Origin of the sequence: Streptomyces sp. NBC_00353, from assembly GCF_036108815.1 — a bacterium.
Classification (GTDB): Bacteria; Actinomycetota; Actinomycetes; order Streptomycetales; family Streptomycetaceae; genus Streptomyces.
Genome location: NZ_CP107985.1, coordinates 3,667,704 through 3,725,374 on the forward strand (window position 1 = coordinate 3,667,704; position 57,671 = coordinate 3,725,374).

Annotated in this window: 46 protein-coding genes and 1 pseudogene (2 of these 47 cut by a window edge); 18 read left to right on the forward strand and 29 right to left on the reverse strand. The window is 69.4% G+C overall.

Annotated features, from left to right (window positions below; genetic code table 11):
* The 4 genes from OHA88_RS16650 to OHA88_RS16665 form a co-directional block, all read left to right on the forward strand.
* On the forward strand, positions 1 to 2,219 hold the 3' portion of the coding sequence (locus OHA88_RS16650; protein ID WP_328626113.1) for a sensor histidine kinase. It extends 964 nt beyond the left edge of the window; the window shows 2,219 of its 3,183 coding nt (coding positions 965-3,183); its start codon lies beyond the left edge, outside the window; the stop codon is at positions 2,217 to 2,219.
* A 10-nt stretch (positions 2,220 to 2,229) separates the two neighbouring features.
* Positions 2,230 to 2,643, forward strand: coding sequence for a roadblock/LC7 domain-containing protein (locus tag OHA88_RS16655; RefSeq protein WP_030980891.1), 414 nt, complete (start codon positions 2,230 to 2,232; stop codon positions 2,641 to 2,643).
* Between the two features lie 89 nt (positions 2,644 to 2,732).
* Complete coding sequence (locus OHA88_RS16660) at positions 2,733 to 3,377, forward strand: DUF742 domain-containing protein (RefSeq protein ID WP_328626114.1); 645 nt, start codon at positions 2,733 to 2,735, stop codon at positions 3,375 to 3,377.
* The gene (locus tag OHA88_RS16665; protein WP_014048542.1) at positions 3,358 to 3,939 is read left to right on the forward strand and encodes a GTP-binding protein; all 582 of its coding nucleotides are present in this window, start codon (positions 3,358 to 3,360) and stop codon (positions 3,937 to 3,939) included. The genes OHA88_RS16660 and OHA88_RS16665 overlap by 20 nt, the downstream gene beginning before the upstream one ends.
* 87 nt (positions 3,940 to 4,026) lie before the next feature.
* On the opposite strand, the gene OHA88_RS16670 is transcribed toward OHA88_RS16665, so the two are convergent.
* From OHA88_RS16670 to OHA88_RS16680, 3 genes are all read right to left on the reverse strand, one after another.
* Positions 4,027 to 4,233 (reverse strand): acyl-CoA carboxylase subunit epsilon, encoded by a 207-nt coding sequence (locus tag OHA88_RS16670; RefSeq protein ID WP_093772301.1) that lies wholly within the window; start codon positions 4,231 to 4,233, stop codon positions 4,027 to 4,029.
* A gap of 63 nt (positions 4,234 to 4,296) precedes the next feature.
* Entirely contained in the window at positions 4,297 to 5,880 is a 1,584-nt protein-coding gene (locus tag OHA88_RS16675; RefSeq protein WP_030928728.1) for an acyl-CoA carboxylase subunit beta, read from the reverse strand.
* Positions 5,881 to 6,414: 534 nt separating this feature from the next.
* Positions 6,415 to 10,287 (reverse strand): endo-alpha-N-acetylgalactosaminidase family protein, encoded by a 3,873-nt coding sequence (locus OHA88_RS16680; RefSeq protein WP_328626115.1) that lies wholly within the window; start codon positions 10,285 to 10,287, stop codon positions 6,415 to 6,417.
* Positions 10,288 to 10,636: 349 nt separating this feature from the next.
* Between OHA88_RS16680 and OHA88_RS16685 the strand changes: the two genes are divergently transcribed.
* Positions 10,637 to 11,863: a glycoside hydrolase family 64 protein gene (locus OHA88_RS16685; RefSeq protein ID WP_328626116.1), complete on the forward strand. Its 1,227-nt coding sequence runs from the start codon at positions 10,637 to 10,639 to the stop codon at positions 11,861 to 11,863.
* 69 nt (positions 11,864 to 11,932) lie between these two features.
* Here the strand turns inward: OHA88_RS16685 and OHA88_RS16690 are convergent, their stop codons facing one another.
* Positions 11,933 to 12,457 carry a hypothetical protein gene (locus OHA88_RS16690; protein ID WP_328626117.1) on the reverse strand — a complete coding sequence of 175 codons (525 nt, stop codon included), beginning with the start codon at positions 12,455 to 12,457 and terminating at the stop codon, positions 11,933 to 11,935.
* A gap of 236 nt (positions 12,458 to 12,693) precedes the next feature.
* On the opposite strand from OHA88_RS16690, the gene OHA88_RS16695 reads away from it, so the two are divergent.
* The 5 genes from OHA88_RS16695 to OHA88_RS16715 all read left to right on the forward strand — a co-directional run bounded on the left by OHA88_RS16695 (position 12,694) and on the right by OHA88_RS16715 (position 17,398).
* Positions 12,694 to 13,305, forward strand: a complete 612-nt coding sequence (locus OHA88_RS16695) for a YceI family protein (protein ID WP_267001472.1) — start codon at positions 12,694 to 12,696, stop codon at positions 13,303 to 13,305.
* Between the two features lie 159 nt (positions 13,306 to 13,464).
* On the forward strand, positions 13,465 to 14,118 hold the full coding sequence (locus OHA88_RS16700) for a class I SAM-dependent methyltransferase (protein ID WP_328626118.1): 654 nt from the start codon (positions 13,465 to 13,467) through the stop codon (positions 14,116 to 14,118).
* Positions 14,119 to 14,492: 374 nt separating this feature from the next.
* Positions 14,493 to 15,854, forward strand: coding sequence for an SGNH/GDSL hydrolase family protein (locus OHA88_RS16705; RefSeq protein ID WP_328626119.1), 1,362 nt, complete (start codon positions 14,493 to 14,495; stop codon positions 15,852 to 15,854).
* A gap of 320 nt (positions 15,855 to 16,174) precedes the next feature.
* Positions 16,175 to 17,074, forward strand: coding sequence for an aldo/keto reductase (locus tag OHA88_RS16710; RefSeq protein ID WP_328626120.1), 900 nt, complete (start codon positions 16,175 to 16,177; stop codon positions 17,072 to 17,074).
* A 150-nt stretch (positions 17,075 to 17,224) separates the two neighbouring features.
* Complete coding sequence (locus OHA88_RS16715) at positions 17,225 to 17,398, forward strand: hypothetical protein (RefSeq protein WP_328626121.1); 174 nt, start codon at positions 17,225 to 17,227, stop codon at positions 17,396 to 17,398.
* Positions 17,399 to 17,574: 176 nt separating this feature from the next.
* Here the strand turns inward: OHA88_RS16715 and OHA88_RS16720 are convergent, their stop codons facing one another.
* The 9 genes from OHA88_RS16720 to OHA88_RS16760 all read right to left on the reverse strand — a co-directional run bounded on the left by OHA88_RS16720 (position 17,575) and on the right by OHA88_RS16760 (position 30,604).
* A complete protein-coding gene (locus tag OHA88_RS16720; protein ID WP_328626122.1) occupies positions 17,575 to 18,945 on the reverse strand; it encodes a hypothetical protein in 1,371 nt (456 codons plus the stop codon).
* 62 nt (positions 18,946 to 19,007) lie between these two features.
* On the reverse strand, positions 19,008 to 22,118 hold the full coding sequence (locus OHA88_RS16725; protein WP_328626123.1) for a glycoside hydrolase family 3 protein: 3,111 nt from the start codon (positions 22,116 to 22,118) through the stop codon (positions 19,008 to 19,010).
* 154 nt (positions 22,119 to 22,272) lie between these two features.
* Complete coding sequence (locus tag OHA88_RS16730; RefSeq protein ID WP_328626124.1) at positions 22,273 to 23,691, reverse strand: GH1 family beta-glucosidase; 1,419 nt, start codon at positions 23,689 to 23,691, stop codon at positions 22,273 to 22,275.
* 28 nt (positions 23,692 to 23,719) lie between these two features.
* On the reverse strand, positions 23,720 to 24,730 hold the full coding sequence (locus OHA88_RS16735; RefSeq protein WP_328626125.1) for an ABC transporter ATP-binding protein: 1,011 nt from the start codon (positions 24,728 to 24,730) through the stop codon (positions 23,720 to 23,722).
* Positions 24,727 to 25,725: an ABC transporter permease gene (locus OHA88_RS16740; RefSeq protein ID WP_267001492.1), complete on the reverse strand. Its 999-nt coding sequence runs from the start codon at positions 25,723 to 25,725 to the stop codon at positions 24,727 to 24,729. Before OHA88_RS16740 ends, OHA88_RS16735 begins: the two co-directional genes overlap by 4 nt.
* 4 nt (positions 25,726 to 25,729) lie before the next feature.
* Positions 25,730 to 26,710 carry an ABC transporter permease gene (locus OHA88_RS16745; RefSeq protein WP_267001494.1) on the reverse strand — a complete coding sequence of 327 codons (981 nt, stop codon included), beginning with the start codon at positions 26,708 to 26,710 and terminating at the stop codon, positions 25,730 to 25,732.
* Positions 26,707 to 27,753 carry an ABC transporter ATP-binding protein gene (locus OHA88_RS16750; RefSeq protein ID WP_328626126.1) on the reverse strand — a complete coding sequence of 349 codons (1,047 nt, stop codon included), beginning with the start codon at positions 27,751 to 27,753 and terminating at the stop codon, positions 26,707 to 26,709. The genes OHA88_RS16745 and OHA88_RS16750 overlap by 4 nt, the downstream gene beginning before the upstream one ends.
* A 21-nt stretch (positions 27,754 to 27,774) precedes the next feature.
* Entirely contained in the window at positions 27,775 to 29,451 is a 1,677-nt protein-coding gene (locus OHA88_RS16755; RefSeq protein WP_328626127.1) for an ABC transporter substrate-binding protein, read from the reverse strand.
* 178 nt (positions 29,452 to 29,629) lie between these two features.
* Positions 29,630 to 30,604, reverse strand: coding sequence for a LacI family DNA-binding transcriptional regulator (locus OHA88_RS16760; RefSeq protein ID WP_328626128.1), 975 nt, complete (start codon positions 30,602 to 30,604; stop codon positions 29,630 to 29,632).
* Positions 30,605 to 30,883: 279 nt separating this feature from the next.
* Here OHA88_RS16760 and OHA88_RS16765 point away from each other — a divergent pair, with 279 nt between their 5' ends.
* A complete protein-coding gene (locus OHA88_RS16765; protein ID WP_328626129.1) occupies positions 30,884 to 32,752 on the forward strand; it encodes a lectin in 1,869 nt (622 codons plus the stop codon).
* A gap of 73 nt (positions 32,753 to 32,825) precedes the next feature.
* Here the strand turns inward: OHA88_RS16765 and cimA are convergent, their stop codons facing one another.
* From cimA to OHA88_RS16805, 8 genes are all read right to left on the reverse strand, one after another.
* Positions 32,826 to 34,433 (reverse strand): citramalate synthase, encoded by a 1,608-nt coding sequence (gene cimA, locus OHA88_RS16770; RefSeq protein WP_328626130.1) that lies wholly within the window; start codon positions 34,431 to 34,433, stop codon positions 32,826 to 32,828.
* A 278-nt stretch (positions 34,434 to 34,711) separates the two neighbouring features.
* On the reverse strand, positions 34,712 to 36,049 hold the full coding sequence (locus tag OHA88_RS16775; protein ID WP_328626131.1) for an MFS transporter: 1,338 nt from the start codon (positions 36,047 to 36,049) through the stop codon (positions 34,712 to 34,714).
* A gap of 237 nt (positions 36,050 to 36,286) precedes the next feature.
* The gene (locus OHA88_RS16780) at positions 36,287 to 36,886 is read right to left on the reverse strand and encodes a TetR/AcrR family transcriptional regulator (RefSeq protein ID WP_328626132.1); all 600 of its coding nucleotides are present in this window, start codon (positions 36,884 to 36,886) and stop codon (positions 36,287 to 36,289) included.
* Positions 36,887 to 36,983: 97 nt separating this feature from the next.
* Positions 36,984 to 38,003 (reverse strand): agmatine deiminase family protein, encoded by a 1,020-nt coding sequence (locus OHA88_RS16785; RefSeq protein ID WP_328626133.1) that lies wholly within the window; start codon positions 38,001 to 38,003, stop codon positions 36,984 to 36,986.
* A 19-nt stretch (positions 38,004 to 38,022) separates the two neighbouring features.
* Complete coding sequence (locus tag OHA88_RS16790; RefSeq protein WP_328626134.1) at positions 38,023 to 39,705, reverse strand: urease subunit alpha; 1,683 nt, start codon at positions 39,703 to 39,705, stop codon at positions 38,023 to 38,025.
* Positions 39,705 to 40,400, reverse strand: coding sequence for an urease subunit gamma (gene ureA / locus OHA88_RS16795; protein ID WP_328626135.1), 696 nt, complete (start codon positions 40,398 to 40,400; stop codon positions 39,705 to 39,707). The genes OHA88_RS16790 and ureA overlap by 1 nt, the downstream gene beginning before the upstream one ends.
* 260 nt (positions 40,401 to 40,660) lie before the next feature.
* On the reverse strand, positions 40,661 to 41,749 hold the full coding sequence (locus OHA88_RS16800) for a branched-chain amino acid aminotransferase (RefSeq protein WP_328626136.1): 1,089 nt from the start codon (positions 41,747 to 41,749) through the stop codon (positions 40,661 to 40,663).
* Between the two features lie 241 nt (positions 41,750 to 41,990).
* Positions 41,991 to 43,031, reverse strand: coding sequence for a 3-isopropylmalate dehydrogenase (locus OHA88_RS16805; protein WP_326605914.1), 1,041 nt, complete (start codon positions 43,029 to 43,031; stop codon positions 41,991 to 41,993).
* A gap of 128 nt (positions 43,032 to 43,159) precedes the next feature.
* Between OHA88_RS16805 and OHA88_RS16810 the strand changes: the two genes are divergently transcribed.
* Positions 43,160 to 44,734 (forward strand): purple acid phosphatase family protein, encoded by a 1,575-nt coding sequence (locus OHA88_RS16810; RefSeq protein ID WP_328626137.1) that lies wholly within the window; start codon positions 43,160 to 43,162, stop codon positions 44,732 to 44,734.
* 17 nt (positions 44,735 to 44,751) lie between these two features.
* Here the strand turns inward: OHA88_RS16810 and OHA88_RS16815 are convergent, their stop codons facing one another.
* Both OHA88_RS16815 and OHA88_RS16820 read right to left on the reverse strand, forming a co-directional pair.
* Positions 44,752 to 44,880: a hypothetical protein gene (locus tag OHA88_RS16815; RefSeq protein WP_093772350.1), complete on the reverse strand. Its 129-nt coding sequence runs from the start codon at positions 44,878 to 44,880 to the stop codon at positions 44,752 to 44,754.
* A 184-nt stretch (positions 44,881 to 45,064) separates the two neighbouring features.
* A complete protein-coding gene (locus OHA88_RS16820) occupies positions 45,065 to 45,547 on the reverse strand; it encodes a LysR family transcriptional regulator substrate-binding protein (RefSeq protein ID WP_443044237.1) in 483 nt (160 codons plus the stop codon).
* A gap of 119 nt (positions 45,548 to 45,666) precedes the next feature.
* On the opposite strand from OHA88_RS16820, the pseudogene OHA88_RS16825 reads away from it, so the two are divergent.
* Positions 45,667 to 45,855, forward strand: a pseudogene (locus OHA88_RS16825) (phospholipase domain-containing protein); the annotation flags it as partial.
* Between the two features lie 299 nt (positions 45,856 to 46,154).
* Here OHA88_RS16825 and OHA88_RS16830 read toward each other — a convergent pair.
* A complete protein-coding gene (locus OHA88_RS16830; protein WP_328626138.1) occupies positions 46,155 to 46,700 on the reverse strand; it encodes a GNAT family N-acetyltransferase in 546 nt (181 codons plus the stop codon).
* Positions 46,701 to 46,800: 100 nt separating this feature from the next.
* On the opposite strand from OHA88_RS16830, the gene OHA88_RS16835 reads away from it, so the two are divergent.
* Entirely contained in the window at positions 46,801 to 47,082 is a 282-nt protein-coding gene (locus OHA88_RS16835; RefSeq protein ID WP_328626139.1) for a hypothetical protein, read from the forward strand.
* A 160-nt stretch (positions 47,083 to 47,242) separates the two neighbouring features.
* Positions 47,243 to 49,135 (forward strand): glycoside hydrolase family 97 protein, encoded by a 1,893-nt coding sequence (locus OHA88_RS16840; RefSeq protein WP_328626140.1) that lies wholly within the window; start codon positions 47,243 to 47,245, stop codon positions 49,133 to 49,135.
* A gap of 8 nt (positions 49,136 to 49,143) precedes the next feature.
* Here OHA88_RS16840 and OHA88_RS16845 read toward each other — a convergent pair whose 3' ends face one another.
* Entirely contained in the window at positions 49,144 to 50,334 is a 1,191-nt protein-coding gene (locus tag OHA88_RS16845) for an IS110 family transposase (protein WP_328623815.1), read from the reverse strand.
* A gap of 355 nt (positions 50,335 to 50,689) precedes the next feature.
* On the opposite strand from OHA88_RS16845, the gene OHA88_RS16850 reads away from it, so the two are divergent.
* Positions 50,690 to 51,160 carry a DUF1877 family protein gene (locus tag OHA88_RS16850; protein WP_328626141.1) on the forward strand — a complete coding sequence of 157 codons (471 nt, stop codon included), beginning with the start codon at positions 50,690 to 50,692 and terminating at the stop codon, positions 51,158 to 51,160.
* Between the two features lie 109 nt (positions 51,161 to 51,269).
* Here the strand turns inward: OHA88_RS16850 and pruA are convergent, their stop codons facing one another.
* Both pruA and OHA88_RS16860 read right to left on the reverse strand, forming a co-directional pair.
* Positions 51,270 to 52,901, reverse strand: a complete 1,632-nt coding sequence (pruA, locus tag OHA88_RS16855) for an L-glutamate gamma-semialdehyde dehydrogenase (RefSeq protein ID WP_267001526.1) — start codon at positions 52,899 to 52,901, stop codon at positions 51,270 to 51,272.
* Positions 52,902 to 52,953: 52 nt separating this feature from the next.
* A complete protein-coding gene (locus OHA88_RS16860) occupies positions 52,954 to 53,880 on the reverse strand; it encodes a proline dehydrogenase family protein (RefSeq protein ID WP_093772361.1) in 927 nt (308 codons plus the stop codon).
* 182 nt (positions 53,881 to 54,062) lie between these two features.
* Here OHA88_RS16860 and OHA88_RS16865 point away from each other — a divergent pair, with 182 nt between their 5' ends.
* Positions 54,063 to 55,211, forward strand: a complete 1,149-nt coding sequence (locus tag OHA88_RS16865) for a PucR family transcriptional regulator (protein WP_328626142.1) — start codon at positions 54,063 to 54,065, stop codon at positions 55,209 to 55,211.
* A gap of 57 nt (positions 55,212 to 55,268) precedes the next feature.
* Here OHA88_RS16865 and OHA88_RS16870 read toward each other — a convergent pair whose 3' ends face one another.
* The gene (locus tag OHA88_RS16870; protein WP_267001532.1) at positions 55,269 to 55,751 is read right to left on the reverse strand and encodes a carboxymuconolactone decarboxylase family protein; all 483 of its coding nucleotides are present in this window, start codon (positions 55,749 to 55,751) and stop codon (positions 55,269 to 55,271) included.
* 47 nt (positions 55,752 to 55,798) lie between these two features.
* Here OHA88_RS16870 and pdxR point away from each other — a divergent pair, with 47 nt between their 5' ends.
* On the forward strand, positions 55,799 to 57,223 hold the full coding sequence (pdxR, locus tag OHA88_RS16875; RefSeq protein ID WP_328626143.1) for a MocR-like pyridoxine biosynthesis transcription factor PdxR: 1,425 nt from the start codon (positions 55,799 to 55,801) through the stop codon (positions 57,221 to 57,223).
* A gap of 75 nt (positions 57,224 to 57,298) precedes the next feature.
* Here pdxR and OHA88_RS16880 read toward each other — a convergent pair whose 3' ends face one another.
* A protein-coding gene (locus OHA88_RS16880) for a TetR/AcrR family transcriptional regulator (RefSeq protein WP_328626144.1) crosses the window boundary here: on the reverse strand, positions 57,299 to 57,671 show its 3' portion. It continues 215 nt past the right edge of the window; the window shows 373 of its 588 coding nt (coding positions 216-588); the start codon falls outside the window, past its right edge — the gene reads right to left on this strand; its stop codon occupies positions 57,299 to 57,301.

A 57,671-nucleotide genomic window follows, 5' to 3' on the forward strand; every position in this document is an offset into this window, starting at 1 on the left:
CCCAGCAGATCGGTCTCGGCAAGTCGCCCGAGGAACTGGCGGCGAAGGGCATCACGCCCGCGACCTGGCTGGCCGCCTCCACCGCCAAGTTCGACGGCTACACCACGGTCGAGGAAGAGCTCGTCGACAAGGCGGTGACCGAGGCTGCGAACATCTCGTCCAGCGCCAAGACCGACGCCATCGTCAACGCCGCCATCGTGCTGGTCGCGCTGCTGGCCGCCTTCGTCCTGGCCGGCCTCGTGGCCCGCCAGATGAGCCGCTCGATGCGTCAGCTGCGTACCGCCGCCTTCTCGATCGCCGAGCAGCGGCTGCCGATGCTCGTCGACCAGCTGTCGCGGACCGAGCCGGGCCGGGTCGACACTCGCGTCCAGCCGATCCCGATCACCACCCGGGACGAGATCGGCGAGGTCGCCCGCGCCTTCGACCAGGTGCACCGCGAGGCGGTTCGGCTCGCTGCCGAGCAGGCCATGCTGCGAGGCAACGTCAACGCGATCTTCACAAACCTGTCGCGCCGCAACCAGTCGCTGATCGAGGGCCAGCTGACCCTCATCACCGACCTGGAGAACAACGAGGCCGACCCGGACCAGCTGGAGAGCCTCTTCCGGCTGGACCACCTGGCCACCCGTATGCGCCGCAACGGCGAGAACCTCCTCGTCCTCGCCGGCGAGGAGCCGGGCCGCCGCTGGAACCAGCCGGTTCCGCTGGTCGACGTCCTGCGGGCCGCCTCCTCCGAGGTGGAGTCGTACGAGCGCATCGAGCTCTCCGGCGTTCCGGAGACCGAGATCCACGGCCAGGCCGTCACCGACCTCGTGCATCTGCTGGCCGAGCTGCTGGAGAACGCCACCACGTTCTCCTCGCCGCAGACCAAGGTCCGCGTCACGGCGACCCGGCTGCCGGACAGCCGCGTGATGGTCGAGATCCACGACAAGGGCATCGGCCTCACGGCCGAGGACTTCGCGGACATCAACCACAAGCTGGCCAACCCGCCGACGGTGGACGCCGCGGTGTCCCAGCGGATGGGTCTCTTCGTGGTCGGCCGGCTCGCCGACCGGCACGGCATCCGGGTCCAGCTGCGCCCCTCGGGCGAGCAGGCAGGAACCACCTCGCTGGTCATGCTGCCGGACGCGATCACGCACGGCGGCGGCGGCGAGCTCGAACCGATCGCCGCCCAGGACGACTTCACGGTCTCCTCGATCATCCCGCGGCAGCAGGCCTTCGAACCGCTTCCGCACCAGCCCCAGATGCGTACGGCGGCGGAGCTCGGCTTCGACGACTCGCGTTACGAGGACCCGGCGGTCGACCCCGCACAGCTGGACCCGGTGGGCCGCTCGCTGATGCGTGAGGAGCGCCGCGCCGCGCTGGAGGCCCAGACGGGCGGCGAACGCCCGCAGTTCCAGGAGGACGCGTTCCAGGGCAATGCGTACCAGGACGCCTCCTACGCCGAGGACACGTACGCACAGGACCCGCAGCAGGAGCAGTACCCGCAGGCGGCGTACGACAGTTCCTACGACACGTACAACGGCGACAGCGGCTACGCCGAGCAGTCCGACTACCCGTCGCAGGGCGGCTATACGGAAGCGGCATATGCCGCTGCCGAGAGCCCTCAGCGGGGCTACGAGGACCAGTTCGCCGCCCAGCCCCACCAGGAAGAGTGGGCAGATCAGGGCGCGTACCAGGGTGCGTACGAGCCCATATCGCAGGCCGAACCGGAATCTGTCCCGAGCGCTCCCGCCGAGCCGCAGGAGCGCGTAGGCTTCGACCGTTCGGGTCCCACCCCGAACGTCGGCCGCGAGATGACCGATGCCGGTCTGCCGCGCCGGGGCGGTCAGCAGCACTGGCAGCCCACGGGCCGCGGAAACGACCAGTCCGTCGCAGCACAGCAGCAGCCGCAGCAGCAGGAATTGCCGCAGCGGCCGTCGCCCGCGCCGCAGGACGGGAACGGCTCCGACGACTGGCGCTCGACGAACGACGAGCGCTGGGAGCGGGCCGAGAAGCTCCGGGAGCCGAAGGCGGGTGGGGTCACCCCGTCCGGACTTCCCCGGCGAGTGCCCAAGGCCAATCTGGTCGAGGGCACGGCGGAGCAGACCCAGCAGGGCGGCCCTCAGGTCTCCCGCGCCCCTGAGGACGTCCGGGGCAGGTTGAGCAACCTGCGACGGGGCATTCAGCGGGGACGTAACGCTGGTTCGGACACAAGTAATACCTACAACCAGGAGCGTTAGTGTGAGCCCGATGAGCCAGGCGGCGCAGAATCTCAACTGGTTGATCACCAACTTCGTGGACAACACCCCCGGGGTGTCGCACACGGTGGTGGTCTCCGCCGACGGACTCCTGCTGGCCATGTCCGAAGGATTCCCCCGGGACCGTGCCGATCAGCTGGCGGCCGTCGCTTCCGGCCTGACCTCGCTGACCGCGGGCGCCTCGCGGATCTTCGAGGGCGGCGCGGTGAATCAGACAGTTGTGGAGATGGAGCGCGGATTCCTCTTCATCATGTCCATCTCCGACGGATCTTCACTGGCCGTTCTCGCCCACCCGGACGCCGATATCGGTCTGGTTGGGTACGAAATGGCCCTTCTGGTCGACCGTGCAGGCACGGTCCTCACCCCGGACCTCCGTGCCGAACTGCAGGGAAGTCTTCTTAACTAGTAGACAGACGGTGCGTCATGCGCCACCGCACCATAAGGTGCGGTGGCGCGGCCCCACTGGGATCGGGACCGGCAGTCGGAGGAGGAATTGTGGCAACACCCCCAGGCGGACACCAGTACGACGGTGGTCAGCAAGTACCGGGCGAGCACGGGGACAACCGTTACAACTTCCCCTCCACCCCCAGCAGACAGGGCTCGCAGCAGCCTTATGAGCCGCAGCAGCCGTACCCGCGTCGGCAGGCGCAGGACGGTGGGTGGCAGCAGGCGCAGGACGGTGGGTGGCAACAGCAGCCGCAGCACCCTCAGCGCCCGCATCGGATCGAATCGGCCCAGCAGCCCCGCATTCAGACGGTGCAGCCACGGCGGCCCTCCGAGCCCGCCGCTCCCGCGGCCCACAACCCGCTGGTCCGTCCGTACGCCATGACCGGCGGCCGGACCCGACCGCGATACCAGCTCGCCATTGAGGCGTTGGTCAGTACCACGGCCGATCCGTCGCGGCTGCAAGGGCAATTGCCCGAGCACCAGCGGATCTGCCGGCTGTGCTTCGAGATCAAGTCGGTTGCCGAGATCTCGGCGCTTCTCACGATCCCCCTCGGCGTTGCCCGGATCCTCGTAGCCGACCTGGCCGAGGCCGGACTCGTCGCTATCCATCAGCCCGGCGGCGACGAGTCCGCCGGAGGCCAGCCAGATGTGACACTGCTCGAAAGGGTGCTCAGTGGACTTCGCAAGCTCTAGCGGCGGAGCAGCCCGCTCCACTACCTCCGCGAAGATCGTGGTGGCAGGGGGCTTCGGCGTGGGTAAGACCACGTTCGTCGGTGCCGTTTCGGAGATCAACCCGCTGCGCACCGAAGCCGTGATGACGTCCGCGTCGGCGGGCATCGACGATCTGACGCACACCGGGGACAAGACCACCACGACGGTGGCCATGGACTTCGGCCGTATCACCCTGGACCAGGACCTGATCCTGTACCTCTTCGGTACGCCCGGTCAGGACCGTTTCTGGTTCATGTGGGACGACCTGGTCCGCGGCGCGATCGGCGCCGTCGTCCTCGTCGACACCCGGCGTCTCGCCGACTGCTTCCCGGCCGTCGACTACTTCGAGAACAGCGGACTGCCGTTCGTCATCGCCCTCAACGGCTTCGACGGACACCAGCCGTACACCCCCGACGAGGTGCGCGAGGCCCTGCAGATCGGCCCCGACACCCCGATCCTGACCACGGACGCCCGCCACCGCGCGGACGCCAAGAGCGCGCTCATCACGCTCGTGGAGCACGCGCTGATGGCGCGTCTTCGGTAGGCTCCGGCAGCCGTACGCGAGAGGCCCCGCACTCCCTCGGGAGTTGCGGGGCCTCTCGCGTGCTGCGGGCCGTCTGCTGGGCCGTTGTCAGCCCTGCCAGGAGTGCGGGGCGCGGAAGCCCGGGGTGCGCTCGAGGCGGCGCCAGCCGGCGTGGGTGCGGCCGCGGTGGGCCGGGGCGGCGGCGGGGGTGGCGGCTGCGCGGGCGAGCAGGACCGCGGTTATCGCGGCCAGCTCCTCGGGGTCGGCAAGACCCTTCTCGACGCGCAGCACGGACTCGGCAGGAGTAGTGCTCATGGATGTCTCTCCGTCTTCTCGGCAGTACGTGGCGGGCTGTGCGGGGTGGTGCACCGGCCGCGGCTACTGCGGGGGGTTGCCGTGCTTGCGGGACGGCAGATCGGCGTGCTTGGACCGGAGCATCGCGAGCGAGGCGATCAGCACCTCGCGCGTCTCGGCAGGGTCGATGACGTCGTCGACCAGTCCGCGCTCTGCGGCGTAGTACGGATGCATCAGTTCGGCCTTGTACTCCTTGACCATGCGGATCCGCATGGCCTCCGGGTCCTCGGCGTCGGCGATCTGCCGACGGAAGATGACGTTGGCGGCACCTTCGGCGCCCATGACGGCGATCTCGTTGGTGGGCCAGGCGTAGGTCAGGTCGGCACCGATGGACTGGCTGTCCATCACGATGTACGCACCGCCGTACGCCTTGCGCAGGATCAGCGAGATCCTCGGCACCGTGGCGTTGCAGTACGCGTAGAGCAGCTTCGCCCCGTGCCGGATGATTCCACCGTGCTCCTGATCGACGCCGGGCAGGAAGCCGGGTACGTCCAATAGAGTGATGATGGGAATGTTGAATGCATCACACATCTGGACGAAGCGGGCCGCCTTCTCGGACGCCTCGATGTCCAGGACCCCCGCCAGGGACTGCGGCTGGTTGGCGACGATGCCGACGACCTGACCGTCGAGCCGGGCCAGGGCGCAGATGATGTTGCGGGCCCAGCGCTCGTGGATCTCCAGGTAGTCGCCGTCGTCGACGAGCTCCTCGATGACCTTGTGCATGTCGTACGGACGGTTGCCGTCGGCGGGCACCAGGTCGAGCAGGACGTCGCCGCGCCGGTCGGCCGGGTCGTCGCTCGCCACGGTGGGCGGGTTCTCCCGGTTGTTCGACGGGAGCATCCCGATCAGGTAGCGGACCTCGGCGATGCAGGTCTCCTCGTCGTCGTACGCGAAGTGCGCGACGCCCGAGGTCTCGGCGTGCACATCGGCGCCGCCGAGGCCGTTCTGCGAGATCTCCTCGCCGGTGACCGCCTTCACGACGTCCGGTCCGGTGATGAACATCTGGGAGGTCTCGCGGACCATGAACACGAAGTCGGTGAGGGCGGGGCTGTAGGCCGCGCCGCCCGCGCACGGGCCGAGCATCACACTGATCTGCGGGATGACGCCGGAGGCTCGGGTGTTGCGCTGGAAGATGCCGCCGTATCCGGCGAGCGCGCTGACACCCTCCTGGATCCGGGCCCCTGCGCCGTCGTTCAGCGAGACCAGCGGGGCACCCGCCGAGATCGCCATGTCCATGATCTTGTGGATCTTTGTGGCGTGGGCCTCACCCAGGGCGCCGCCGAAGATCCGGAAGTCGTGCGCGTAGACGAAGACCGTACGGCCTTCGACCGTGCCCCAGCCGGTGATGACACCGTCGGTGTACGGCTTCTTCTCCTCCAGGCCGAATCCGGTCGCCCGGTGCCGGCGCAGCTGCTCGACCTCCTTGAACGAATCCGGGTCCAGCAGCAGCTCGATGCGCTCACGGGCCGTCAGCTTGCCCTTGGCGTGCTGCGCCTCGGTCGCCCGGTCACTCGGTCCGCGCCGCGCCTGCTCACGCAGTGCCAGCAGTTCGGCCACCCGGCCACGGGTGTCTGTCGGCTCGCCCGGGGTTTCGTCCACAACGGTCATGTATCGACCCTACGAAGCCGACCAAGAGAAACCTGCCGTCGACTCTGCACAGTCTCCCGACCGGTTTCCTGGTGGAGCCGGACAGAACCCTTGCGCCATGCAGGCGAACCACCAGCCCAGGACGGTCCCCGTTTGTACAGGCTCCACAAAGTGTCACTGTGGCGTACTGCACACACCGGTGAGTCCCGGGCATCCCTCGCCTGTGCGTCCTGCGCCTTCCGGGAGTCCTCCGGACGGTCCACGACCGGTTCGCCCGAGTGGGTGACGGTCAGCCGCACGGCCTCGCGAAAGGCGTCCCGCACGGCTGCGGGCACGACGTCCGCGGCGTCCGGACGGAACGGGAACCGACGGAGGTGGAACGAGCCGCTGATCCGCTTCTCCCACCGCACCGCCCTTGGCGGGCACGGCGGAGTCCGGTGAGAATACCCCGGCCTTGCGGCCCCACCCCCTCCGCACGTCCTCGCGGACGCGCTCCTGGGAAGGGGTGGGACCGGGATCGGCCCCACCCCCTCTCACTGCTCACTGTCGGCTCATTCAGCTTCCGCAGTGGAACCGTGCGTTGCCCCAGTCCGCGTGGTCGTTGCCGTTGCCGTCGCCGCCGTCCGCGACGACCAGCTCGACGTACTTCGCGCCGGTGACGTCCGCCGTGAGCGACCAGGCCGTGTCGGCCGCCTTGAGGACCGGCGACTTCACCTTCTCCGTACCGTCGGCCCTGACGCCGAACTGCACGCTGCCCGCGGTCTTCTGCACATCGTCGACGCCCACCTCGGCGGTGAACGACGTGCACCTGCCGCCCAGGTAGTAGCGGATGTTCGCCGGGGCGTGGCTGCCGAGGCCCTTGGCGTATACGGTGCCACCGATCGTCAGCGGAGTGCCGTCGCCGGCGCCCGTCTCACCGTTGGAGAGATCGCGCTCGACCGGTCCCCAGCCGTTGCTCGACGCCGTCCAGTCCAGGTCGCTGGCCCAGCTGTCCGTGGTGGGCGGCGGCGGCAGGGTCCGTACGGACGTCTGCGCACCGAGGGTCCGCTCCGCCCCGCCGACCGTGTACGACGCCTCGGCGCTCAGGCTGTACGTCCGGTACTCGGCGTCCACCGGCGGGGTGACCTGCCAGCTGCCGGTGACCTTGGCGCCCGCCGCCACGGAGTCGAAGGTGACGGCACCCACGGGCTCCGCCTTCCAGCCGTCGGGGACGGTGAGGCCGACCGACACGTCGGTCGCAGCCGTCGCCTCGTAGTTGGTGAAGCTCGCCTTGACGACGTTGGCCGTGCCCGGCTCCAGGGTCTCGGCGGCCGGGTCGACGCTGAGCGTGCCGCAGGCGGCCGGCTCACCGGCGGGGGCCCGACCGAGGTCGGTCACGGTGAACGCGTCGAGGACGAAGTCGGCGCCCTCGGGTGCGTCGTCGCGCTTGCGGAGCCCGGTCCAGGTGTCGCCGCAGCCCGCCGTGACGGTCTCGGAGAAGTGCCCGGTGGTGCGCTGCTGCCCGATCGCGGTGGTGCGGGTCTCGACCGAGTCGGGGTTGCCGTCGGCCGTGATCCGGTCGTAGCCGTCGACCCACTCATAGGCGCCGGCGTGGCTCGACTGGTAGTCGTACTCGATCTTGTACCGGTGGCCGTCGGCCATCGGTACCGTCCAGGGCGCCGTCCGGTAGACGAGTCCGCTGTTCTCCTCGTGGGCCTTGAGGGACTCCTTGCCGCCGATCACGTCGTCGACGAGCTTCCCGTTCCAGCCGGCCTGGGTGTAAGGGGCGTGCAGCTGGGAGACGACGGTCCGGGGGTCGGTGGAGCCGCCCGCATCGCCCTTGAGGAAGGGGCCCCAGCCCTGGTCGACGTCCTCGAAGTCCTCGTACACGACGGTGTTCTTCTCGGTCGCCGGGGCGTTGGCGACGATCCGGACGTCATCGGCCCGCACCGTCGCGGCGCTGCCCCTGGCCGCTTCGATACGGAACGTGGTGCGGCCGTCCGCGGGGGCGGTGAAGTTCACCTTGGCCCGCTGGAAGTACGTGCCGTGCCAGTCCGAAGCGGCGACGTAGTCCTCGGCCGTGGAGCGGTCCACGGCGACGGACCTGCCGCCGATCGAGAGCGTCGTGTGCCGGGTCTTTCCGGGCTGGACCTCGATCAGCGCGGAGGCGGTGTAACGCGCGCCGGGCTTGAGGCCGGAGATGCGCTGTGCGACGGCGGCCGTGCCGTCGCCGGAGAGCTTCGCGCTGTTGCGGCCCTGGTCGTCGGTGTCACGGGCGACGGTGCCGGTCTTCGACCAGTCGTCGAGCCCGTTGTCGTTGAAGCCCGGGTCGTCGACCGCACTGCCCTCGCCCCACTCCGGGTCGGCGGCGGCGGGTGCGTGGTCCGGGTAGAGGACGTACGGCTGTCCGGCGGTGGCCGTCAGCGTGATCTTCCCGTCGACGGGCCGGACCGTACCGGTCTTGACCCGGCCGTTGTCGGTGAGCTTGTAGACGGTGTACGCGCCCTTGGAGGGCACCGACCAGCTGCTCGTACCACCGGACTTGCTGTAGTGGTACAGCTTCTTGCCGCCGTCCCACGGCAGCAGGTAGTCGGTGCCGCTGAGCACCTTGCGGCCGTGGTCGTAGAAGGTCCGCCTGCCGTCCTCGACCGTGCCCCGGACACCGCCGGTGAAGGTGATGTCGTTGCCGTCCCAGCGGGTGATCTTCTGCTGCTGGAGGTACTTGGCGGGCAGGTTGCGCTGCCAGATGTTGTCGTAGAAGGCGTTCCAGTCGGTCTCGCCGGTCCAGCCCTCGAACTCGTCGATGGCGGTCTGGCCGAGGACCGGGTCGTTGTTCCAGACGTCCTTCTCGCTGTTGCGGATGAACCGGATGATCTGCGAGTTGAGGCCCTTGTTGGTGGCGCCGCCGTAGTCGAGGTCATTGGCCCAGTGCGACCAGAGCGAGCCGCGCTCGAACTTGTCGGCCCACTCGGTGGCGACGTTCCAGCCCTGCTTCTGCACGGACTGCAGGGTCTTGTCGGCGATCCAGCCGTGCGTGTAGTAGACGTCGATGTAGAGCAGGCTGAGGTTGAGGTCGGTCTCGTCGCGCAACTGCTGGAAGCGGCGGGCCAGGTTGCCGCTGTTGATGTCGTTCCGCTGGTCGATGTAGTAGCTCTGGCCGAGCCAGTTCCAGCCGGGCTTCGTCTTGTCGACGAGCTTCTCGTCGAAGGCGTGGGCGTCCGCGTACGCCTCGGTGGCGTTGACGTGGACGCCGAAGGTGGCGCCCCACTTCTTGCCTTCCCTCAGCAGTGCGTTGAGGTCCTTCAGCCCGCCGGCGCGCTCGTTGTAGTTGCCGCCGTAGTCGGGGTGGGCGGAGTCGTGGCCCTCGGAGGCGTACCCCTTGAGCAGCGCCAGCTGACCGAGTCCGTCGGTGGCGAGCGAGACCCGCTTGACGTCGTCGAGGGTGCGCAGGAACGGGTGGGTGGCCTGGCTGGCGAAGTTGAACGGGATGTGGGTGATCACCCGGTTCGCGGTGTCGTCGCTGCCGGGCGCGGTGACGCCGATGGTGCGGAACGCGACGGCGCCGTCCTGCCAGTCGACGGCCTTGTCCCCGTTGGCGTCGGGGGTGACGACGACCTTGGCCCAGGGCAGGTTCGCGCCGCTCTCCGGCTTCGGTGCGCCGGCGCCGCGGTAGGTCCACTGCCCGGACCAGACGCCGACCCGGACGGTGCCGTCGTCGGCCTTGCGCGCCTGGTGCCAGAACCGGGCGTCATCGCCCCCGGTGGCGCCGGACGGCTTGTCGTACGAGGAATTGGACTCGACGGCCGCAGCGAGCGAGCCGGTGTTGACGATCGCGTACGAGGCGCCGACCGGCGCCTTGTCGGCGGCGGTGTCCGCGGTGACCCGGGCGAAGACGTCGGCGGTCTTCGTCGAGTCCGGGTCGAGGCGGGTGAACGCGGTGGCGGCGCCGGTGTCCGTGGAGCCGACGGAGACCAGGTCGTGGCCGGGGATGTCGATGGTGCCGACCCGGAACGCCTCGGTGTCGCGGACGGCCGTCACCCTGAAGGTGGTGGTGCGTCCGGAGACCGAGAGCGAGGCGTCGATCTCCACACCGGGCAGGTCGGGGAAGGTGAGCGTGTACCGCGCGGTCGTGGCGGTGACCTCGGGCGCGCCCTTCGGCTGCACCGGGTGCGCGGCACCGTTGAGGGTCACGGCGGTCACCGGCTGTGTACTGCCGAGCAGTTGGTTGCCGCTGTCCCGATCGGTGTACGACAGGACACGCGGGAAGTCGTCGGCGACAGCGACCGAGAGCTGCGGGGATCCGATGACGGCGGCATCCGCGGGGACGGCCGTGCCGGCTGCGGCGGGGGGCGGAGTGGCGGCTGCGGCGGGGAGTGCGGTCCCCACGAGCGCCAGGACGGCGGCTGAGGCGGCGGCGACAGCGCCCGCCGAAGTGAATCTTCGCGACATGTGCCCTGAGTAGTCCCCATGTCGGGACACCGTCAACGACGTGGGACCTCGATGTGCGTGCCAGTCCAACAACCGCGTTGCGTAAGTCCAAGTGGCCGGTGGGCGGGCCGAGGCGGGTGCGGTGTTCACTTCCTGACCGCACAGTCAGGACCCGCCCCGCAGTCGCCCGCCAATTACCGTTCCCACTCGACGAGTTGTGAAGAATTCTCTTTCTTGAGAGCGCTCTCAGTCACAACCCTTGACGGTCATGGCGGCCGTCGCAAGAGTGGTGCGCACCGCGGACGCCCCTTGTTCCGAATCCCCGCACGATCGTTCCCGTCCGCGGCCCCCACACCTCAGGAGTCCCCCCGTGATCTCGCGCAGACTGTTCCTGACGGGCGCCGCCGCCACCGCGACCGCGCTCACCTACCCCGCCTGGGGAAGTGCCCTCAGCCCGCACGCGTCGGCGGCCGCCGCCACCTGTGAACTGGCCCTGGAGAACCGCTCGCTGCCCGGCACGGTCCACGCCTATGTCACCGGCCATGAGCAGGGCACCGACCGCTGGATGCTGCTGCGGGCCGACGGCAGCGTCTACCGCCCCGACTCCCCCGCCGCACCGCAGACCCCGCTGCCGGTCGACTGCGCCATCCCGCTGAAGTCGGCCGGCGCCGGTCCCGTGATCCTGACCCTTCCTCAGATGTACGGGGCCCGCGTCTACTTCGTACGCGACGGCAAGCTGGACTTCTTCCTGAACCCCGGCCCCGCGCTGGTCGAGCCGGCGTTCGCGACGTCCGCCGACCCGAACTACGGGCGGACCTGGTCGTTCTGCGAGTTCACTTTCAACCCGCAGCAGCTGTACGCGAACATCAGCTACGTCGATCTGGTCACCGCGCTGCCGATCGGTCTGACGCTGGAGGGCGACACGACGCACACGGTCGCGCCGCTTCCGAACGGTGCCGTGCAGCGGATCGCCGACGCCCTGACCGCCCAGGCGGCGGCCGACGGACAACCGTGGGACAAGCTGGTGACCCGTGGCACGGACGGCAACGTACTGCGGGTGATCTCGCCGCAGAACCTGATGGCACCGTATTTCGACCGGCCGGACCAGATGCCGTTCCGGGACCTGTTCACCGCACAGATCGACCAGGCCTGGGACAAGTACCGGGGTACGGATCTGCGGATCGATCTCCAGGGCGGCCGGGGCGTACGGACCGGCCGGGTCGTCGGCGACATCCTGACCTTCGACGGCGGCCACACCTTCACCAAGCCGGTGTCGAAGGACATCTTCACCTGCAACCACGGGCCGTTCACCAACAACCCGGGCGACTCCGACGACAAGAAGGCCCTGCTGGCGCGGCTGGCAGCGGGCTTCAACCGGTCCCTCATGCTCTCGCACCCCGACCAGCCGAACGGCACGACGGTGGCGGACTACTACCGGGGCGCGGTGACGAACCACTGGTCGCGCGTGGTGCACGCGAACACCCCGATCGGGTACGCGTTCCCGTACGACGACGTGCGTCCCGACGGTGAGCCGGACGTCTCCGGGGCGGCGAACGACGGCAACCCGCGGCGGTTCACGGTGAGCGTGGGCTCCTGAGCCAGGGAGAAGTACAGCCAGGTGCCCCCGCCCGGGACCTTCCGGACGGGGGCACCTGCGCGTGCGGGCTCAGCAGCCGCCGCAGTTGTAGTAGAGGACGTCCCAGTGGTTTCCCTCGTCCGCGTAGATGTTCCCGGAGCCGGACTGGTACTGGGGAGCGCCGTCACCACGGAGCCCTATGTAGCTGAAGGCGCTGTGGATGTAGTTGGTGAGACAGGTGGACTTGCCGTAGTCGAGCTTGTAGCCGTTCCAGTGCGAGTACGTACCGCTGGCGTGCCCGGTCTCGGTGCCGCCGGTGATGTTGAGCGCGCAGCCGGTGGCGCTCTTCAGGGTCTGGGCCCCCTGGGCGGTGGCGAGGTTGAGCTGATCGAAGGACGTGCAGGTGGCGACGTTCCGGTTCGAGCAGCCGCCGGAGGACGACCAGGTGATACCGGACGAGCTGAACCGGGCCGTCGCCTGTGCGTGCGTGAGCTTGGTGACGGCGTGGGCCTCGGTGGCGCCGCTGCCGAGAACGCCGATACCGGGGGCGAACACGGCGCCGAGGACGAGGGCGAGGGCGGTCAGGACGGGGCGCAGTGTCATACGGGACACCATGGGGGACTCCTCCTGCTCATGACAACAAGGGCAGGGAGATAGTGCCCGAGTTCTACGCGCGTCCGCCAGAGGGCATCGGGCGCCGCCGCGGCGAGCGCCGTCACCCCTGTGGACCCATCACAGAAATCAGTCGGCGCCAGATGTTGAACTTTGAACAAGACGTAGCTACAGTCGATGTCGTTGAAGGTTAAACAATGACCTCGACCCCCGCTCGACCAAGTCCCCGAGGAGGAGCCATGGCTCTGTTCAACCGCAAGTCCGCCGCCGCCCCGTCCACCACCGCCGTGGACCCGGCCCTGACCGCGCTGACCGGCACGTACACGATCGACCCGTCGCACAGCAGCATCGGCTTCACCGTGCGTCACGCCATGGTCACCAACGTCCGCGGCTCCTTCGGCGACCACGAGGGCACGCTGACGCTGAACGGCACCGACCCGCACCACTCCACCGCCTCCATCGACGTCAAGATCGCCAGCGTCGACACCGGCATCGCCGACCGCGACGGCCACCTGGTCAGCGGCGACTTCTTCGACGCCGAGAAGTTCCCGCTCATGACGTTCCGCTCCACCCACGCCGAGCAGCTCGGCGGCGACAAGTACCGCATCACCGGTGACCTCACCATCAAGGACGTCACCCGTCCGCTCGCCATCGACCTGGAGTTCAACGGCTCCGCCACCGACCCCTACGGCAACGAGCGCGTCGGCTTCGAGGGCGGCGCGGAAATCCTCCGCTCCGACTGGGGCCTGACCTGGAACGCGGCGCTGGAGACCGGCGGCGTGATGGTCAGCGACAAGGTCAAGCTGAACTTCGACATCTCCGCGATCAAGGCCGCCGCCGCGCAGGCCTGATCCTCGGAAGCACCCCGCCCCGAGCGCGCCCGCCTTCCACTCCCCCGCCGGGGAGGAAGGCGGGCGCTCGGCGTTTCCCTCCGCCGCGGTTCCAGCGCGTTCCCGCGCGGGGAGGCGGTTCCAGCGCCTTCCCGCGCGGGGAGCAATAGGGTCTGCGGCGTGACCGAGCCGTCCTACCTACGCGAAACCCGGGTGTCGTACGACACAGTCGCCGTCGACTATGCCGAGCTCGTGCGCCCCGCATTCGAGGCCGACCTGTTGGGGCGCTCGATGCTGGGCACATTCGCCGAACTGGTGCGAGGAGCCGGCAACGGCCCGGTCGCCGATGTGGGTTGCGGACCCGGCCATGTGACGGCACATCTCCGCTCCCTCGGCCTGGCGGCATTCGGTGTGGATCTGTCACCGGGGATGGTCGAAGTGGCCCGGCGGGACCACCCGGGTCTGCGGTTCGACGTCGGGACGATGACAGCTCTGGAGTCGGCGGACGGCGAACTCGGCGGCATCGTCGCCTGGTACTCCATCATCCACACACCACCGGAAGTGCTGCCGACGGTGTTCGCGGAGTTCCACCGGGTGCTGGCCCCTGGAGGCCACCTGCTGCTCGGCTTCCACGTCGGCGACGAACGACGGCGCAAGGAGACGGGGTACGGCGGCCACGCGATGACCCTCGACGTCCACCTGTTGCCACCCGACCGCATTGCCGAGTCGGCGACCCGCGCCGGGCTCGTGGTGCACGCCACGCTGATCCGCGAGCCGGAAGGTGCGCGAATTCCGCAAGCCTGCCTTCTGGTGCGCAAACCGGGGAATTCATAACCGCCGAACGGCAGCGGAACAAGGCGGGCAGGTCATGCGCCACGGCGTCAATTCCTCGGTGTTCCAGCACTTTCCGAGACGCCCCGGAGATCCGGTGGGAAATGCGCGGAGCCGTCGCGCCGCTCGACGTTCGGACGACCCCGGTTCTGCGCACTCCGCGGTCCGGACGCGCACACGTCGCAGACATTTGACGAGCAGTCAGTTCACGGTGCGGGCATCTTGCGTCACATCGCACCCTTTCCCACTCTCCGAAAGTTTCGGTATTCCACCGACTCAAGTCGGATCATGAAAGGTTTCTTGACACCCAGTAACCAGCCCGTTTACCGTCACCGCCACAGCGTGCGTGGATCATTGTGATGAAGGGGACGCAGTCCATGGCCCGAAAGTTTTCGATCGTCGGCCTGACCGTAACAGTGGCTCTTGCGGCCACAGTGGCGACGGCCTCCGCTGTGGGAGCCGTGGGCACGGAGGGCGCCCACAAGGCACCGGGTCTGTCCGTTGACGCAAAACCGCAGCAATTGAACAACCACTGGGTGAATACCTGGACGTCGATGCCGCAGTTGACCGAGCCCTCCAATATGCCGCCTGCGCCGTTCACGCAGGACAATCTGGTCTTCGCCGACAGCACCCTGCGACAGACCGTCCACATGGCGGTCGGCGGACAGCAGATGCGACTGCGCTTCTCCAACGCGTTCGGTGGTACGGCACTGCCCATCACCGCGGTCTCGGTCGCACTTCCGGCCGGCGGGCGGGCCGGCGACAGTGCGATCCAGCCGGGGACCTCCCGGAAGGTGACCTTCCACGGCCGGTCGTCGGCGGTCGTTCCGGTCGGGTCGGAGATCGTCTCCGACCCGCTGGACTTCGATCTGGAGCCCGGATCCAACCTTTCCGTGACCATCTACCTGGCCGAGGGCCAGGCGTCCAACTCCATCACCTCGCACCCCGGTTCCCGGACCACGTCATTCATGCAGGCCGGCAACCATGTCGAGGACACGGACCTGGCGGGGGCGGCATCGACCGCACACTGGTACTTCCTCAGCGGAGTCGAGGTGTGGTCCGGAGGCACCACTGCGGCGGCTGTCATGCTGGGCGACTCGCTGACCGACGGCCGGGGCTCCACCACCAATATGAACAACCGCTGGCCGGACCAGCTGCAGGACAGGCTGCGGTCGCGCCGGGACACCGCCGGCACCGCGATCCTCAATCAGGCGGCGGGCGGCAACCGGGTACTGAACGACGGCCTGGGCCCCAACGCCCTGTCACGGGTGGACCGTGACGTACTGGCACAGAGCGGAGTCGAGTGGCTGCTCGTCTTCGAAGGCGTCAATGACATCGGCACGGCCGATGCCTCGGAAGCCGCCCAGAAGCAGGTGGCGGACGATCTGATCGCGGCCTACGACCAGATCATCGTCCGGGCGCACACGCACGGGATCCGGGTGTACGGGGCGACGCTGACGCCCTTCGGCGGCAACACCGCGTACGACGACCCGGACGGATACCGGGAGCAGGCCCGGCAGACGGTCAACAAGTGGATTCGCACCAGCGGCCGGTTCGACAGCGTGATCGACTTCGATCGCGTGGCGCGTGACCCGCAGAAGCCGGGACAACTCCTGCCGACGTACGACGACGGCGACCATCTGCACCTGAACCCGACCGGTTACCAGGCCCTGGCCGACGCCGTTCCGTCCCGGCTGTTCCGGCAGGAGCCGCTTCCGCGGGGTTTCGGCTTCAACTAGCCCCGGCCCGGGCCGGTTTCGGCCACGCCGACAGCCGCATCACACGTCTGTGATGCGGCTGTCGGCGTTGGGTATTCCGGACGGCGAAAAGCCGGAAGCACGGGCGACCACTGGACGGACCGTCAGCCCGAGCGATACCCTGCACACATGAAGATCAGATAGAAAGACACACCTTCTGCGGCGAATTTATCAGTTACCAAGCAGGAGCGCAAGCCATCGTGGCCCGCGGTGCACAGCCCGCGTACACCACCTGCCAACTCCACCGCCACGTCACGAAGTTGCCCTTCGTACGTTCCGAACACCACCTGAAGGGTCACCTCATGACCTCGGAGACGATCACCGCGACAGCCTCGGGCAGCTGGAAGCTCGGTGACCTGACCGTCAACCGGCTCGGATTCGGCGCGATGCGCCTGACGCAGAACGGCAAGGCCTTCAGCGCCGACAGTCCGTCCAGCGATCGCAGCCGGTCGACAGCCGTGCTGCGCCGCGCGATCGATCTCGGTGTGAACCACATCGACACCGCCGCGTTCTACTTCTCGCCGCTGCGCTCCGCCAACGAGCTGATCAACCGGGCGCTGGCGCCGTATCCCGAAGATCTCGTCATCACCACCAAGGTCGGTCCGGTGCGGGACGCCTCAGGCGCGTGGCGGACTCCGGCGAGGCCCGACGAACTGCGCGGCCAGGTCGAGGAGAACCTGCGCCAGCTGGGCCGCGACCACCTCGACGTCGTCAACCTTCGCGTCATGGGCCAGGAGTCCGTCTCCGAGCACTTCGGCGCGCTGGCCGAGCTGCGCGATGCGGGGCTGGTCCGCCACCTCGGAGTCTCCGGCGTCACACCGGAACACCTGGCCGAGGCACAGGCCATCGCCCCGGTGGTCTGCGTGCAGAACCGGTACGGCATCGACGCGCACAGCGCGGACGACGACGATCTCCTGCGGGCCTGCGGCGAGATGGGCGTCGCTTTCGTGCCGTTCTTCGCGATCGCCGGCGCGGGGCGCGAGCAGGGCGCGAGCGCCGGTGACGACGACGAGCTGCTCGCCGTAGCCCGCGCACACGGAGCCACCGTCGCGCAGGTCCGGCTGGCCTGGACGCTGCACCAGGGCCCGCACGTCCTGGCCATACCGGGCACCGGCGATCCCGACCACCTGACCGCCAACGTGGCAGCCGGAGCGCTGCGGCTCTCGCGCGACGAACTGGCAGTGCTCACCAGGAACAGTTGACTCCATTGGGCTCTCTGGAGTCGCTGGTTGTACGAACACGGTGTGGTCTGGCATTGCGCACCGCAATGGGAAGCGGGCGCCGGCAGGGGCAGCCCGTGCTGGAACGCCGGGACGGCTCCTGCCCGTGTACACCGAGAAACGGAGAAGTCAATGCCGCACAACGAGGGTCAGCGCGTGGAGTACCTGGACCAGCAGAACAAGCGGTGTCAGGGCGAGATCACCAAGGTCAGCGGCAGCGGACCGGCGACCACCTACACCATCAAGAACGACAAGACGCACCGTGACGACAAGGTCCGGGAAATGCAGATCGAGCAGGATCTGTAACAACCGTTCCCCCGCTGATGCGCTGCCCCGACCCGGCTACGCCGGGTGACGGGCAGGCCGCTGATCCTGGGAAAGTACGAGGGCGTCCGCACCCGCGGTGAAGCGGCTGTGCGGGCGCCCTCATCGCTGGGCCCGGGGACTTGCCGACGGAGTCTGCCGGTGCGCAGTTTCGGCTCTCAGAAGCCGCCGCCACCGAAATCGCCGCCCCCGCCGAAATCGCCACCGCCGCCGAATCCTCCGCCGTCGCCTCCGCCCCCGAAGTCGGACGCGTCGAAGTCGGAGCCGGAGTAGTCACCGCCCGAGTAGTCGCCGCTGCCGAAGTCGCCGCCGCCGTAGTCCGCCGCGTAGGCCGGGGACGAGAGCATCGAGCCGAGCAGGGTGCCCACCAGCAGGCCGGGGAGCAGGCCGCCGCCGAAGTAGCCGCCCGCCCAGGGGCCGTACGCCGGGCCCGCCTCCCAGTACGGGCGGCGACGGCCGTCGCCCGTGTCGACCGTGCGGCTCAGTGGGTCCTCGCCGTCGCGCAGCCGGATCTCGTCCACGCCGCAGACCGGGACCTCGCGCGGTGCGCCGCCGGACGGCGTCCACACGGCATCGGCCACCGAAGGACCGTGGCGCGGGTCGAAGAAGCACGGTGGGCGGCGGTCGGGCAGGCGGCTGCCTGAGCGGCGGGCTTCCAGGACGGCCAGGGAGAAGCGGCCGTCCTCCAGGGCCTGGGTGACCCCGCGCACGTCGGACGGGTGCTGGGCCTTGTCCATGCGGGACTTCGCGCTCTCGTACGAGTCGAGTGCCCGCTCGTAGTCGGCGCGCATCGCGTCGTCGGCGCCGGCCTCCGCCGGGTGGAAGTCGAGGCGGTCGAGGGTCTCGCCGTATGCGGTGATGTCCTCGTCCACGACGACCCGCAGCTTGTCGAGCGCCGCCCGTTCCTCATCCGCCTTGCGGCGGCGGTTGCGGCGGACGATCGCGTACGCGGTCCCACCGCCGATCACAGCGAGCGCGCCGACCGTGATCAGTGCGGTCACGCCGGATCCCGTGTCGTTCGAGCCGCCGCTCCAGGAGGCGGGTGCGTGACCGCGCGCCTGGGCGACGGCCTGGTCGACGAAGGTGGTGAGCTGGGTGGTGGCGTCCGTAGCGGTGCCGGGGGCCTGCAGGGCCGCGGAGAGGTTCTGGCGGGCCGTGACGGACATGACCGATCGGTCCGCACCCAGCTTGAACGTGTCGCCGAGGCGGATTCCGTACACGCCGGTGATCCCGGTGTCGTTGCGCAGCGTCCGCAACACCGTGGCCTCGGGGAACGCGGAAGTCCGCGGCAGCACAGCCACGAAGACCGGCTTGTCCGCGTCCTTGATCTTCTTGGTCAGGGCGTCGGCCTGACTCGCGGACAGCTGGTCCGCCGCTGCCGGATCGACGTACACCGGGCCCTGGCGCAGGGCCCGGGCCACATCGTTGATCGTCGTGGCGCTCGGCGCAGCCGGGGCCATGGCCAGCATGGCTGCCGAGAGCATCAGCAGCAGGCCGGCCAGCAGGGTCGGAAACAGCCTGTTCCGCATATATCGACGCTAACCCAGGTGGGCGACAAATGCTCCGCCCACCTGGGTCAGCCCCCCTTCTGTTACCGCTGTGCGGCCCGGTACGCCGTCCTCAGCTTGGCCACCGCCCCGGTCAGATCACCGGTGAGCAGCAGATGGTCGGCGTCGGCGAACGGCTTGGACACCGCCGCGGTCGGCTTCCCGCCCGCCTTCTGCTGCACCAGCAGGCGGGCCTGGTCGACGATCGCCCTGCCTGCCTCGGACTTCCCCAGTCCGGCCTTCTCCGCGAGCTGCGCGGCGACGGCTAGCGCGCCCAGGGTCAGTTCGCCGCCCGTCGGGGCCTTCTTCAGCGTGGTCAGGCCCCAGCCGTACGGGAACTGCGGGTCGTACGTCGCGTCGCCGACGTTGATCGGCAGCTGCGACTCGGACTTCGGCCAGGTGACCGGCAGCTGTCCGGTGAAGGCACGCTTCCCGTACAGCACGTCGGCCACTCCGTCGCCCTCGGTGCCCGGCAGCCAGGACGCGACAAGTGCGTCGATGTCACCGAGCCTGTCGCCGATGAGCTGCGGGCGGCCGGAGACCACCAGGACCGCGCACTTCATCGCGGCGCAGACCTTGTCGATCGCGGCCTTGTCGGCAGCGGTCAGCTCCAGGTCGTTGCCGTTGCCGACGTCACCGATGCCTTCGGCGTACGGGGTCTCGCCGACCACGACCACACCCACGTCGTAGCCGTCCGTGGATGCCGAAGCGTCCTTGGAGTAGGTGACCGAGGCGGCGTCCGTTGCGTCCTTCTTCATGGCCTCCAGGATCGTCGTACCCGTGGTGATCCTGCCCGACGAGCCCTGCCAGCTGACGGTCCAGCCGCCGGCCTGGTTGCCGATGTTGTCGGCGTTGGACCCGGCGACGTACACCTTCTGCGATGCCTTGAGCGGCAGCACTCCGCCGTCGTTCTTCAGCAGGACCTGCGACTTTGCCGCCGCCTCGCGGGCCACCGCACGGTGTCCGGCCGAGCCGACCTGGTCGATGTCGGTCGTGTCGGCGTACGGCTTCTCGAAGAGACCGAGCCGGAACTTCTGGGTCAGGATCCGGGTGACCGCGTCGTCGATCCGGGCCTGGCTGATCCGGCCCGCGGTGACCTCGTCCTGGAGCGTCTTCGTGAAGTCCTGGTAGGCCGTCGGGACCATGATCATGTCGAGTCCGGCGTTGATGGACGTACGGACGTCGCTGGCGTAGTCGCCGGGGATCTGGTCGATGGCCTGCCAGTCACTGATGACGAAGCCCTCGAAGCCCATCCGGTCCTTGAGCACGCCGTTGATCATCTCGGCGTCGGCGTGCATCTTCACCGGGCCCTGGTCGTCACCGAGGATGTCGAGCGAGGAGTACGACGGCATGACCGTGCCGACACCGCGCTTGACGGCCTCCTCGAACGGGGCGAGGTGCACGGCTTCGAGCTCCTGCCGGGTGACCTTCGTGACGCCCTGGTCGATGGTGTACGAACCGGTGGTGGACGAGCCGAACTCCGTACCGCCGTCGCCGACGTAGTGCTTGGCGGTGGCCAGGACCTTGTCGTTGCGGTGCAGGTCCTTGCCGGACGCGCTGCCCTGCATGCCCTGGATGACCGTCTCCATGGACTCGACGAGTGCCGGGTCCTCACCGTACGACTCGTAGGAGCGGCCCCAGCGCTCGTCGCGGGTGACGCAGAGGCAGGGTGCGAAGTCCCACGGAATGCCCGTCGCGCGGACCTCGTCGGCGGTGACCGCGCCGGTCCGCTCGGCGAGCTTCGGGTCGCGGCCGGCACCGATGCCGATGTTGTGCGGCATGATCGTCGAGCCGATGACGTTGTTGTGCCCGTGCACCGCGTCCACGCCGTAGATCAGCGGGATCTGGAAGCGGGTCGCCTGCGCCCGGAGTTGGTAGGCGTCGACCATCTTCGCCCACGCCTCCGGTGTGTTCGGCGTAGGAACCGAGCCGCCGCCGGAGAGCAGCGAGCCGAGGTCGTACGTGGCGATGTCCCCCTGCGACTTCAGTGCATTGCGCTCGGCCTGCGTCATCTGGCCGGCCTTCTCGGCCGGCGACATCCGGGAGAGGAGGTCGGCGACGCGCTTCTTCACCGGGAGCTTCGGGTCGAGGTACGGCAGCCCATGGGCGTCGATGACGACCTGCGGGTTCTCCTTGGGCGGCTTGGCGCCGGTGACGGTGAGTTCGAGCGGGATCGTCTCGGCGGACTCGGCTGCCCCGTCCTTCCTGGTGGCCACCGAGATCCGGTGCGAGGTCCCGGACGCGGTGCCTGCCGGGAAGGTGTACGTGCCGGTGACCGGCGTGTAGTCCTTGCCGGGCTCGGCGCTGCCGCCCTTGGTCGCGTACGCGACGGTGACGGGTTCCTCGATCGGTACGGAGCCGGTGGTGGCGACGGAGACATCGATGTCCGCCGTGCCGCCCTCCTTCACCGTATGGACCGCCGCGTCCGTGACGACGCTCGCCTTCAGGGCCGCGTCGGCCTTCCCGTACAGCTCCACACCGTCCATGGCGAACGAGCCGGGGGCCCCGGTCGGCAGCGTGACGGCGTAGCCCCACATCTCGTCGAGGCCGAGGACCTGGTCGATGCCGCCGACGGGCTGGTAGTCGGTGCGGTACGTGAAGTCGGTGAACGGTATCTCGACCTGGTGCCAGCCCTCCCAGTCGTCGGTGAACGACGTGGTCCACAGCTCGGACGCCTCGCCGTTGGCGCCGCCGTCCTTGATCTCGAAGTTGATCCTCCTGCCCGAACCGGGCGGCAGCGGGGCGGTGTTCTGGCCGTACCACCAGAAACGGATGCCCTTGTGGGCCGACCAGTCGTGGGCGGGCTGGTCGGCGGCGAAGTCGTGGCTGAGGCCGCCGTAACCGCTGATGTTGTACGTGCCTTCGAGGACCTTGGCACCCTCGGGGGCGTCGGCGCGGTCCTTCAGGGCCAGGGTCGGCGGGTCGTCGGAGTCGCCGCCCCAGGTGAAGATGCCGTCGGCGGGCTGGTTGGCGAACGGGACCTCGCCCTCGAAGCGGTCGACGAGGACGGGCGCCGGGTCGTCCGCCGCCGCTGCGGTGGCGGCACTGGCGCTCGGGACGGCTCCGGCGAGCAGACCGGCGAGGACGGTGACGGCAGCCAGTGCGGCCGTCGCCGGTCTGGCCCGGTGGCGGGCGAGGCGGGTGCGTGGTGGCATTGCGGCTCCTTCGGACACTGAAAAGTGCTTCTGCTGGTTCTTCTGCTCGACCCGCCCCCAGTCGGTCCCCGTCTGTACGCCGCCCTGCGCGATGCGGTCGACGCTGGACTGCGGGAGACCCCAGTAGGGCTGGGAGACCTGGTTGTTGCCGCAGTTACGCGCCGCGGGTGAGGCGGATCGTGTCGCGGTACCACTTGGCGCTGTCCTTGAGCGTCCGCTCCTGGGTGTCGTAGTCGACGCGGACGATGCCGAACCGCTTGTCGTAGCCGTAGGACCACTCGAAGTTGTCCATCAGCGACCAGGCGAAGTAGCCCCGGACATCGGCGCCTTCGGCGCGGGCCGCAGCGACGGCGGCGATGTGGTCGGCGAGGTAGGTGGTGCGGTCGGCGTCGTGGATCTCGCCGTCCGCGGAGACGGTGTCGTCGAACGCGGCGCCGTTCTCGGTGATGACGGTCGGGATGCCGTAGTCCTCCTGCAGCCGCACCAGCAGATCGGTGAGGGCGGTGGGGGTGATCTCCCAGTCCATGGCGGTACGCGGCAGGTCGCGCTCGACGCCGCGGGTGACCTGCAGCCCGTCGGCGTCCACCGGGGACCCCTCCTCCGTGACGCCGGAGAAGAGCGTGCCGCGGTAGAAGTTGACGCCGAGGACGTCGAGCGGGGTGGAGATGATCTCCAGGTCGCCGTCCTGGACCGGGAGTTCGACGTTCCGCAGGGCGAGGTCGGCGATGACGTCCTCGGGGTAGGCGCCCTTGACCACCGGGTCCAGATAGAGGCGGCGGCCGAGCCCGTCGGCGCGCCGGCAGGCCTCGGCGTCCTCGTGGCTGTCGGTCTCGGGGGTGGCGGTGCCGAGGTTGAGCGTGATGCCCAGTTCCAGGTCGTTGCCGCGGGCGGCGGCGGTCTCGCGGATGTACCGGGAGGCGAGCCCGTGGCCGAGCAGCAGATGGTGGACCGCGTGGATCGCCTCGCCGAAGTTCGTACGGCCGGGGGCCTGGTTGCCGTACGCGTACCCGAGCATGGCCGAGCACCAGGGCTCGTTGAGCGTGGTCCAGTGCTTGACCCGGTCACCGAGCGCGTCGTAGGCGAGGGCGGCGTACTCGGCGAAGCGGTAGGCGGTGTCCCGGGCCGGCCAGCCGCCCGCGTCCTCCAGCTCCTGCGGCAGGTCCCAGTGGTAAAGGGTGATCCAGGGGGTGATGCCCTTGGACTCGAGCTCGTCGATCAGCCGCTTGTAGAAGTCGAGGCCCTTGGCGTTGGCCGGGCCGCGGCCACCGGGCTGGATGCGCGGCCAGGCGAGCGAGAAGCGGTACGTGTCGACGCCCAGGTCCGCGATCAGCTGCACGTCCTCGGGCATCCGGTGGTAGTGGTCACAGGCCACATCGCCGTTCTCGCCGCGGACGACCATGCCCGGCACCCTGCAGTACGTGTCCCAGATGGACGGGGTTCTGCCGTCCTCGGCGGCCGCTCCCTCGATCTGGTAGGCGGCGGTGGCGACGCCCCAGCGGAAGTCGGCGGGCAGACCGGTAACGGGCTCGGCGGCGATCTCGCGAGCGTATCCCTGGGGGATGACGAGGTTCATGGTTCTCCTGTGGTGTGCTGTGGGGTCGCTACGAGCGGGGGGCGGCGGCCGGGGCCGGCTGATGCAGCCAGCAGGCCACGGTGCGGGAGCCGTCCCCTTCCGGCCGGTCGAGCACCGGCACCTTGGTGGCGCACGGTTCGAGTGCCTTGCCGCAGCGGGGGTGGAAGGCGCAGCCGGCCGGCATCGCGGACAGATGCGGAGGCGAGCCGGGAATGCCGGTGAGTTCGCGGCGGGGACCGTGCAGAGCCGGGAAGGAGTGCAGCAGGCCGTCGCTGTAGGGGTGGCGGGGGTCCTGGTAGATGTCGGAGGCACCGGCCTCCTCGACGATCCGGCCGCCGTACATGATCGCGATCCGGTCCGAGAACTCGATCAGCAGCGAGATGTCGTGCGTGATGAAGACGACCGAGAACCCCAGCTCCTCGCGGAGCCTGACCAGCTGGCGCAGGATCTGGCGCTGCATGACGACGTCCAGGGCCGTCGTGGGCTCGTCCATGATGACGATCTCGGGCTCCAGCGCAAGTGCCATCGCGATCATCACGCGCTGGCGCATGCCGCCGGAGAGCTGGTGCGGGTAGGCGGAGAGCCGGTCCGCGGAGATGCCGACCAGCGCCAGCAGCTCCTTCGCGCGTGCGGTGCGCTCGGCCCGGTTCATCTCGGGGCGGTGCGCCTTGAGTACGTCGGTGAGCTGGCTGTGGACCGTGTGCACCGGGTTGAGCGAGTTCATCGCTCCCTGGAAGACGATCGACAACTCCTGCCAGCGGAAGGCGCGGAGCTCGGGGGCGGTCAGCGTCAGCAGGTCGAGCCTTTCCCCGTCGCGCTGGTGGTAGTGGACCTCGCCACCGGTGATCACTCCGGGCGGGGAGAGGAGGCGGGTGACGGCGTACGCCAGGGTGGACTTGCCGGAGCCCGACTCGCCTGCCAGGCCGAGGACTTCGCCTCGGTGCAGGGTGAGGTCGATGTCGCGCAGCGCGTGCACGGCGGCGTCCCCGGTGCCGTAGTCCACGTTCAGGCCACTGATGGTGAGGACGGGCTCGCTCATGAGCGGGTCTCCTTGTCGTGCGTGCCGTGCGCCGCGGCATCGTGCGTACCGCGCGCCACGGGGGTGAAGCCGACCCGCATCCGGACCTTCCGGGACGCGCCCGTCTCCGTACGCAGCCGCGGGTTGACGAACTCGTCGATGCCGAAGTTGATCAGGGCGAGCGACATGCCGAGCAGGGCGATGCAGAGTCCGGCCGGGACGAACCACCACCACGCGCCCTGGGCCAGTGCCTGGTTGGACTGCGCCCAGAACAGGACGGTCCCCCAGTTCCAGTTGGAGATGTCGGCGACGCCGATGAAGGCGAGGGTGATCTCGGACAGGATCGCGAAGATCACCGTGCCGACGAAGCCGGACGCGATGACGGCCGTCAGGTTCGGCAGGACCTCGAAGAGGATGATCCGCCAGGTGGACTCACCGGTGGCGCGGGCCGCTTCGACGTAGTCCCTGCGGCGCAGCGACAGCGTCTGGGCGCGCAGGACGCGCGCGCCCCAGGCCCAGGAGGTGAAGGCGATCACGGTGGCGATCAGCAGGTCACCGGCGTCGGAGACGAAGCTCGCGATGATGATGATCAGTGGCAGTCCCGGGATGACCAGGAAGACATTGGAGAGCACCGAGAGCAGTTCGTCGGCGGTGCCGCCGAGGAACCCGGCGCTGACCCCGATCAGTACGGACAGGATCGTCGCGAAGATCCCGGCGACGAAGCCGACGACCAGGACCCCGCGGGTGCCGACGAGGATCTGCGAGAGCACGTCCTGACCGGTCTGCGTGGTGCCGAACCAGTGTGCTCCGGAGGGCGGTTGGAGCAGCTCGTTGCTCATGGTGTCCGGGTCGTACGGAGCGATCCACGGCCCGATGACGGCGATCACGACGAAGAAGAGCAGGATCCCGAGCCCGACGACGGTCTTGCGGCCGCGCAGGAAGCGGAACCTGCGCTTACTGGGCGCCGGGGTCTCGGTCGCGTCGAGTACGGCGACCTCTGCGGCGGTGACGGCCATGTTCCTAGGCCTCCCTTCGGGTACGGGGGTCGAGGACCATGTAGATGACGTCGGCGAGGAGGTTCGCCGCGAGGACCGAGAGCGTGATGATGAGGAAGACGCCCTGCATCAGGGGATAGTCCTTGGCACCCACGCCCTGGAAGAGCTGGTAGCCGATGCCCGGGTAGGAGAAGACCATCTCCACCAGCAGCGTGCCGCCGACGATGAAGCCCAGGGAGAGGGCGAAGCCGGAGATGTTCGGCAGGATCGCGTTGCGTGCCGCGTATCCGAACATCACCCGCCGCTCGGAGAGCCCCTTGGCCTGGGCGACCATGACGTAGTCCTCACTGGACACCGTCACCATCATGTTCCGCATGCCGAGGATCCAGCCGGCCACGGCGCTGAGCACGATCGTGAGGCCCGGCAGGGCGGCGTGATAGAGCGCGCTGGAGATGAACGGCCAGTCGAACGCGGGCACCAGTGCACTGTCGTAACCGCCCGCGGCCGGGAAGAGCGGCCACTTCACGGCGAACAGCGCGATGGCGATCAGCCCCAGCCAGAAGTACGGGATGGCGGAGATGAACGTGGTGACGGGCAGCAGGCTGTCCATCCAGGAGCCGCGCCGCCAGCCGGTGAAGACACCGATGCCGGTGCCGAGCACGAAGCTGATCAGGGTGGTGACGCCGACGAGCGCGAGCGTCCACGGCAACGACTGGCTGATCACCTCGCTCACCGGCGTCGGGAAGAAGGTGAAGGAGAGCCCGAGGTCTCCGTCGAGCAGATGCGACCAGTAGTCGGTGTACTGCTCCCAGAGCGACTGGTGCTTGTCGAGGCCGAAGAGCGCCTTCAGCGAGGCGATGGCGCTGGTGTCGAGCTGGCCCTGGAAGCGGGCGATGAGGGACTGGACGGGGTCGCCCGGCATCAGGCGCGGGATCAGGAAGTTGATGGTGATCGCGGCCCACGCGGTGACCAGGTAGAAGGCGAGCCGTTGCAGCAGATACTTCACTTCGCAGCCTCCTTCTCGTGGTCATCGGCGGCTTCCGCGGCGTCGGCGTACAGCCAGCAGGCCGCCCACTGACCGTCCGCCAGGTCGAAGCGCGGCGGCAGTTCGGTGCGGCAGCGCTCGAGCGCCTTCGGGCAGCGCGGATGGAAGCGGCAGCCGGCCGGCGGGGCGATCAGCGAGGGCGGTTCGCCACTGCCGGTCTCCTCCTGTTCCGCCTCGGCGACCACCCGGTCCGGGTCGGGCGCGGAGGCGATCAGCAGCTGGGTGTACGGGTGCGCGGGGTGCTGGGTGACGGTCTCGCTGTTACCGCCCTCGACGATCCGGCCCGCGTACATCACGAGCGTGGTGTCCGCGAAGTAGCGGGCGGAGGCGATGTCGTGGGTGATGTAGAGGATCGCCAGGTGGAGGCGTTCCTTGAGGTCCCGCAGCAGGTTGAGGACGCCGAGCCGGATGGAGACGTCGAGCATCGAGACGGGCTCGTCGGCGAGGAGGACCTTCGGGTCGGCGCCGAGCGCACGGGCGATGGCGACACGCTGGCGCTGGCCGCCGGAGAGCTCGTGCGGGAACTTGTCGAGGTACTGCGCGGCAGGGGTGAGCTGCACCCGCTCCAGCAGTGCGGCGAGCTCGGTCTCGGTCGCCTCCCGGCCGTGGATCTTCAACGACCGGGTGAGGTGGTAGCGCACGGTGTGCACCGGGTTGAGCGAGGCGAACGGGTCCTGGAAGATCAGCTGGACCTGTCGTACGTATGAGCGGAAGGACCGGCCACGGCCCGCCTTCACCGCCTTCCCCGCCAGCTGGATCTCACCCTCGGTGAGCGGATACAGCTGGGCGAGCAGCCGGGCGACGGTGGATTTGCCGGAGCCCGACTCCCCCACCAGGGCCGTGACAGTGCCCCGCCGGAGCTTCAGCGAGACGTCGTCGACGGCGTGGACGGTGCGGCGCCGGCGCGAGACGAGATCACGGCCGGTGCGGCGGACGGGGAAGTGTTTGGTGACTCCGCGTGCTTCGAGCACGACGTCGTCGGTCCGATCGGTGGTGGTGGTCATGGCCGGTCCGTTTCCCCGTACTTACTTGGAGGGCTTCAGGTTCAGCACGATCTCCAGCGCGGTGGGCTGGGTGTGCTGCGGCGGGGCGTACGGGTCGGCCTCGGTGGGCCAGCCCACCCAGTTCTTCGTGGAGTACTCGGCCCCGATGGGGGCGGCGGCCGTCGGGATCACCGGCGCCTGCTCGACCATGATCTTCTGGAGCTTGTTCATGGCCGTGGTGCGGGTGGCTTCCTCGGTGGCGTTGGCGTAGTCCTTCAGCGCCTGGGTCGCCTCGGGGCTCTTGAAGCGGCCGAAGTTGCCGAGCTGGGAGCTCTTGCCGATGGGCTGGAGCAGCGCGCCGTCCATGATGTTCTGGTACATGTCGTACGGGGTCGCACCACTGTTGGTCCAGTGCAGGGTGGCGTCGAAGTTGCCGTTGGCGACATCCGCGCCCCAGGCCTCGGCGGTCTGCGTCTTGACCTTCGCCTCGATGCCGAGCTGCTTGATGTTGTCCTTGATGATGGAGAGCCCGGTGATGTAGTCGTTCCAGCCGGCCGGGTCGGTCAGCGTCAGCTTCACCGGCTTTCCGCTCGGGTCCTTCAGCACACCGCCGGAGAGCTTGAACCCGGCGTCGTCGAGGATCTTCTTGGCGCCGGCCACATCGGGCGCGGTCGTCGCGCTCTTGTACTCGGGCGCCAGGAACGAGTCACCGGCGGGCAGCGGGATGCCGGTGGGGTTGGTGATCTCCGGGTAGAGGGTCGCCTCGGCCTGGGTGTAGATCGCCTTGCGGTCGACGACCATCGCCATGGCCTTGCGCAGCGCCGGGCTGTCGAACGGCTTGCGGGCGGTGTTGAACCACAGTCCGTGGATGCCGAGCCCGGACGGGAACCACAGCTTGTGGTTCTTCGGGTCCTTGGCGACGAACAGCTGCTTGTAGTTCGGCATGAAGACGAACGACCACTCGACCTTGCCGCTCGCGAGCGCCGTGGTCGCCGCGCTGTTGTCGTTGTACGCGGTGTACCGCAGCTCCTTGACCTTGGTCTTGCCCTTCCAGTAGGCGGGCGTGGCCGTCAGGGTGGTGGTCTGCGGGGTGAACGTCTTCAGCTTGTACGGGCCGGAGCCGACCGGGGTGCGGTTGGGCCAGGTCTCCGGGTTCTTGACACCTTCCCAGATGTGCTTGGGCACGATGAACTGCTGGGTGATCTTGTTCTGGTTGACGAACTGGGAGTCCTTGAAGGTCAGAACGACCTTCTTGCCCTCGATCGAGACCCCGTCGAACGGAATGCCGTTGCCGTTCAGCGCCGGGTGCTTCTTGAGCAGTTCGAAGGTGTACGCGACGTCGTCGGCGGTCAGGGGCTTGCCGTCGGCCCACTTGGCCTTGGGGTCGAGGCTGAAAGTGACCTTGGTGAAGTTGGACTCCCACGTCCAGTCGGTCGCCAGCCACGGCTTGGCCTTGTCCGCGGGCTTGATCTGGTTCGTCATCGCCAGCGGCTCGTAGATCATGAAGCGGTAGCCGAGCGTGGCCCCGGCCGAGGTGCTGAGGAACGGGTTGCTGTTGTTGGTCTGCGGTCCGTCCGGCTTGCCCAGGGTCAGCACGCCGGAGGCGCCGCCACCCCCTTTGTTGGCACCCGAGTTGGCGGACGAGCAACCGGTGGCGAGAGCGACCACGACGGTGGCTGTTGAGAGCGCTCTCAGTACGGGGCGGCGGCGTGCGGACATGGCGACTCCAGGAAGGACTGCGGGTCCGGAGGATCCGGGACGGAGGGTGGTCGGCGCTCGGCGCGCCGGGTACGGGTAGTGCTAGTGGTGCGGGTGGTGCGGGTGGTGCCGAGGGTGCGCGGGGAGGCGCGTAGGCGACAAGAGGTGCGGGCGGCCGGGAGGGATCCCCGCCGGACCGCTACGGCGCCGAGAGGCGCACGACCAGTTCGGTGGGCAGTACGACCGGCCCGTCGGGGGTGGCCGTGCCGCCGAGATGGGAGAGCAGCAGCCGCGCCGCCGTCTCACCCATCTGCCGGGTGGGCTGGCGCACGGTGGTCAGCGGCGGTTCGGTGTGCTCGGCCATCGGGATGTCGTCGAAGCCGACCACGGCGATGTCGTCGGGCACCGACCGGCCGGCCGCGCGCAACGCCCGCAGCACGCCCGCCGCGCTGATGTCGTTGTGCGCGAAGACAGAGTCGAACTGCGCGCCCTCGGCGATGAGTTGTTCCACCGCCTGTCGGCCGCACCGTTCGGTGAAGTCCCCTTGGACGACGAGATCGGTCGGCAGGACCGTACGGAATCCGTCCAGCCGGTCGCGTACACAGCCGAAGTGCTGGGGGCCCGTGAGGACCAGGGGCCTGGTGCGTCCGGCGGCCAGCAGATGGCGGGCGGCGGACGCGCCTCCTTCGTGGTTGGTGGTCACGACGGAGGGGAATTCGGGGTGGTGGCCGCGGTCGTCGATGAGCACGATCGGCAGGCCACCGCGGTGCAGTGCGGTGAGGTGGTCGAGAGTGTTCTCGGGTTCGACGACGACGAGCCCGTCGAAGGCACGCGCCGACACCTGGCTGGTGAAGCGCTCCACGGACTCGGCGCCCCGGTTGCAGGTGAAGAGCAGCAGCCCGTAGTCGGCGGCCTCGACGGTGTCGACGACACCCTGGAGCACTTCGCCCATCCACGGCCAGGTGAGCGAGGGCACCAGCATGCCGACCGTACGGCTGCTGCCGCGGGCCAGGCCGACCGCGCCCGAGCTGGGTACGTAACCGAGTTGTGCGATCACTTCGCGAACACGGGCTGCCGTTGAACCGTCCACCTCGCCCTTGGTGTTGATGACCCGGGACACGGTCGTCTTGCTGACGCCGGCCTCGCGGGCGACATCGGCGATGGTGACACGCATCGGGGGCCTCCGGGACAAGGCGGAACAGGGAACGGAACCGGTACCGCAACCGGTTCCGGAACCGGTACCGGCGTTGCGGCGTGAGTTAACCCCGCTGGAACAGTGCCGTCAATACTTCACGTCGACATTGGTCCGTACCCATCTCCCCAGCAGGCAGGACGTGTTGTGCGTTCAAGTTGTGAACGCACGCCCCCTTGACGCGAGTCCATAACAGCAGTTCACTCACGCCTCGATCGACGGCAACTCCCCCACAGTCCCTGCCGAGAAAGGCAGCAGCCCATGATCAGATCAAGCAGAGCGGCTCGGGCGCTGGTCGCCGCAGTGCTCGCGGCCGCGGGTCTCAGCGGGCTCTCGTCCGGTACGGCGCAGGCCGCCGGTGAGACCGTGAACATCGCGCTGACCACGACGGACGACGCCGGTGGCCGGCATGTCACCCGCGGACTGGAGGCACAGACCCCGGTCGTCTTCGGCTCCGGTAACGGTGGCAGCGGTACGAACATCACGGTCGACGAGAGCACCCGCTACCAGACGTTCACGGGCGGCGGCGCCTCGTTCACCGACACGGCCGCGTACTTGATGAAGAGCAGCGGGGCGCTCAGCCAGGCGACCCGCGACGCGACGATGAGGAAGCTCTTCTCCCCCACCGAGGGCATCGGGCTCTCGTTCGTACGCAATCCGATGGGCGGATCGGACCTCGCCAGGACCGGCTACACGTACGACGACGTACCGTCCGGCCAGACCGACCCCTCGCTGGCGAAATTCTCGATCGCACACGATCTGCAGGACGTGCTCCCGCTGACCGAACAGGCCAAGCAGCTCAACCCGGCGCTGACGACGGTCGCGTCACCGTGGACCGCGCCGGCCTGGATGAAGGACAGCGGCCAGCTGAACGGCGGCTGGCTGAAGGCGGAGAACTACGGCGCCTACGCCGACTACTTCGTGAAGTACCTCCAGGCGTACAGGGACCAGGGCATTCCGGTCGACTACGTCACCGCGCAGAACGAACCGACCTGCTGTTCCGGCTATCCGTCGATGAGCTGGAACGGCTCGGGGCTCGCCTACTTCACCAAGAGCGAGCTGCTGCCCAAACTCCAGTCCGCGGGGCTCGCCACCAAGGTCCTCGCCCACGACTGGAACTGGGACACCTACGACGCCTACGCGGCGGCCACGGTGGACGACCCGGCGGTGCGCAACCACCCGAACTTCGGCGGGGTCGCCTGGCACGGCTACGGCGGTGACGTCACCAAGCAGACCACCGTGCACAACCAGTACCCGACGATGGACGCCTTCCAGACCGAGCACTCGGGCGGCACCTGGATCGCCGACCAGCAGCGCGAGGACATGCTCAACATCGTCGACTACACCCGCAACTGGGCGAAGTCGGTGACCAAGTGGTCCCTGGCCGTGGACCAGAACCGCGGCCCGCACAACGGCGGCTGCGGCACCTGCGACGGGCTGATCACCGTGCACAACGGGGACAGCAGGAGCGGGCAGGTCGACTACAACATCGAGTACTACACGATGGGTCATCTGACGAAGTTCGTCCGGCCCGGCGCCCAGCGGATCGCTTCGACGGCCAGCTCCACCGTGCCCAATGTGGCCTGGCGCAACCCGGACGGTTCGAAGGCGCTGATCGCGTACAACGGCGGTACGTCGGCGCAGCAGGTCACCGTCAACTGGGGCGGCCAGAAGTTCACCTACTCGCTGCCGGGCCGCACCTCGGCGACCTTCACCTGGTCCGGCAGTCCGTCCGCCCCCACCGGCACCTCGGGCGTCTTCTCGGGCCCTGCGGGCAAGTGCCTGGACGTCGCGGGCGGCAGCAGTGCCGACGGGACGGACGTCCAGCTCTATGACTGCAACGGCTCGGCGGCGCAGCGCTGGACGGTCGCAGCGGACGGTTCCATCCAGGCGTTGGGCTCCTGCCTGGATGTGACGTCCGCGTCGACGGCCAATGGCGCAAAGGTGCAGCTGTACACCTGCAACGGTTCGTCGGCGCAGCGCTGGACGTACAACTCCTCGACGGGTGACGTCGTCAACACGGCCGCGGACAAGTGTCTGGACATCACCGACCAGTCGACGGCGAACGGGGCCCGCGCCCAGATCTGGACCTGCACCGGAGCCGCCAACCAGAAGTGGCATCTCCAGTAACGGGGCCGATCTGTCCGGGGGGAGGGGCGGGCCCGCGGAGACTGCTCCGTGGGTCCGCCCCTGGCCGGGCCGGCTACTCCGTGGGCTCGACCCCGGCCCGCAGCAGGCCGTAGGTGTACGCGTCCTCCAGCGCCTGCCAGGAGGCCGCGATGACGTTCTCCGCGACGCCCACGGTCGCCCAGTCGCCGGTGCCGTCGCCCGTGGTGATGAGCACCCGGGTGGTGGACTCGGTGCCGGTGCGGCCCTCCAGGATGCGGACCTTGTAGTCGACCAGCTCCAACTTGGCGAGCTGCGGGTAGATCCGTTCCAGGGCGACGCGCAGCGCCCGGTCGAGCGCGTTGACCGGGCCGTTGCCCTCGGCCGTGGCGACGAGACGTTCGCCCTTGGCCCAGAGCTTCACGGTCGCCTCGTTGGCGTGGGTGCCGTCGGGGCGGTCCTCGACGATCGCGCGCCAGGACTCCGTACGGAAGTAGCGGCGTACCCGGCCCTCGACCTCGGCGCGCAGCAGCAGTTCGAAGGAGGCGTCGGCGGCCTCGTACGTGTAGCCCTGGAGCTCACGCTCCTTGACCCGCTCGACGACGCGCCCGACGAGCTCGCGGTCGCCCCCGAGGTCGATGCCGAGCTCCTTGCCCTTGAGCTCGATGGAGGCGCGGCCCGCCATGTCGGAGACGAGCATCCGCATGGTGTTGCCGACCAGCGCCGGGTCGATGTGCTGGTAGAGGTCCGGGTCGACCTTGATGGCGGAGGCGTGCAGCCCGGCCTTGTGGGCGAAGGCGGAGACACCCACATAGGGCTGGTGCGTGGAGGGCGTGAGGTTGACGACCTCGGCGATGGCATGCGAGATGCGGGTCATTTCGGCGAGTGCGCCGTCGGGGAGGACGGCCTTGCCGTACTTCAGTTCCAGGGCGGCGACGACGGGGAAGAGGTTGGCGTTGCCGACCCGCTCGCCGTAGCCGTTCGCCGTGCACTGGACGTGCGTCGCGCCCGCGTCGACGGCGGCCAGGGTGTTGGCGACCGCGCAGCCGGTGTCGTCCTGGGCGTGGATACCGAGCCGGGCGCCGGTGTCGGCGAGGACGGTGGAGACGACGGCCTGGATCTGGGCGGGGAGCATCCCGCCGTTGGTGTCGCAGAGGATGACGACATCGGCGCCGGCCTCGGAGGCGGCCCGGACGACCTTCTTGGCGTACTCGGGATTGGCGCGGTAGCCGTCGAAGAAGTGCTCGCAGTCGACGAACACCCGGCGGCCCTGCTCGCGCAGGTAGGAGACGGTGTCGCGGACCATCTCCAGGTTCTCGTCGAGCGTCGTGCGCAGGGCGAGTTCCACATGCCGGTCGTGCGACTTGGCGACCAGCGTGATCACCGGGGCGCCCGACTCCAGCAACGCCTTGACCTGCGGGTCCTCGGAGGCCTTGCCGCCCGCCCTGCGGGTCGCGCCGAAGGCGACCAGCTCGGCGTTCTTGAACTCGATCTCCTGCTGGGCGCGGGCGAAGAACTCCGTGTCGCGGGGGTTGGCTCCGGGCCAGCCGCCCTCGATGAAGCCCACGCCGAAGTTGTCCAGGTGCCGGGCAATGGTCAGCTTGTCCGCGACCGTCAGGTTGATGCCTTCACGCTGTGCACCGTCGCGCAGTGTGGTGTCGAAGACATGGAAGCTGTCATCGGTGGCCTTGGCCTTGGTGGTCATGCTGATCTGACTCCTGTCGGATGAGTGGATCCGGACGATCGGGCTCCACTTGCCCCCATCATCGCGCGCGCATCGGCCCGGCCGAGGTGAGGGCCGGAAAACGAAAAAACCCCTCGCGGGTGCGAGAGGTCTGCGCGCGGGTCTGGGGCACGGTGGCCGCTCCGCATCTGGTGGTACGGGACGGTCACTGCGGACCGGCGCGCCTGTTGCCAATAATCATGACGAACAAGGACACGGAGGCAGTCTCGCACAGCACTGCCTCCGTGCCGTCGCCCGTCTCAGGATGCGGGCGTGACGCTCGCCGCCCCGGAAGGCTCCGTCGCCTGCCCGGTCTTCCGGTCGGCCGCGCCGACCCTGCCCAGGTCGATGTCGCGGGTCTCGCGCATCGTCAGATAGACGACGAGGGAGACCGCGGCGCAGCCCGCCACGTACCAGTAGAAGCCCGACTCGATGCCCGCGTCCTTGAACCAGAGCGCCACATATTCGGCGGTGCCGCCGAAGAGGGCGTTGGCAAGGGCGTACGGGAGGGCGACACCGAGGGCGCGGATGCCGGTCGGGAAGAGCTCGGCCTTCACACAGGCGTTGATCGAGGTGTAGCCGGTGACGACGACCAGAGCGAGGAGCGCCAGGCCGAACGCGGGCCAGAAGGTCCCCGCGTTCTTGAGCATCGTCATGATCGGCACGGTCAGGAAGGTGGAGCCGACGGCGAAGGTGATCAGCAGCGGGCGGCGGCCGACCCGGTCGGAGACCATGCCGGCCAGCGGCTGGATGCACATGAAGACGAACAGGGCGCAGAAGCTGACGAGCGAGGCGGTGGACTTCTCCATGCCGGCGCTCCTGGAGAGGAACTTGGTGAGGTAGGTCGTGTACGTGTAGTACGCAACGGTCCCGCCCATGGTCAGCGCCATCACCAGGAACGCCTCGCGCTTGTGCTTCCACAGCACCTTCAGCGTGCCCCGGTCCTGCTCGGCGGCCGCGCCGGACTCGGCGTACACCTCGGTCTCCAGCATGGAGCGGCGCAGATAGAAGACGATGGCCGCGCCGAGCGCACCGACGACGAACGGGATGCGCCAGCCCCAGCTGTGCAGCGCCGCGTCGGACATGTTGCGCTGCAGGACGATCTGCAGGCCGAGGCCGACGAGCTGTCCTGCGGTCATGGACACGTACTGGAAGCTGGAGGCGAAGCCGCGCCGGTGGGGTGCGGACGCCTCGGTGAGGTACGTGGCGCTGGCCGCGTACTCACCGCCGACCGAGAGGCCCTGGAGGAGCCGGGCCACCAGCAGGACGGCGACGCCGCCGTACCCCGCCACGGCATAGGTCGGCGCGATGGCGATGAGGATCGCGGAGGCCGACATGAGGGTGACGGTGAGGGTCAGCGCGGCCTTGCGCCCCTTGCGGTCACCGATCCGGCCGAGCAGCCAGCCGCCGACCGGCCGCATGAAGAAGCCGACGGCGAAGATGCCCATGGTGTTCATGAGATTCGCGGTCTCATTGCCTTCGGGGAAGAACGAATCCGCGAAGTAGACCGCGAAGGTCGCGTACACGAACCAGTCGAACCACTCGACCATGTTGCCGGCCGAGCCGACCCAGATTTTCTTCCACTGCTCTCGTCCCATGGTCTGTCACCGTGCCCCAACGGCCAGGAACGTAACAAGAGTGCATAGGGCAACGATCATGCGTACTTACGTGCGTTGCGTTCACGGCCGGGCGAACAGCCGCGGCGACGGCGGTCCGGTCCACCCGATCGGCGGCGGGGCGGCGCGGTTGCCGGTCGTCCGCGAGACCACCTCGGTGCCGAGGACGCGCTCGCGCTGATGCGCAGCCGGCTTGCACAGCGCTGACGGGTGGCGGCGTCAGACGAGCGACTCGTCCAGGAACTCCCGTACATGGGCGAGGATTCCGCCCCGGTCGGTGCCCGGCAGGCCGATCGCCACATGGATGCTGAACCCGTCGAGCAGGGCGCGCAGCCGGGTCGCGTACCGTTCGGCGTCGACGGCCCGGAACTCCCCGCGCGAGGCGCCCTCCGCCAGCAGCGCCACCAGGTCCCGGTGCCAGGCCCGCTCGATGGCGGCCTGCCGGGCACGCGCGTCGGCGTCGGCGTTCTGCGAGCGGTTCCAGACCTCCAGCCAGAGCGTCCAGTGCGGATCGCGGTGGCCGTCCGGGATATACAGATCGACGTACGCGTCGAGCCGCTCGCGGACCGGGGTCTGCCGGGCCAGCAGTTCGCTCCGCTGTGCGCCGAGCCTGCCCTCGCTCCACTCCAGGGCCTGCAGCAGCAGCTCGTCCTTGGTGCGGAAGTAGTAGAGGAGATGCCCGCTGCTCATGGAGACCTCACGGCCGAGACCGGCCATCGTTAGGCCGTCCAGACCGCGTTCGGCGATGGTCGCCATGGCGGCGGCCAGCACCTCCTCCCGGGGCGGGGCGGTGTTGCGGCGGCGCGGGGCGGGGGTCATCGGAGGGCTCCCGCGGTCCAGCCGTCCGGCACCGGGTGGATGCGCCGGAGCGCGTGGCCCTGTACGGCCTGCCGGACGTTGCTCTCCACGGAATCCATCAGACCCTCGGCTGCTGCTGCGTGATGCAGTGGATGCCTCCACCACCCGCGAAGATCGTACGTGCGTCGACCAGGGTCACGGTCCGCTCGGGGTAGAGGCGGCGGAAGATGCCCGCGGCGATCTCGTCGCGGGGGTCGTCGAAGCCGCACAGCACCACGCCGCCGTTGCAGACGTAGTGGTTGATGTACGAGTAGTCGACCCAGTGACCGTCCTCGTCCTGCACCACGGTCGGGGCAGGGACCTCGACGACCTCCAGGGGACGGCCCCGGGCGTCGGTCCGGGACCTGAGCATCTCCACGTTCTCCTTGCAGAGCTCGTGGTCGGGGTGGGACGGGTCCGGCTGGGTGTGGACGACGACGACTCCGGGGCCGGCGAACGCGGCGACGATGTCGACATGGCCGAGGGTGCCGAAGCCGTGCGGCGGGTAGTCGCCGGTCAGACCGCACTTCAGCCAGATCGCCTTCGTGGTGCCCAGCCTGGCGTGGATCTCGGCCTCGACCATTTCCTTGGTCCAGCCCGGGTTGCGTTCCTTGCCGAGCTGGACGGTCTCGGTGAGCAGGACGGTGCCCTCGCCGTCGACGTGGATGCCGCCGCCCTCGTTGACCAGCGGCGAACTGTGCACGGGGACCCCTGCGAGATCCGCGACATGACGCGCGATCTTCGCATCGTGTTCCCAGGTCGCCCAGTCCTGTGCGCCCCAGCCGTTGAAGACCCAGTCCACGGCGGCCAGTTGGCTGCCGTCAGTGACGAAGGTCGGACCGATGTCACGCATCCAGGCGTCGTCCAGTTCGCGCTCGGCCAGGTCGATGTCCGGTCCGAGTGCGGCGCGGGCGTCCTCCGCCTGGCCGGGACCGACGACCATGGTGACCGGCTCGAAGCGGCGTACGGCGCGGGCCACCGAGGCCCATGCCCTGCGGGACTCGGCGAGGTCGTCACCGGTGAACGTGACGTTGGGTCCCGGCCAGGCCATCCAGGTGCGCTCGTGCGGGGCCCACTCGGGCGGCATACGGAAGCTCATGTCGTCGGACTCCTCGTTCTTACAGGAAATAGAGACGGTTGAGGGAGATCGATTCGGCGGGTCCCGAGCGCACCGGGTCACCGTCCAGCGTGACCAGGCCGCTGTGCCCGTCCACCGCCACGTCCCCGATACGGGAGTTGAGCCGGAGATCGGCCGGGCCGATCCCGCGGGTGCCGCGTACGGCGACCCTGCGCCGTCGCGTCGGCATCTGGTCGGAGCCCAGCTCGGTCGCGGCCTTTGCCACGAAGGCCACCGAGAGGTCCGCGGGGGTCGCGCCGTACGCTCCGAACTGCGGTCCCAGGACGAGGGGTTCACAGGTGTCGGTCGCGGCGTTGGGGTCGCCCGTCACTCCGTAGGCCGGGAAGCCCGACTTCAGCACGAGCTGGGGCTTGGCACCGAAGTACTGCGGCTTCCAGAGCACGATGTCGGCGAGCTTGCCCACCTCGATCGATCCGATCTCGTGCGCGAGACCGTGCGCGATGGCGGGGTTGATCGTCAGCTTCGCCATGTAGCGCAGCACCCGGGCGTTGTCGTCGTGCGCGCCGTCGCCCTCCATCGGGCCCAGCTCGGCCTTCATCTTCCCGGCCATGGCGAAGGTGCGGCGTACGGTCTCGCCCGCGCGCCCCATCCCCTGGGCGTCCGACGAGGTGATGCCGATCGCGCCGAGGTCGTGCAGCACGTCCTCGGCGCCCATCGTCCCGGCCCTGATCCGGTCCCGCGCCATGGCGGCGTCCCCGGGCAGGTCGGTCTTGAGGTCGTGTACGGAGACGATCATCCCGTAGTGCTCGGCGACCGCGTCCCGGCCGAACGGCAGGGTCGGATTGGTGGAGGAGCCGATGACGTTCGGGACGCCCGCCATCTTGAGGACGTTCGGTACGTGCCCGCCCCCGCAGCCCTCGATGTGGAAGGCGTGGATCGTCCGGCCGTCCAGGACGCGCAGGGTGTCCTCGACGGAAAGGCATTCGTTCAGCCCGTCGCTGTGGAGCGCGACCTGTACGTCGTGCTCCTCGGCGACCCGCAGGGCCGTGTCGAGCGCCCGGGTGTGCGCGCCCATGTCCTCGTGCACCTTGAAGCCGGACGCGCCGCCTTCGGCGAGCGCCTCCACCAGCGGCGCGTCGTCGGAGGACGAACCGCGGGCCAGGAAGCCGATGTTGACCGGCCAGGCGTCGAAGGCGTTGAAGGCGTGGCGCAGCGCCCACGGCGAGTTGACACCGACGCCCCAGACGGGGCCGAACTCCTGGCCGATGACGGTGGTGACACCGGAGGCGAGCGAGGCCTCCATGATGCGCGGCGAGAGCAGATGGATATGGGTGTCGACGGCGCCGGCCGTGGCGATCATGCCCTCGCCGGACACGATCGTGGTGCCCGTACCGACGACGACGTCCACGCCGTCGAGCGTGTCCGGGTTCCCGGCCCGTCCGATCGAGCAGATCCGGCCTTCGCGGATGCCGATGGAGACCTTCCGGATGCCCAGCGCCGCGTCGATGACCAGCACATTGCTGATGACGACGTCACAGGTGTCGCGTACGGCGGCGGCCTTGAGGTGCAGGCCGTCGCGCGCGGTCTTGCCGAAACCGGCCAGGAACTCGTCGCCGGGCGCCTGCGCGTCCGACTCGACGCGCACCACCAGGCCGGAGTCGCCGAGGACGACCCGGTCGCCGGCGCGCGGCCCGTGGACCGATGCGTATGCATAGGGGTCCATCAGGCGTCCTCCGCTCCGAGATAGCCGCAGGCCGCCGCACGCCGCAGGGCCTCTTCCTTCGCTCCGGGCGCGTCCAGCGGACCGTCGACCAGACCCGCGAAGCCGATCGCGATCCGGGCGCCGCCGATCGGCAGCAGGCCGACCTCGGTCTCGCCGCCCGGGTCGAAGCGGACCGACGCTCCGGCCGGGACGCACAGCCGCATTCCGTACGCCGCGGCCCGGTCGAAGTCGAGCCGCGGGTTGGCCTCGAAGAAGTGGAAGTGCGAGGTGACGCTGACCGGGACGGTCGCGGTGTTGCGCACGGTCAGCCGCAATTCGGGCCGGGGCTCGGCGTGCGGCGGTGCGGGCAGTACGGCGCCGGGCGCGGCGTCCGCCGGCCGTACTCCGGTGCCGGCGCCTATGGGGTCGGAGACGACGGCGAGCCGGGACCCGTCGTCGAAGACGGCCTCCACATGCACCTCCGTGACCACGTCCGCCACGCCGGGCAGGACGTCGTCGGGTCCCAGCACGCTGCGCGCGGCGTCGATCGCCTCCGCGAGCCGCCGCCCGTCCCGGGCCGCCTCGCAGACGGTGTCCGCGATGAGCGCGGTCGCCTCGGGGATATTGAGCCTCAGGCCACGCGCGCGGCGTGCCCGTGCCAGTTCGGCGGCGCCGAAGAGCAGCAGCCGGTCACGCTCGGTCGGGGTCAGTCGCACGTCACCACACCTCCTGTTTGAGCATCACTCTAACCATGGATTCCCCGTATGAAAACCATTGGTGAGGCGCGCACTCGGCATCACATAGAGCGGCACTCAAATCGTCGGGCAGGGATGGACTCGTGCGCGCAGCGCTCCGCGCGACCTCGTCCCGAAAGCCGTCAGCCCGGGCGACCGGCACGCGGGGGCGGCCGCGCGCAAAAACGACTTCGCCCGCCCTGGCGGCTGCCGGGGCGGGCGAAGTCGTACGGGACCGTGAATCACCCGAGCGGGTGCATCCAGCCGTGGGTGTCCTCCGCGATACCGCGCTGGACGTCGAGGAGCCGGTCGCGCAGCTTCATCGTGACCTCGCCGGGCTTGCCGTCGCTCTGGGTCCACTCGCCGCCCGCGGACTTGACGACGCCGACGGGGGTGATGACGGCCGCGGTGCCACAGGCGAAGACCTCGGTGAGGGTGCCGTTCTCGGTGTCGGCGCGCCACTGGTCGATGGAGACGCGACCCTCCTCGGACTCGTAGCCGAGGTCACGGGCGACCCGGAGCAGCGAGTCACGGGTGACACCGGCGAGCAGCGAGCCGGTCAGGGCCGGGGTGACGATCTTGTCCCCGTACACGAAGTACAGGTTCATGCCACCGAGCTCCTCGACCCACTTGTGCTCGACCGCGTCGAGGTAGGCGACCTGCTCGCAGCCCTTCTCGGCGGCCTCGGCCTGGGCGAGGAGGGACGCGGCGTAGTTGCCGCCGGTCTTGGCGTCGCCCATGCCGCCGGGGACGGCGCGGACCCGGTTCTCGGAGAGCCAGATGGAGACCGGCTTCACACCGCCGGGGAAGTAGGCGCCGGCGGGCGAGGCGATGACGATGAAGAGGTACTCGTTGGCGGGCTTCACACCGAGGCCGACCTCGGACGCGATCATGAAGGGGCGCAGGTAGAGCGACTCCTCGCCGCCGTGCGCCGGAACCCATGCCTTGTCCTGCTGGACCAGCACGTCGCACGCCTCGATGAACGTCTCCACCGGCAGCTCGGGCATGGCGAGACGGTGCGCGGAACGCTGGAAGCGCTTGGCGTTGGCCTCGGGGCGGAACGTGGCCACCGATCCGTCGGGCTGGCGGTAGGCCTTGAGCCCCTCGAAGATCTCCTGCGCGTAGTGCAGGACGTTGGTGGCGGGGTCGATCGACAGCGGGCCGTAGGGGACGAGCTGGCCGTCGTGCCAGCCGCGGCCTTCGGTCCACTTGATGATCACCATGTGATCGGTGAAGTAGCGGCCGAATCCGGGGTTGGCCAGGATCGCCTCGCGCTCCGCGTCGGACAGCGGGGTGGAAGAAGGCTTGAGCTCGATCGTGGGCGTCGTCATGAGTGCGTGTCCTTCACCGGTTTTGTGTGTGAGGGACCGCGCTCACGCCGCTCCTGTCAGACAGGTGCTAGGACGTCCGAGCTTTATCACAAGCCACGGCCCCGTTCGATTATCGCTCGATGGGGGCCATGCACGAAATGACGTGATTGCGGTCCAGGGATCGATGGTGGCACCCGGGACCACGCAGGAGAAGCCGCCGGGTGCGGTTGCGACCCGGCGGCTTCGAAGTGGAGTCGTCAGGTCAGCTCGCTACGCGTACCGCGAGCGCGTCGCCGATTTCCGAGGTGGTACGAGGGGTGTCGCCACGCTCCGCGAGGTCGGCGGAGACGGCGTCCTCGATGCGCACGGCCTCGGCCTCGTAGCCGAGGTGGCGCAGCAGGAGGGCGACGGAGAGGATCGCGGCCGTGGGGTCGGCCTTGCCCTGACCCGCGATGTCCGGGGCGGAGCCGTGGACCGGCTCGAACATCGAGGGGAACTCGCCGCTCGGGTTGATGTTGCCCGAGGCCGCGACGCCGATGCCGCCGGAGACGGCCGCGGCGAGGTCGGTGATGATGTCGCCGAAGAGGTTGTCGGTGACGATCACGTCGAACCGCTCGGGCTGCGTGACGAGGAAGATCGTCGCCGCGTCCACGTGCAGGTAGTCGGTGGTGACGTCCGGGAACTCGGCCGCGACCTTGTTGAAGATGTTGGTCCACAGGTGCCCGGCATAGGTCAGCACGTTGTTCTTGTGGACCAGCGTCAGCTTCTTGCGCGGGCGTGCCTGGGCGCGGGCGAAGGCGTCACGGACCACACGCTCGACGCCGAACGCGGTGTTGACCGAGACCTCGGTGGCGACCTCGTGCGGGGTGCCGGTGCGGATCGAGCCGCCGTTGCCGGTGTACGGGCCCTCGGTGCCCTCGCGGACCACGACGAAGTCGATCTCCGGCTGACCCTTGAGCGGGGTCGCGACACCCGGAAGGAGCTTCGACGGCCGCAGGTTCACATGGTGGTCGAAGAGGAAACGGAGCTTCAGCAGAAAGCCGCGCTCCAGGACGCCGGACGGGACCGAGGGGTCACCGATCGCACCGAGCAGGATTGCGTCGTGCTGCTTGAGCGCCTGGACATCCGCGTCGGTGAGGGTCTCACCGGTCGCGTGGTACCGCTTGGCGCCGAAGTCGAACTCCTTGGTCTCCAGCTTCACATCCTGCGGGAGAACAGCATTGAGGACCTTGAGGCCCTGAGCCACGACCTCCTGGCCGATACCGTCACCAGGGATCACTGCGAGATTGATGCTGCGAGACATATCGGCACCTTACTGCTCGTCCCACCCCATGACATTTTGCGTCCACCATACGGACACATGGGGAGCTGTACGTGTACCGTTCACCCACTCGACCGGAAGGCGTCAGCCGACGGGTGGATGTTCTCGCCATGGACATCCCTCGCTTCGGTATCCCCGAGAAGCTCGCCGACCGAATGAGCATGGCTGAGCAGCACGACTATCTGCGCACCCGGCTCACCCGGCGGGGCGCGCTCCGCGCCGGTGCGGCGACCGCCGCCGTCGTAGGCGCCGGCCTCTCCACCGGGCTCGCCGCCTCGCCCGCCTACGCCGCGCCCACCGTGCTCTCCTCGCGCAACTCCTCCACTCAGGTGGACGGTTCGCTGGTCGCCCCGTTCGGCCGGCATCTCGCGTACGGCGCCGACCCGAAGACCCAGATGCGGATCTCCTGGCAGGTTCCGTTCGCCGTCGGGCGCCCGTACATCCGGATCGGGCTCAAGCCGTGGGCGCTGAGCCGGAAGATCGACGCCGAGGTGCGGCATCTGACGACCCCGCTGCTGAACGACGGCAAGATCGCGGCCGCCGAGCAGTTCTACGTACACGCGGGACTGGACCGGCTGCAGCCCGGCACGACGTACTACTACGGCGTCGGCCACGACGGCTTCGACCCGGCCGACACCCGCAACCTGGGCGCTCTCGGCACCTTCACCACCGCGCCCTCGCACGCCGAGCCCTTCACCTTCACGGCCTTCGGCGACCAGGGCGTCAGCTATCACGCCCTCGGCAACGACCAGCTGATCCTGGGCCAGAACCCGGCCTTCCACCTGCACGCGGGCGACATCTGCTACGCCGACCCGTCCGGTTCCGGCCAGTCGAGCGACACGTACGACGCCCGCACCTGGGACCAGTTCCTGGCGCAGACGGAAACCGTGTCGAAGACCGTGCCGTGGATGGTGACCACCGGCAACCACGACATGGAGGCCTGGTACTCGCCCGACGGCTACGGCGGCCAGAACGCCCGCTGGTCACTGCCGGACAACGGCCCCGACCCGGTGGGCCAGCCCGGCGCCTACTCGTTCGTGCACGGCAATGTCGGCGTGGTCGCGCTCGACGCCAACGACGTCTCGTACGAGATCCCCGCCAACTTCGGGATCAGCGACGGCGGGCAGACCCGCTGGCTCGACCGGCGTCTCGGTGAGCTGCGGGCCCGTCACGACGTCGACTTCATCGTCGTGTTCTTCCACCACTGCGCCTTCTCGACGACCAACGCGCACGCCTCGGACGGCGGGGTGCGGGACGCCTGGGTGCCGCTCTTCGAGAAGCACCAGGTGGACCTGGTCATCAATGGCCACAACCACGTCTACGAGCGCACCGACGCGATCCTGAAGAACGCGGTCGCGCGGAAGGTGCCGATCGGCGAACGCACCGACCCGACGCGGGACGGCATCGTGTACGTCACGGCGGGCGGAGCGGGCAAGGCGCTGTACGACTTCCCGGCGCCGGACACGTACGAGGGGCACGTCGCGGACCAGGAGAGCGTGAACACGTACCACGTGGTCAAGGGCGGCGGCAGGGCCACCGAGACCGTGGAGTGGTCGCGGGTGCGCTACACCGGCTTCTCGTTCCTCGCGGTCGAGGTCGAGCCCGGGCGGCACGCCCGGATGAAGGTCACTGCGCTCGCCGAGTCGGGCGAGCGCATCGACCACTTCGAGATCAGCCGCGGATGAGCTGAACCCCGCCGGTCTCAGTGACCGGTGGAGCCGCCGTTGTCCCTGCGGTCGAGGGCTCGCTGCAGGGCGGCGGCGGCATTCTGGCGCTCCGACTCGGTCGGGCGGTGGGTGTGACGGACGCGGCGGACAGTCGTCTCGGCCATGGTGGATCGACTCCTTGAGATCGCGAGGATTTCGAGATCGAAAAATCGTGAACGTGATTTCGAGATCGGGATTTCGAGGCGCCGGAAGGGGCGGGGAGCGGATGCCGCAGGGGTTGCCTGCATCGGGGCACGTGCTCACGACCGCCAGTCGCTGGATCTAGCGAGACGTTCGGCTTCTACAAAGCTAGGGCAGCCCGGCCGGTCTGTCTCCACAATTACTCGGACTTCCTACTATCTGAGACGGAGGTTTGGCGCCGCCCGCCCGCAGTTCCCGGATCAGGGCCCGCACGGCCAGGGATCGTGCCTGCTCAGCGGTGGTGACATAGCCGACGGGCCGAGTCGACCGTTCCGGTCCGAGAGCGGTGATCTCGACGTTGTCGGGTACTCCCTCCAGGGAGAGCTGCGGCCTGATCGCCATTCCGAGACCACGGGACACCATCGAGAGCACCGCTCCGTCGTCCTCGGCCTCCACCGTCGCCGCCGGGATCCATTCCTGCGCGGCCCACCGGTCCCGGATGTACGAGGTGCAGTTCTCCGCCAGTCGACCAGGGGCAGCCATCAGCGCCTGGCGCCGCAAGGTCACCGGTGACCTGACCGGGGTCTTCGACTTCGCGCATCCGGTGTACGAAGTGCCGTCGCTGCCCTCCACCGCCAAGGTGATCGGCATCGGCACCTGCGCCCCGCTGCCCAACCCGGCCCCGCAGACCAGCGGCGCTGCCCGCACAGGAGCCCGGCACCCGCCCGGCCCGCGCGCTGCCCTACCGGACGAACGGGGACCTGAACCGGCTGGAGTTCGGCACCGCCGGGAAGATCCTGGCCTGGTTCTCCATGGCCAACCAGGGCGCCCCCGCAAGGAGCGCCGCGCACCTCTCGATCCAGCCGACCGTGTACCGCTCGACCGAACCCTGGCAGTACACGGTCGACGCGGGCGGAACGGCGTCCGACTGCTTGAACATCGGTACGGGGTACGGCGACGGGAAGTACGACATCACCATGACCGGCCCCAACCGGTTCCTTCGCCGCTTCACCGGGGACACCACGAAGCCCGGCAAGACCTTGGAGGTCGCCGCCGCACCGGACACCGGCAGGACCGCCATCTGGTTCCGGCTGTCCAACGCGTCCACCGCAGCGGTGAAGTTCACCCTCGGATCGAACAACTACCGTGCCCCGACGATCAGGTCCTGCAGGCCGCCGCCCTCAGCAGCTGCAGGCGCGTCTCTCCTGCTTGCAGTGCCACCGCGGCCCGGGACGCGGTGGCACTGCGGCAGGTCCCGTCACAGCACATCGCCGTCACGCCAGTCGAAGATCAGCTTCCGGGACGAGGAGGGCAGCGGGCGTCCGGCCGCGCCACGGACGTACGTGCTGCCCTCCTCGTCCGGCAGCGGCACCACGCCGCTCAGCCCCTGCACGCCGATCTGCCCCTGCCACACCTGCCAGCCGCGCGCCGCGTACAGCGCGGCCCCGGTGTCGGAGGCGGACAGCGCCCCGAAGGTGTACGCCCCGTCGATGACCCGCTCCAGCGCCGTCATCACCCGGCCGCCGAGCCCCTCACGCCGCCGGTCGGCGCGGACCCCCACACCCTCGACATATCCGATGCGGTACGAGCGGTGGGCGTGGATCACCCGGCGCTGGACGACACTGCCGTGCGCGAGGAGCCCGCTGCCGTCGCGTGCGTAGGCGTGGATGCCGCCCAGGGTGTGGTCCCAGTCGTCGTCGCTGAAGCCACCCTCGAAGGCGGTGTCGAGGAAGGCGCGGATCCCGTCGCGGGCGGTCGGGGTCAGCTCGTAGGTGTGCACGGTGTGCCACAACGGCTCAGTCATGTCCCCCAGCCTCTCAGGCACCTGCGCCATCAAGTACTCAGCGCGCATTTGAGTAGCTGCCACGTGTCGAAGAGTGGCGCGCCGAACGAGAGTTGGGTCCATGACCGGCCTTTACGCGCTGAAGCCCTGGTACGCGGACCGGCTCTCCGGTGTCCGCGCCACGCTGTACGGCGCCGAGACGGGCCGGGCCGGTACCGGGGCGGCGGAGTGGCTCGCCGCGTCGGAGACGGCGCGCGGTTCACGGACGCTGACGGTGGGACCGGGCTTCGCCGGCTTCGGGCTGCTGATGCGGCGCCACCGGCGGCATTACGGACGGTATCTGGTCCTGCTCGGCGGCGGGTTCGCGACCGGACCCTCGCTCATCGTGCACGGCTGGAACTGAACGATGACACAGTAGGAGATCCTGGACATCGTTCAGCCATCCACACCAGTGATCCGATGTATTAACCGTCAGGACCCTTGACGGCCCACCAACGGCCCTCCATTCTCCCAGTCATCGGATCACTGATCCGTCATCTGAGCCGTGAACTGAGGGAGGACCCGTGTCATTACGGAACCGGATCAGGACACTTTCGATCGTCCTCTGCGGCGCCCTCGCATCGACGTTGCTGCTCGCCGTCGACGCGCGCGCCGAGGAGGCCGGATGGACGGTACGGGACAGACCCGGCGGGCCCACCGCCGAACTGCGACTGGACCGGGCGAGCGGGGCACTGGACCTGTCCGTCTCCCGCGCCGGTGAGACCGTGCTCGCCCCCTCGCCCGTCGGTATCGTCACCGAGCGGGCCGACTTCTCCACCGGGCTGTCGTTCCTCGGCCGCAGCGACCGCACGGTCGACGAGCACTACCGAACCGCCGCGGGCAAGGCCCGCAACCGCACCGTACACATGCGTGAGGCACGCTTCCGCTTCCGCACCGGGGCGGGCGCCCGGCTCGACGTGGTCGTGCGGGCGTCGGCCGACGGGGTCGCGTACCGGTACGACCTGCCGGGCGCCACGGGCAACGTTCTGCGGGAGACCTCGGCGTTCACCCTGCCCGAGGGCTCCTCCGCCTGGCTCGGCGCCTACCGCAAGGACAACGAGAACCTCTTCAACGCGTACACGGCGGCCGGCGCCCCGGCCGGCGAGTACATGATGCAGGCACTGTTCCGTACCGGGAACAGCTATGCCCTGGTGGCCGAGTCCGATCTCACCGGCAGCTACTCCGGGGCCCGGCTGGCCCACGACGCGGGGTCCTCCACCTACCGCGTCAAACTCTGGGACCCGCAGGTGCAGACGGCCGGTGCGCTCACCACCCCGTGGCGCGCCGTGGTCACCGGCGACCTGGCGACCGTCACCGAGTCGACGTTCACCGACGACCTCGCCCCGGCGTCCAGGATCCACGACACCTCCTGGATCAAGCCGGGCCGCGCCCTGTGGACCTGGCTCGCGGGCGGGCGTGAGGCAGGGCAGAGCCTGGAGATACAGAAGGGATACGTCGACTACGCGGCTGCCCGCCACTGGCCGTACACCGTGGTCGACGCGGGCTGGTACTTCGACCCGGCGCAGTGGGACGTCACCGACCCCGACTGGCAGACCCACAGCTGGATCCCGGAACTGGTGCGTTACGGCAGGGAACGGGGCGTGGGCATCCAGGTCTGGATCCACCACCGCGACCTCGACACCGCCGAGGAGCGGGCCCAGTGGCTTCCGACGCTGGAGAAGTGGGGCGTCAAGGGCGTGAAGATCGACTTCATGGACTCGGAGGCGCAGGAGACGTTCCAGTGGTACGACCGGATCCTCCCGGAGACGGCGGCCCACCACCTCCTGGTCAACTTCCACGGCTCCACGATCCCCAAGGGCATCCAGCGCACCTGGCCGCACGTCATGTCACTGGAGGGCGTCAACGGTGAGGAGAAGAAGACGAACACCGCCCAGCACCTGACCACGCTCCCCTTCACCCGCAACGTGATCGGCTCCATGGACTTCACCCCCGGCGCCTTCCACCGCCCGAACCGGCCCAACGCCGCTTCCGACGCAAGCGAGTTGGGGCTCTCCGTCCTGTACGAGTCCGGCATCCAGAACCTGGCGGGCACGCCCGAGTCGTACGAGGCGCGCCCGGAGGCCCGGCACTTCCTGGAGCAGTTGCCGGACGCCTGGGACAGTACGCGGCTGCTGGCCGGGGAGCCTGGGAGCAGTGCGGTGCTGGGCCGCCGGTCCGGCAGCAGGTGGTTCATCGGCGGCATGTACGCGGGTGCGGCGCACACCGCCGAGGTGCCGCTGCGGATCGGATCCGGACGCTGGCTGGTCGAGACGGTGACGGACGGACCGGCCGGACCGGTGCGCACGGCCCGCACGGTGCGGGGCGGCGACACCCTGTCGGTGGATGTGGTTTCCGACGGCGGCTTCGCCGCGGTGGCCTGCCGCTGGTCCCCGGGCCGTACCTCCTGCGATTCCTAATCTTTTTGTCAAGCGGCGTTCGTGATGGGGGGTATGGGTTCGTAGCACCGTCCGTCGCGCAACAGGGCCCACAAGACGTTGACCCGGCGGCGGGCGAGGGCGAGGACGGCCTGGGTATGGCGTTTGCCTTCGGCGCGTTTGCGGTCGTAGAAGCGGCGGGACTCCTCGCAGCAGCGGATGCTGATCAACGCCGAGGTATAGAACACGCGCTGGAGGCGTCGGCTGTAACGTCTGGGCCGGTGCAGGTTGCCGCTGATCTTGCCCGAGTCACGCGGAGCGGGGGCGACGCCGGCGAACCCGGCGAGGCGGTCCGGGCTATCGAAGGCCGTCATGTCGCCGCCGGTGGCGGCGAGGAACTCGGCGCCGAGCAGGGGTCCGATGCCGGGCATGCTCGCGATCACCTCAGCGTGTTTGTGCTCGCGAAACCGGGCCTCGATGAGCTTGTCGGTCTCGGCGATCTGCTCATTGAGGCGCATTACCTCCCTGGCGAGCGTGTGCACGAGCTGGGCCGTCGGCTTCTCCCCGGTCACGCTGGTGTGTTGGTTCTCGGCAGCCGCCAGGGCCGTCTCTGCGAGCTGGGCAGCACCGCGGACCTTGCGGTTGCGCAACCAGGTCTGCAGTCGCCGGGCGCCGGTCCTGCGGATGGCGGCCGGGGTCTGGTAGCCGGTCAGCAGGATCAGCGGGCCGGTGTTGGTGAGGTCCAGTGCCCGGTCCAGAGAGGGAAAGATGCTGGTGAGGTGGTTGTGGAGCCGGTTGATCACGCGGGTGCGGTCGTCGGCGAGGTCGCGGCGATGGCCGGTGAGTACCTTGATCTCGGCGACGAGTTCGTCGCCGGGCCGCAAGGGCTGCAGGTCCCGGCGGATCCGGGCCTGGTCGGCGATGATCGCGGCGTCCTTGGCGTCGGTCTTGCCTTCGCCCCGGTAGCCCTCGGAGGCGCGGCTGACGGCTCGGCCAGGGATGTAGAGCGTGTGCTGGCTGTGGTTGAGGAGCAGATCGATCAGCAGGGCGGCGCCGCCGTCGGCAAGGTCGATGCCCCAGGTGACCTCATCGCCCAGGGCGAGGACATCGGCCAGGAGCTTCAGCAGTTCCGGCTCGTCGTTGGCCACGCGCCGCGACAGCAGCCGTTTGCCGGTGTCGTCGATCACCACGCAGTGGTGATGGGTCCTGCCGGCGTCGATGCCGGCCCAGATCGCTGTCACGCGCTCTCCACGGGTCGTTTGCCTACATGCACCACAGACGACCTCGCTGGCGAGTCCCTACTCAGCGATCGGATCGCAATTCCTAATCAGCAGCCGAGTCGTCGGGGGGTGTCGGGCGGCGAATCGTAGGAAGCCACACGGACGGCAGACCACTGAAAGCCACACCCGACACCCCTGGGTGAGCCAACCCTACGAATGGCTCGCTCATCCCGATCAACAAGGTAGGGACCACTGAACCGGTAGCGAGGGACGGATCATCCACCGGGCTCATCCGGCGCGGGCCGTTGTCGGTGGGCGCCCCTACTGTTCATGAGCAGGGGGCCTGCGGACAGCGGCCCGGCAGGAGGGGACGACAATGAGCTTCAGCATGCAGGCACGGGCCGTACCGGCCGCCGGGCTGCCGCAGGACTTCGCCGGAGTGGCGGAGGTCTTCGCCGACACCGACGACGAGTTCGACCGCCTGGAGACGGATCTGAGCATCTCCAAGGATTTCTCCCAGGTGCACGAGCTGTGCCTCACCGCACCGCCCGGCCACGGCAGGTGCGAGCTCCCGGTCTTCGGCGGAAACGTCCACGAGGACCCGGCCGGGATCGAGGCGCCGTCGGTGACTCTCGAGGCCTCGGAGGTACAGGAGGCGGCGGAATTCCTCCGCACTCATCCGTTCGACGAGCTGTGGCGCGCGGCCGACGGGGGCGTCGGTGCGCACTGGGGATGGCCGGAGGCCGAGGTCCGCGCCGTCTTCGCCGCGCACTACCGGCAGGTGCTGGACTTCTACGGGCGGGCGGCCGAGGCGGGCGACGCGGTGGTGAAGCGGTTCCTGTACTGATGCTTCCCGTACCGACGGGCGGAAATGGAATCCGCCCCCGACCGGCTGGGGGAGCCGGGCGGGGGCGGGATCTGTGGCGGGGTGCGGGTGTGCCGCACCCCGGAGGGCGTCAGCCCTGGTGGGGGTAGGTGTAGTCGGTCGGCGGGACCAGCGTCTCCTTGATGGCGCGGGTCAGCGTCCAGCGCTGCAGGTTCTGCGGGGCGCCCGCCTTGTCGTTGGTGCCCGAGGCACGGCCGCCACCGAAGGGCTGCTGGCCGACGACGGCACCGGTCGACTTGTCGTTGATGTAGAAGTTGCCCGCCGCGTAGCGGAGCTTCTCCATCGTGTACGCGGCCGCGGCGCGGTCGCCCGAGATGACCGAGCCGGTCAGCGCGTAGTCGGAGACCGACTCCATCTGCTCCAGCATCTCGTCGTACTTGTCGTCCTCGTACACGTGGACCGCGAGGATCGGGCCGAAGTACTCGGTCGTGAAGACCTCGTTGGCCGGGTCGGCGCACTCGATGACCGTCGGGCGGACGAAGTAGCCGACCGAGTCGTCGTACGTGCCACCCGCGACGACGGTGCAGGACGAGTCGGCCTTGGCCCGGTCGATCGCGGCCTTGTTCTTGGCGAACGCACGCTCGTCGATGACGGCACCGATGAAGTTCGACAGGTCGGTGACGTCACCCATGGTGATGGAGTCGACCTCGGCCGCGAACTCCTCCTTGAAACCGGAGTTCCAGATGGAGGCCGGGACGTACGCCCGGGAGGAGGCCGAGCACTTCTGGCCCTGGAACTCGAAGGAGCCACGGGTCAGTGCGGTCTTCAGGACGGCGCGGTCGGCGCTGGGGTGCGCGACGACGAAGTCCTTGCCGCCGGTCTCGCCGACCAGACGCGGGTAGGTGCGGTAGTTGGCGATGTTGTTGCCGACCGTCTTCCACAGGTGCTGGAAGGTCGGGGTCGAGCCGGTGAAGTGGATACCGGCCAGGTCGCGGTGGTTCAGGGCGACCTCGGAGACGGCGATGCCGTCGCCGGTCACCAGGTTGATGACGCCCTTGGGCAGACCGGCCTCCTCCAGGAGCTGCATCAGCAGCACGGCGGAGTGGGTCTGCGTCGGGGACGGCTTCCACACCACGACGTTGCCCATGAGAGCGGGGGCGGTGGGCAGGTTGCCCGCGATGGCCGTGAAGTTGAACGGCGTGATCGCGTAGACGAAGCCCTCCAGCGGGCGGTGGTCCATGCGGTTCCACACACCCGGGGAGTTGGCCGGCGGCTGCTCGGCCAGGATCTGGCGCGCGTAGTGCACGTTGAAGCGCCAGAAGTCGACGAGCTCGCACGGGGTGTCGATCTCGGCCTGCTGGGCGGTCTTCGACTGGCCGAGCATGGTCGAGGCGGCCAGCGTCTCGCGCCAGGGGCCGGACAGCAGCTCGGCGGCGCGCAGGATGATCGCGGCGCGGTCGTCGAACGACATCGCGCGCCACGCCGGGGCGGCGTCGAGGGCGGCGTCGATCGCGTCCCGCGCGTCCTGCTCGGTGGCGCCGGCGAACGTGCCGATGACGGCCTTGTGGTTGTGCGGCTGTACGACGTCGAAACGCTCGCCGCCACCCATCCGCTTCTCGCCGCCGATGGTCATCGGCAGGTCGATCGGGTTCTCGGCGAGCTCCTTGAGCTTCGCCTCCAGACGGGCGCGCTCCGGGGAACCCGGGGCGTAGGAGTGGACCGGCTCGTTGACCGGCGCGGGGACCTGGGTCACAGCGTCCATGAGTGCCTTGTCTCCTTGCTTCAGCGGGGTGGGGGGCAGCGGGGCGGGCGGGTCAGCCCTTGGTGAGGATGGAGCGGGCGAAGAACAGCAGGTTGGCCGGCTTCTCCGCGAGACGGCGCATGAAGTAGCCGTACCAGTCGGTGCCGTACGCGGTGTAGACACGCATCCGGTGGCCCTCGGCCGCGAGCCGGACGTGCTCGTCGCTGCGGATCCCGTAGAGCATCTGGAACTCGTACTCGTCCAGTTTGCGCCCGGCCTTGCGGGCGAGCTCCTGCGCGATGGCGATGAGCCTCGGGTCGTGGGACCCGATCATCGGGTAGCCCTCGCCCTCCATGAGCGTCTTCAGGATGCGGACGTACGCCTTGTCGATCTCGGCCTTGTCCTGGTACGCCACGGAGGCGGGCTCCTTGTAGGCGCCCTTCACGATGCGGACGCGGCTGCCGGCGGCGGCGAGGCGGCGGGCGTCGTCCTCGGTGCGGAACAGGTAGGCCTGGATGACACAGCCGGTCTGCGGGAAGTCCTTCCGCAGCTCCTCGTGGATGGCGAACATCGAGTCGAGGGTGGTGTGGTCCTCGGCGTCCAGAGTGACCGTGGTGCCGATCGCGGCCGCGGCCTCGACGACCGGGCGGACGTTGGCGAGCGCCATCTCGTGGCCGCCCTCCAGGGCCTGGCCGAACATCGAAAGCTTGATGGACATCTCGGCCCTGGTGCCCAGGCCGAGGTCCTTCAGGCGGTCGATCAGCTCCAGGTACGCGTCGCGCGCGGCGGTGGCCTGCTCGGGCGTCGTGATGTCCTCGCCGACGACGTCGAGGGTGACCTCGAGGCCCTTCCCGGTGGCGTCCTTGATGATCGGGACGACCTGCTCGACCGTCTCGCCGGCGATGAACCGGTCGACGACCTGCTTGGTCCCCGGAGCAGCCGAGATGAAACGGCGCATCTTGTCACTGCGCGACGCAGCGAGGATCACGGGAGCCAGCACGGGGCACCTCCAACGGAAAGATATGAACGAGGGCCGTACCGGCAGGAACTGAATCAGACCGGTACAGCACGGAGAACCACCGTGAAATCTAAGGATCCCTCCGATCATGTGCCATCGACAGCTGTCACGCATCCATGCCCTGGATCTCAGACATATGTCTGAAGGGGTGGGAGAATGGCCGGGTGAAGGGCGATTACCAGGAGCTGGTCGACGAGATCTCCGCGCTGCTCGGCGCCCCCGCGACACTGGAGAACCGGGACTTCGGCCTGGTCGCCTTCGGGGCGCACGACAGCGACGACGACACGGCGATGGACCCGGTCCGCACCCGGTCGATCCTCACCCGTCGCTCCACACCCGCGGTCCGCGCCTGGTTCGAGGGCTTCGGTATCGCCCGCGCCACCGGCCCGGTCCGCATCCCCGCCGCCCCGGAGGCCGGGGTGTTCCGCGGCCGGATCTGCCTGCCGGTACGCCATCGGGGCGTCGTGCTCGGCTATGTATGGCTGCTCGACACGGACCCCGGGCCGACCGACGGACAGCTGATCGCGGCGATGGACGTGGCGGCCAGGATCGGGGCACTGCTCTCCGACGAGGCGCGGGCCGGCGCGGATCTGTCCCGGGAGTTCGGCGCGGTGCTGACGGCCGGCCGCGGCTGGCAGCGCGACATGGCGGTGGCCGCGCTGCGGGAGGCGCTGGGCCCGGACTCGGACGGGCTGCACACGGTGGTCTGTGTGACCCCGTGGCCCGACGAGACCCCGTCGGCCCGTACGGTGCCGTCCGCGGCGGCGCTGTCCACCGTCCCGTCACCGGCGGGGGCGGGCACCCTGTCGCTGGCCGCACTGATCCGGCTGCGCTCCCCCGACGTACTGGACCCGGCGACGGCGGCGGCGGACCGGCTGCGCACCGCCGCGGGACGGACCGCCACGGCCGGGGTCGCGGTCCCGCGCCGGGGCCTGCCGGAGCTGGCCGCGGCCTGGCACGAGGCCTCGGCGGCGGCCCGCGCGGCGGCTGCGGAGCCGCGCTTCGGCCCGGTCGCCGACTGGTCGGCCATCGGCCCGTACCGCCTGCTGACCGCGCTCCCCCCGACGGCGGACAGCACCCCGGACCCCGCGGTGCGCCCCCTGCTCGCCCCTTCGCACACGGACCTGGCCCGCACCGCCGAGGTGTTCCTCGACTGCGCGGGCCAGGCGAGCCGCACGGCGGCCGAACTCGGCATCCACCGCCAGACGCTGTACTACCGGCTGTCCCGGGTCGAGCAGCTCACCGGTCTGGATCTGAACGACGGCGAGGACCGGCTGCTGCTGCACTTGGCGCTGAAGAGGGCGCGGCTCTAGGGGACTGGTACATCCTCGGCGGACATCCCCTGGGGCGAGGCCGGAGAGCGGCGCCGTTCAGTGGGCCGCCCGCTCGTCCGTGCCCGCCACCTTCGCGGTGCTCAGAGCGATGCGGTTCCAGGTGTTGATCGTGAAGATCAGGGCCAGCAGTCCGGCCAGCTCGGGCTCGTCGAAGTGGGCCGCCGCGCGGGCGTAGACGTCGTCCGGGACGCCGCCGCGGGATACCAGGGTGACGGCCTCGGTGAGCGCGAGTGCCGCCTGTTCCTTCTCCGTGAAGAAGTGGGCGGCCTCCGGCCAGACGGCGACCATGTGCAGCCGCTCCTCGCTCTCACCCGCCTTGCGGGCGTCCGTGGTGTGCATGTGCAGGCAGTACGCGCACCCGTTGAGCTGGGAGGACCGGATCTGGACCAGTTCGACGAGCGCAGGGTCCAGGCCCTGCCGCGCGGCAGCGTCGAAGCCGATGAGGGCCTTGAACGCCTTCGGGGCGGCCTTGGCGAAGTTGACTCGGGCGGTTCGGGTGACTGCTTCGCTGTTCGTCATGATCACTACGCTACGGAGCCGGGCGACCTCGCGTAGGGTGCATTCCGATGTCGGAATCATGGGTCAATTCGGCGGAGCGGATCGGCAGTGACCTGCTCCTGGAGCTGGCTGGACCGGGCAGCCGCCGGTCCGTTCTCATCCGCGCGCTGCGCGACGCGGTCCGGGCGGGACGACTGCCGCCCGGCACCCGGCTGCCGCCCTACCGCTCGCTCGCCGCCGACCTCGGCCTGGCCCGTAACACCGTCGCCGACGCCTATGCCGAACTGGTCGCCGAGGGCTGGCTGACCGCCCGTCAGGGGTCCGGCACCCGGGTCGCGCACCGCGCCGCTGCCGCCGCCCCTGCCCGGATCCCTAAGAAGACGCCGTCCCGCCCGGCCGCGCCCGTGCACAACCTTCGTCAAGGACAGCCTGACGCCGCATCCTTCCCCCGTACCGCGTGGCTCGCGGCCTCCCGCCGCGCCGTGAACGGCGCGCCGAACGACGCCTTCGGCCCTGGGGATCCACAGGGTCGCATCGAGCTGCGCCGCGCGCTGTCCGGCTATCTGGCGCGCGTCCGCGGGGTGCGCTGCTCCCCCGAACGGATCGTGATCTGTTCCGGCTTCGCGCACGCCCTTCGACTGCTGTTCGGCGGCGGTGTGCTGCGCGGCCCGCTGGCGGTGGAGTCGTACGGGCTCGCATTCCACCGTTCGCTGCTGGTCGCCGCCGGGGTCCGCACGGTCCCGCTGGCGATCGACGAACACGGGGCCCGCACCGGCGAGTTGACCGGACTGCCGGGCGTACGGAGTGTGCTGCTCACCCCGGCCCACCAGTTCCCGACGGGCGGTCCACTGCACCCGGAGCGGCGTGCGGCCGTGGTCGACTGGGCCCGTACCCGCGGCGGCCTGGTCCTGGAGGACGACTACGACGGGGAGTTCCGTTACGACCGTGAGCCGGTGGGCGCCGTCCAGGGCCTCGATCCGGACCGGGTCGTCCACCTCGGCTCCGTCAGCAAGAGCCTCTCCCCCGCCATTCGCCTGGGCTGGATGGTGCTGCCCGAGCACCTCGTCGGCGCCGTTCTGGCCGCCAAGGGGGAACGCGAGGGCTGGGCGAGCGTCCTGGACCAGCTCGCGCTCGCCGACTTCATCGAATCCGGCCACTACGACCGGCACATCCGCCGGATGCGGCAGCGCTACCGGCGCCGCCGTGACCAGCTCGTCGCCGCCCTGGCTGCTCACACCCCGCACATCACGCCCACCGGCATCGCCGCCGGACTGCACGCCGTCCTGCGGCTGCCGCCCGGCACCGAACGCTCCACCGTCAAGGCCGCCGCCTGGCAGGGCCTCGGCCTGGACCCGCTCGCCGACTTCCGTCATCCGGCCGCCACCATGCGCGCCGAGGACGGCCTGGTCGTGGGCTATGCGACGCCGCCGGACCATGCGTACGGCGCGGCCCTGGAGGCGCTGTGCCGGGCCTTGCCACCGCCCGGCACCTGACCACCCGGCGGGCACTGTCACATCTCAGCCCCTCCGGCGATGGAGGACACAGCGTGGCCGCGGCCACGCAATCGCCTACGACACCCGCCCCTCCAGCACCGCCTTCAGCCCGTCCGTCAGGTCCTGCGCCGACGGCGCCGAGTCGCGGTCGATCATCCACTGCACCATCACGCCTGCCAGCAGCGCCTGGCAGAACAGCCCGGCGACCCGCGCCCGCTCCGGGTCGGTCTCCGGGTCGATGCCCAGCATGTTCTCGGCGAGCCCGTCCCGGCCTTCGCGCTGCGGGCCCGCCAGGGCCTTCTGCAGCTCGGGATCGAAGTCGACCCGGGACACGACCTCCATCTGGAGTTGCCAGACGGCACGTGTCCGTTCGTAGCTGCCGATCACCCGCTCCCACACGTCGCGGAACTGGTCGAGAGGCGCCTGGGGGGAACCGTCGCCGTTCCCG

Excerpts from the sequence above, each read along its gene's own strand:
- OHA88_RS16675 (WP_030928728.1), bottom strand. The coding sequence starts at position 5,880 with ATGACCGTTGTGGACGAAACCCCGGGCGAGCCGACAGACACCCGTGGC.
- OHA88_RS16810 (WP_328626137.1), top strand. The coding sequence starts at position 43,160 with ATGGACATCCCTCGCTTCGGTATCCCCGAGAAGCTCGCCGACCGAATG.
- cimA (WP_328626130.1), bottom strand. The coding sequence starts at position 34,433 with ATGACCACCAAGGCCAAGGCCACCGATGACAGCTTCCATGTCTTCGAC.
- OHA88_RS16820 (WP_443044237.1), bottom strand. The coding sequence starts at position 45,547 with ATGCCGATCACCTTGGCGGTGGAGGGCAGCGACGGCACTTCGTACACC.
- OHA88_RS16790 (WP_328626134.1), bottom strand. The coding sequence starts at position 39,705 with ATGGACCCCTATGCATACGCATCGGTCCACGGGCCGCGCGCCGGCGAC.
- OHA88_RS16755 (WP_328626127.1), bottom strand. The coding sequence starts at position 29,451 with ATGTCCGCACGCCGCCGCCCCGTACTGAGAGCGCTCTCAACAGCCACC.
- OHA88_RS16710 (WP_328626120.1), top strand. The coding sequence starts at position 16,175 with ATGACCTCGGAGACGATCACCGCGACAGCCTCGGGCAGCTGGAAGCTC.
- OHA88_RS16655 (WP_030980891.1), top strand. The coding sequence starts at position 2,230 with ATGAGCCAGGCGGCGCAGAATCTCAACTGGTTGATCACCAACTTCGTG.
- OHA88_RS16735 (WP_328626125.1), bottom strand. The coding sequence starts at position 24,730 with ATGAGCGAGCCCGTCCTCACCATCAGTGGCCTGAACGTGGACTACGGC.
- OHA88_RS16805 (WP_326605914.1), bottom strand. The coding sequence starts at position 43,031 with ATGTCTCGCAGCATCAATCTCGCAGTGATCCCTGGTGACGGTATCGGC.
- OHA88_RS16690 (WP_328626117.1), bottom strand. The coding sequence starts at position 12,457 with ATGGTGTCCCGTATGACACTGCGCCCCGTCCTGACCGCCCTCGCCCTC.
- OHA88_RS16760 (WP_328626128.1), bottom strand. The coding sequence starts at position 30,604 with ATGCGTGTCACCATCGCCGATGTCGCCCGCGAGGCCGGCGTCAGCAAG.
- OHA88_RS16835 (WP_328626139.1), top strand. The coding sequence starts at position 46,801 with ATGACCGGCCTTTACGCGCTGAAGCCCTGGTACGCGGACCGGCTCTCC.
- OHA88_RS16780 (WP_328626132.1), bottom strand. The coding sequence starts at position 36,886 with ATGACCCCCGCCCCGCGCCGCCGCAACACCGCCCCGCCCCGGGAGGAG.
- OHA88_RS16730 (WP_328626124.1), bottom strand. The coding sequence starts at position 23,691 with ATGAACCTCGTCATCCCCCAGGGATACGCTCGCGAGATCGCCGCCGAG.
- pruA (WP_267001526.1), bottom strand. The coding sequence starts at position 52,901 with ATGGACGCTGTGACCCAGGTCCCCGCGCCGGTCAACGAGCCGGTCCAC.
- OHA88_RS16800 (WP_328626136.1), bottom strand. The coding sequence starts at position 41,749 with ATGACGACGCCCACGATCGAGCTCAAGCCTTCTTCCACCCCGCTGTCC.
- OHA88_RS16670 (WP_093772301.1), bottom strand. The coding sequence starts at position 4,233 with ATGAGCACTACTCCTGCCGAGTCCGTGCTGCGCGTCGAGAAGGGTCTT.
- OHA88_RS16715 (WP_328626121.1), top strand. The coding sequence starts at position 17,225 with ATGCCGCACAACGAGGGTCAGCGCGTGGAGTACCTGGACCAGCAGAAC.
- OHA88_RS16680 (WP_328626115.1), bottom strand. The coding sequence starts at position 10,287 with ATGTCGCGAAGATTCACTTCGGCGGGCGCTGTCGCCGCCGCCTCAGCC.
- OHA88_RS16815 (WP_093772350.1), bottom strand. The coding sequence starts at position 44,880 with ATGGCCGAGACGACTGTCCGCCGCGTCCGTCACACCCACCGCCCGACC.
- OHA88_RS16720 (WP_328626122.1), bottom strand. The coding sequence starts at position 18,945 with ATGCGGAACAGGCTGTTTCCGACCCTGCTGGCCGGCCTGCTGCTGATG.
- OHA88_RS16850 (WP_328626141.1), top strand. The coding sequence starts at position 50,690 with ATGAGCTTCAGCATGCAGGCACGGGCCGTACCGGCCGCCGGGCTGCCG.
- OHA88_RS16740 (WP_267001492.1), bottom strand. The coding sequence starts at position 25,725 with ATGGCCGTCACCGCCGCAGAGGTCGCCGTACTCGACGCGACCGAGACC.
- OHA88_RS16725 (WP_328626123.1), bottom strand. The coding sequence starts at position 22,118 with ATGCCACCACGCACCCGCCTCGCCCGCCACCGGGCCAGACCGGCGACG.
- OHA88_RS16785 (WP_328626133.1), bottom strand. The coding sequence starts at position 38,003 with ATGAGCTTCCGTATGCCGCCCGAGTGGGCCCCGCACGAGCGCACCTGG.
- OHA88_RS16870 (WP_267001532.1), bottom strand. The coding sequence starts at position 55,751 with ATGACGAACAGCGAAGCAGTCACCCGAACCGCCCGAGTCAACTTCGCC.
- OHA88_RS16765 (WP_328626129.1), top strand. The coding sequence starts at position 30,884 with ATGATCAGATCAAGCAGAGCGGCTCGGGCGCTGGTCGCCGCAGTGCTC.
- pdxR (WP_328626143.1), top strand. The coding sequence starts at position 55,799 with ATGTCGGAATCATGGGTCAATTCGGCGGAGCGGATCGGCAGTGACCTG.
- OHA88_RS16775 (WP_328626131.1), bottom strand. The coding sequence starts at position 36,049 with ATGGGACGAGAGCAGTGGAAGAAAATCTGGGTCGGCTCGGCCGGCAAC.
- OHA88_RS16750 (WP_328626126.1), bottom strand. The coding sequence starts at position 27,753 with ATGACCACCACCACCGATCGGACCGACGACGTCGTGCTCGAAGCACGC.
- OHA88_RS16705 (WP_328626119.1), top strand. The coding sequence starts at position 14,493 with ATGGCCCGAAAGTTTTCGATCGTCGGCCTGACCGTAACAGTGGCTCTT.
- OHA88_RS16695 (WP_267001472.1), top strand. The coding sequence starts at position 12,694 with ATGGCTCTGTTCAACCGCAAGTCCGCCGCCGCCCCGTCCACCACCGCC.
- OHA88_RS16830 (WP_328626138.1), bottom strand. The coding sequence starts at position 46,700 with ATGACTGAGCCGTTGTGGCACACCGTGCACACCTACGAGCTGACCCCG.